This is a genomic window from Mariniflexile jejuense (assembly GCF_042675665.1).
GTDB classification, from domain to species: domain Bacteria; phylum Bacteroidota; class Bacteroidia; order Flavobacteriales; family Flavobacteriaceae; genus Mariniflexile; species Mariniflexile jejuense.
This window is the reverse complement of sequence record NZ_JBHTJI010000001.1, coordinates 472,728-530,398: the sequence shown is the minus strand read 5'-3', so window position 1 is coordinate 530,398 and position 57,671 is coordinate 472,728. Positions and strand designations below refer to the sequence as shown.

General features: G+C 31.7%; 54 protein-coding genes (2 of these 54 cut by a window edge). 26 read left to right on the top strand and 28 right to left on the bottom strand.

The features are described 5' to 3' along the window. From ACFQ1R_RS02330 to ACFQ1R_RS02305, 6 genes are all read left to right on the top strand, one after another. Positions 1-693, top strand: the 3' portion of a protein-coding gene (locus ACFQ1R_RS02330) for a glycosyltransferase (RefSeq protein WP_379924500.1). Its footprint begins 507 nt before the window's first position; 693 of the gene's 1,200 nt are visible here — the last part of the coding sequence; its start codon lies beyond the left edge, outside the window; it ends in the stop codon at positions 691-693. A gap of 42 nt (positions 694-735) precedes the next feature. Further along, positions 736-1,827: an acyltransferase family protein gene (locus tag ACFQ1R_RS02325; RefSeq protein ID WP_379924499.1), complete on the top strand. Its 1,092-nt coding sequence runs from the start codon at positions 736-738 to the stop codon at positions 1,825-1,827. Further along, positions 1,824-2,984 (top strand): glycosyltransferase family 4 protein, encoded by a 1,161-nt coding sequence (locus ACFQ1R_RS02320; protein ID WP_379924498.1) that lies wholly within the window; start codon positions 1,824-1,826, stop codon positions 2,982-2,984. The genes ACFQ1R_RS02325 and ACFQ1R_RS02320 overlap by 4 nt, the downstream gene beginning before the upstream one ends. 2 nt (positions 2,985-2,986) lie before the next feature. Next, positions 2,987-4,183 (top strand): glycosyltransferase, encoded by a 1,197-nt coding sequence (locus tag ACFQ1R_RS02315; RefSeq protein WP_379924497.1) that lies wholly within the window; start codon positions 2,987-2,989, stop codon positions 4,181-4,183. A 31-nt stretch (positions 4,184-4,214) separates the two neighbouring features. Next, the gene (locus ACFQ1R_RS02310; RefSeq protein ID WP_379924496.1) at positions 4,215-5,405 is read left to right on the top strand and encodes a glycosyltransferase family 2 protein; all 1,191 of its coding nucleotides are present in this window, start codon (positions 4,215-4,217) and stop codon (positions 5,403-5,405) included. An 83-nt stretch (positions 5,406-5,488) separates the two neighbouring features. Beyond that, complete coding sequence (locus ACFQ1R_RS02305) at positions 5,489-6,538, top strand: YncE family protein (RefSeq protein ID WP_379924495.1); 1,050 nt, start codon at positions 5,489-5,491, stop codon at positions 6,536-6,538. Positions 6,539-6,555: 17 nt separating this feature from the next. Here the strand turns inward: ACFQ1R_RS02305 and moaA are convergent, their stop codons facing one another. Genes moaA through ACFQ1R_RS02255 form a run of 10 tightly spaced genes read right to left on the bottom strand, consistent with a single transcriptional unit; the run spans position 6,556 to position 13,503 of the window. Then, a complete protein-coding gene (gene moaA, locus ACFQ1R_RS02300) occupies positions 6,556-7,563 on the bottom strand; it encodes a GTP 3',8-cyclase MoaA (protein WP_379924494.1) in 1,008 nt (335 codons plus the stop codon). 23 nt (positions 7,564-7,586) lie between these two features. Continuing rightward, positions 7,587-8,519, bottom strand: a complete 933-nt coding sequence (gene moaCB, locus ACFQ1R_RS02295; RefSeq protein ID WP_379926295.1) for a bifunctional molybdenum cofactor biosynthesis protein MoaC/MoaB — start codon at positions 8,517-8,519, stop codon at positions 7,587-7,589. Positions 8,520-8,522: 3 nt separating this feature from the next. Continuing rightward, entirely contained in the window at positions 8,523-8,876 is a 354-nt protein-coding gene (locus tag ACFQ1R_RS02290) for a four helix bundle protein (protein WP_379924493.1), read from the bottom strand. A gap of 26 nt (positions 8,877-8,902) precedes the next feature. Next, positions 8,903-9,346, bottom strand: coding sequence for a molybdenum cofactor biosynthesis protein MoaE (locus ACFQ1R_RS02285; protein WP_379924492.1), 444 nt, complete (start codon positions 9,344-9,346; stop codon positions 8,903-8,905). Then, a complete protein-coding gene (moeB, locus tag ACFQ1R_RS02280; protein ID WP_379924491.1) occupies positions 9,336-10,427 on the bottom strand; it encodes a molybdopterin-synthase adenylyltransferase MoeB in 1,092 nt (363 codons plus the stop codon). Before moeB ends, ACFQ1R_RS02285 begins: the two co-directional genes overlap by 11 nt. Before the next feature lie 2 nt (positions 10,428-10,429). Continuing rightward, positions 10,430-10,663 (bottom strand): MoaD/ThiS family protein, encoded by a 234-nt coding sequence (locus ACFQ1R_RS02275; protein ID WP_379924490.1) that lies wholly within the window; start codon positions 10,661-10,663, stop codon positions 10,430-10,432. Next, positions 10,660-11,232: a molybdenum cofactor guanylyltransferase gene (gene mobA / locus ACFQ1R_RS02270; RefSeq protein WP_379924489.1), complete on the bottom strand. Its 573-nt coding sequence runs from the start codon at positions 11,230-11,232 to the stop codon at positions 10,660-10,662. Before mobA ends, ACFQ1R_RS02275 begins: the two co-directional genes overlap by 4 nt. 1 nt (position 11,233) lies before the next feature. Beyond that, the gene (locus ACFQ1R_RS02265; RefSeq protein ID WP_379924488.1) at positions 11,234-11,974 is read right to left on the bottom strand and encodes a sulfite exporter TauE/SafE family protein; all 741 of its coding nucleotides are present in this window, start codon (positions 11,972-11,974) and stop codon (positions 11,234-11,236) included. 1 nt (position 11,975) lies between these two features. Continuing rightward, entirely contained in the window at positions 11,976-12,314 is a 339-nt protein-coding gene (locus ACFQ1R_RS02260) for a winged helix-turn-helix domain-containing protein (RefSeq protein ID WP_379924487.1), read from the bottom strand. Positions 12,315-12,324: 10 nt separating this feature from the next. Beyond that, a complete protein-coding gene (locus ACFQ1R_RS02255; RefSeq protein ID WP_379924486.1) occupies positions 12,325-13,503 on the bottom strand; it encodes a molybdopterin molybdotransferase MoeA in 1,179 nt (392 codons plus the stop codon). Between the two features lie 132 nt (positions 13,504-13,635). On the opposite strand from ACFQ1R_RS02255, the gene ACFQ1R_RS02250 reads away from it, so the two are divergent. The 13 genes from ACFQ1R_RS02250 to ACFQ1R_RS02190 all read left to right on the top strand — a co-directional run bounded on the left by ACFQ1R_RS02250 (position 13,636) and on the right by ACFQ1R_RS02190 (position 27,237). Further along, positions 13,636-14,394: a Crp/Fnr family transcriptional regulator gene (locus tag ACFQ1R_RS02250; protein WP_379924485.1), complete on the top strand. Its 759-nt coding sequence runs from the start codon at positions 13,636-13,638 to the stop codon at positions 14,392-14,394. Positions 14,395-14,653: 259 nt separating this feature from the next. Continuing rightward, complete coding sequence (locus ACFQ1R_RS02245) at positions 14,654-16,033, top strand: CmpA/NrtA family ABC transporter substrate-binding protein (protein WP_379924484.1); 1,380 nt, start codon at positions 14,654-14,656, stop codon at positions 16,031-16,033. A 24-nt stretch (positions 16,034-16,057) separates the two neighbouring features. Then, positions 16,058-17,164, top strand: a complete 1,107-nt coding sequence (locus ACFQ1R_RS02240) for an ABC transporter permease (protein ID WP_379924483.1) — start codon at positions 16,058-16,060, stop codon at positions 17,162-17,164. Between the two features lie 87 nt (positions 17,165-17,251). Further along, positions 17,252-18,097, top strand: coding sequence for an ABC transporter ATP-binding protein (locus tag ACFQ1R_RS02235; protein ID WP_379924482.1), 846 nt, complete (start codon positions 17,252-17,254; stop codon positions 18,095-18,097). Positions 18,098-18,108: 11 nt separating this feature from the next. Continuing rightward, complete coding sequence (locus tag ACFQ1R_RS02230; protein ID WP_379924481.1) at positions 18,109-18,939, top strand: ABC transporter ATP-binding protein; 831 nt, start codon at positions 18,109-18,111, stop codon at positions 18,937-18,939. A 42-nt stretch (positions 18,940-18,981) separates the two neighbouring features. Beyond that, complete coding sequence (locus ACFQ1R_RS02225; RefSeq protein ID WP_379924480.1) at positions 18,982-20,223, top strand: alginate export family protein; 1,242 nt, start codon at positions 18,982-18,984, stop codon at positions 20,221-20,223. 266 nt (positions 20,224-20,489) lie between these two features. Next, the gene (locus ACFQ1R_RS02220; protein WP_379924479.1) at positions 20,490-22,025 is read left to right on the top strand and encodes a YifB family Mg chelatase-like AAA ATPase; all 1,536 of its coding nucleotides are present in this window, start codon (positions 20,490-20,492) and stop codon (positions 22,023-22,025) included. A 66-nt stretch (positions 22,026-22,091) separates the two neighbouring features. Beyond that, the gene (locus ACFQ1R_RS02215) at positions 22,092-22,478 is read left to right on the top strand and encodes a biotin/lipoyl-containing protein (protein WP_379924478.1); all 387 of its coding nucleotides are present in this window, start codon (positions 22,092-22,094) and stop codon (positions 22,476-22,478) included. A gap of 113 nt (positions 22,479-22,591) precedes the next feature. Further along, the gene (locus ACFQ1R_RS02210) at positions 22,592-23,191 is read left to right on the top strand and encodes an REP-associated tyrosine transposase (RefSeq protein WP_379924477.1); all 600 of its coding nucleotides are present in this window, start codon (positions 22,592-22,594) and stop codon (positions 23,189-23,191) included. Between the two features lie 593 nt (positions 23,192-23,784). After that, the gene (locus ACFQ1R_RS02205) at positions 23,785-24,891 is read left to right on the top strand and encodes a DUF2891 domain-containing protein (protein WP_379924476.1); all 1,107 of its coding nucleotides are present in this window, start codon (positions 23,785-23,787) and stop codon (positions 24,889-24,891) included. 18 nt (positions 24,892-24,909) lie between these two features. Then, positions 24,910-25,650, top strand: a complete 741-nt coding sequence (gene pxpA / locus ACFQ1R_RS02200; protein ID WP_379924475.1) for a 5-oxoprolinase subunit PxpA — start codon at positions 24,910-24,912, stop codon at positions 25,648-25,650. 5 nt (positions 25,651-25,655) lie between these two features. Beyond that, the gene (gene pxpB / locus ACFQ1R_RS02195) at positions 25,656-26,387 is read left to right on the top strand and encodes a 5-oxoprolinase subunit PxpB (protein ID WP_379924474.1); all 732 of its coding nucleotides are present in this window, start codon (positions 25,656-25,658) and stop codon (positions 26,385-26,387) included. Then, positions 26,380-27,237: a 5-oxoprolinase subunit C family protein gene (locus ACFQ1R_RS02190; protein WP_379924473.1), complete on the top strand. Its 858-nt coding sequence runs from the start codon at positions 26,380-26,382 to the stop codon at positions 27,235-27,237. Before pxpB ends, ACFQ1R_RS02190 begins: the two co-directional genes overlap by 8 nt. Here the strand turns inward: ACFQ1R_RS02190 and deoD are convergent. The 4 genes from deoD to clpB form a co-directional block, all read right to left on the bottom strand. Continuing rightward, positions 27,223-27,921, bottom strand: a complete 699-nt coding sequence (gene deoD / locus ACFQ1R_RS02185) for a purine-nucleoside phosphorylase (RefSeq protein WP_379924472.1) — start codon at positions 27,919-27,921, stop codon at positions 27,223-27,225. The genes ACFQ1R_RS02190 and deoD overlap by 15 nt on opposite strands. Before the next feature lie 29 nt (positions 27,922-27,950). Further along, positions 27,951-28,619 (bottom strand): deoxyribose-phosphate aldolase, encoded by a 669-nt coding sequence (deoC, locus tag ACFQ1R_RS02180; protein ID WP_379924471.1) that lies wholly within the window; start codon positions 28,617-28,619, stop codon positions 27,951-27,953. Positions 28,620-28,741: 122 nt separating this feature from the next. Further along, positions 28,742-29,398, bottom strand: a complete 657-nt coding sequence (deoC, locus tag ACFQ1R_RS02175; protein ID WP_379924470.1) for a deoxyribose-phosphate aldolase — start codon at positions 29,396-29,398, stop codon at positions 28,742-28,744. A 334-nt stretch (positions 29,399-29,732) separates the two neighbouring features. Further along, complete coding sequence (clpB, locus tag ACFQ1R_RS02170; RefSeq protein WP_379924469.1) at positions 29,733-32,339, bottom strand: ATP-dependent chaperone ClpB; 2,607 nt, start codon at positions 32,337-32,339, stop codon at positions 29,733-29,735. A gap of 192 nt (positions 32,340-32,531) precedes the next feature. Here clpB and ytxJ point away from each other — a divergent pair, with 192 nt between their 5' ends. Next, positions 32,532-32,921 (top strand): bacillithiol system redox-active protein YtxJ, encoded by a 390-nt coding sequence (ytxJ, locus tag ACFQ1R_RS02165; protein WP_379924468.1) that lies wholly within the window; start codon positions 32,532-32,534, stop codon positions 32,919-32,921. Here the strand turns inward: ytxJ and ACFQ1R_RS02160 are convergent. Together ACFQ1R_RS02160 and ACFQ1R_RS02155 are read right to left on the bottom strand one after the other, a co-directional pair. Continuing rightward, positions 32,918-33,649, bottom strand: coding sequence for an LVIVD repeat-containing protein (locus tag ACFQ1R_RS02160; RefSeq protein ID WP_379924467.1), 732 nt, complete (start codon positions 33,647-33,649; stop codon positions 32,918-32,920). The genes ytxJ and ACFQ1R_RS02160 overlap by 4 nt on opposite strands. 3 nt (positions 33,650-33,652) lie before the next feature. Next, positions 33,653-34,147 (bottom strand): hypothetical protein, encoded by a 495-nt coding sequence (locus tag ACFQ1R_RS02155; RefSeq protein ID WP_379924466.1) that lies wholly within the window; start codon positions 34,145-34,147, stop codon positions 33,653-33,655. Positions 34,148-34,209: 62 nt separating this feature from the next. Between ACFQ1R_RS02155 and ACFQ1R_RS02150 the strand changes: the two genes are divergently transcribed. From ACFQ1R_RS02150 to ACFQ1R_RS02140, 3 genes are all read left to right on the top strand, one after another. After that, entirely contained in the window at positions 34,210-34,611 is a 402-nt protein-coding gene (locus tag ACFQ1R_RS02150; protein WP_379926294.1) for a gamma-glutamylcyclotransferase family protein, read from the top strand. A gap of 16 nt (positions 34,612-34,627) precedes the next feature. Then, positions 34,628-36,331 carry an RluA family pseudouridine synthase gene (locus tag ACFQ1R_RS02145; RefSeq protein ID WP_379924465.1) on the top strand — a complete coding sequence of 568 codons (1,704 nt, stop codon included), beginning with the start codon at positions 34,628-34,630 and terminating at the stop codon, positions 36,329-36,331. 100 nt (positions 36,332-36,431) lie between these two features. Beyond that, on the top strand, positions 36,432-37,145 hold the full coding sequence (locus ACFQ1R_RS02140) for a PmeII family type II restriction endonuclease (RefSeq protein ID WP_379924464.1): 714 nt from the start codon (positions 36,432-36,434) through the stop codon (positions 37,143-37,145). Here ACFQ1R_RS02140 and dcm read toward each other — a convergent pair. The 4 genes from dcm to fahA all read right to left on the bottom strand — a co-directional run bounded on the left by dcm (position 37,117) and on the right by fahA (position 42,154). Next, a complete protein-coding gene (gene dcm / locus ACFQ1R_RS02135; protein ID WP_379924463.1) occupies positions 37,117-38,367 on the bottom strand; it encodes a DNA (cytosine-5-)-methyltransferase in 1,251 nt (416 codons plus the stop codon). The two genes, ACFQ1R_RS02140 and dcm, sit on opposite strands and share 29 nt — an antisense overlap. A gap of 230 nt (positions 38,368-38,597) precedes the next feature. Next, positions 38,598-39,776, bottom strand: coding sequence for a hypothetical protein (locus ACFQ1R_RS02130; protein WP_379924462.1), 1,179 nt, complete (start codon positions 39,774-39,776; stop codon positions 38,598-38,600). A gap of 702 nt (positions 39,777-40,478) precedes the next feature. Continuing rightward, positions 40,479-40,793 carry a hypothetical protein gene (locus ACFQ1R_RS02125; protein ID WP_379924461.1) on the bottom strand — a complete coding sequence of 105 codons (315 nt, stop codon included), beginning with the start codon at positions 40,791-40,793 and terminating at the stop codon, positions 40,479-40,481. Positions 40,794-40,870: 77 nt separating this feature from the next. After that, entirely contained in the window at positions 40,871-42,154 is a 1,284-nt protein-coding gene (fahA, locus tag ACFQ1R_RS02120) for a fumarylacetoacetase (protein WP_379924460.1), read from the bottom strand. A 200-nt stretch (positions 42,155-42,354) separates the two neighbouring features. Here fahA and glyA point away from each other — a divergent pair, with 200 nt between their 5' ends. After that, positions 42,355-43,629, top strand: a complete 1,275-nt coding sequence (glyA, locus tag ACFQ1R_RS02115; RefSeq protein ID WP_379924459.1) for a serine hydroxymethyltransferase — start codon at positions 42,355-42,357, stop codon at positions 43,627-43,629. Positions 43,630-43,839: 210 nt separating this feature from the next. On the opposite strand, the gene ACFQ1R_RS02110 is transcribed toward glyA, so the two are convergent. From ACFQ1R_RS02110 to ACFQ1R_RS02075, 8 genes are all read right to left on the bottom strand, one after another. After that, entirely contained in the window at positions 43,840-45,666 is a 1,827-nt protein-coding gene (locus ACFQ1R_RS02110) for an AAA family ATPase (RefSeq protein WP_379924458.1), read from the bottom strand. A gap of 172 nt (positions 45,667-45,838) precedes the next feature. Further along, positions 45,839-47,401 carry a hypothetical protein gene (locus ACFQ1R_RS02105; RefSeq protein WP_379924457.1) on the bottom strand — a complete coding sequence of 521 codons (1,563 nt, stop codon included), beginning with the start codon at positions 47,399-47,401 and terminating at the stop codon, positions 45,839-45,841. An 85-nt stretch (positions 47,402-47,486) separates the two neighbouring features. Further along, positions 47,487-48,368, bottom strand: a complete 882-nt coding sequence (locus ACFQ1R_RS02100) for an aldose 1-epimerase (protein WP_379924456.1) — start codon at positions 48,366-48,368, stop codon at positions 47,487-47,489. Positions 48,369-48,496: 128 nt separating this feature from the next. Beyond that, positions 48,497-49,909, bottom strand: coding sequence for a purine-cytosine permease family protein (locus ACFQ1R_RS02095; protein ID WP_379924455.1), 1,413 nt, complete (start codon positions 49,907-49,909; stop codon positions 48,497-48,499). 31 nt (positions 49,910-49,940) lie between these two features. Further along, positions 49,941-51,230, bottom strand: coding sequence for a class II aldolase/adducin family protein (locus ACFQ1R_RS02090; protein ID WP_379924454.1), 1,290 nt, complete (start codon positions 51,228-51,230; stop codon positions 49,941-49,943). Between the two features lie 85 nt (positions 51,231-51,315). After that, a complete protein-coding gene (locus tag ACFQ1R_RS02085; RefSeq protein ID WP_379924453.1) occupies positions 51,316-52,686 on the bottom strand; it encodes an FGGY-family carbohydrate kinase in 1,371 nt (456 codons plus the stop codon). A gap of 9 nt (positions 52,687-52,695) precedes the next feature. After that, positions 52,696-53,976, bottom strand: a complete 1,281-nt coding sequence (locus ACFQ1R_RS02080; RefSeq protein WP_379924452.1) for a sugar isomerase — start codon at positions 53,974-53,976, stop codon at positions 52,696-52,698. Between the two features lie 165 nt (positions 53,977-54,141). Next, a complete protein-coding gene (locus ACFQ1R_RS02075) occupies positions 54,142-56,247 on the bottom strand; it encodes a bifunctional aldolase/short-chain dehydrogenase (protein ID WP_379924451.1) in 2,106 nt (701 codons plus the stop codon). Between the two features lie 241 nt (positions 56,248-56,488). Between ACFQ1R_RS02075 and ACFQ1R_RS02070 the strand changes: the two genes are divergently transcribed. Then, positions 56,489-57,301, top strand: coding sequence for an SDR family oxidoreductase (locus ACFQ1R_RS02070; protein WP_379924450.1), 813 nt, complete (start codon positions 56,489-56,491; stop codon positions 57,299-57,301). Positions 57,302-57,318: 17 nt separating this feature from the next. Continuing rightward, positions 57,319-57,671 carry the start of a mannonate dehydratase gene (uxuA, locus tag ACFQ1R_RS02065; RefSeq protein ID WP_379924449.1) on the top strand. 811 nt of this gene lie beyond the right edge of the window, so 353 of the gene's 1,164 nt are visible here — the first part of the coding sequence; it begins with the start codon at positions 57,319-57,321; its stop codon lies off the right edge, out of view.

The window sequence follows — 57,671 nt, the reverse complement described above, 5'->3', positions numbered from 1 at the left end:
GCTATTCTTGATGCCATTAGTGAAGAAATAAACAATAATATTTTTAGAAAAGGCCATAGGGTATTAGGACTTTCATCGGCAATTATTGGTTCAGGAATGGCTTTTAGATATACTTATTTTAAAAACTTAATGGCTACAGTTACAGCTGTTGGAGGTTTTGATAAAGAAATTGAACTGAAAATGCTTAAGGAAGGTCGGAAAATAGTTTATCTGGATGATGCTGTTGTTTTTGATGAGAAAATACAAAAAGCAGAAGTATTTGGTAATCAACGTCGTAGATGGTTGTCTGCTCAATTTCATTATTTTAGAAAAGATATTTTAAATGCATTAAAAGATCTCATACTTAAAGGTAATGTAGATTATTTTGATAAAGCCATTCAATTTATTCAACCACCAAGAATATTGTTATTAGGCGCTGTAATGTTTTTAAGTATAGTTTTTTTAGTAATAAATTACATGTTTGAAAATCAAATTCCGTATTCAAATTATTGGTTGGTGTTGGCGGTGGCATGTGTTTTATCATTCATTTTTTCCGTTCCATTAACATTTTATAATTTAAAAACACTTAAAGCCTTAGTTAGTTTACCAAAAGGTATGTTTATGATGCTGCTTTCACTTTTAAAAATAAAAGGAGCTAATAAAACATTCATACATACACAACACACATCAAGTTCAAAAAATAATGAGAATTAAATAGAGAAAATCAGTTAATTATCAGTAGAGAAACTAGCCCCAATGTCGAACCAAAAACTAGAAAAATTAGAAGCAATACGCGGATTTAGCGCAATTTATGTGCTACTTTTTCATATGCTTCCACAAAAAATATATCTTTTTGGTATTAATGTAGGGGTGTTTTTTCGGTTTGGGTCAGAGGCCGTTATCCTATTCTTTATCCTAAGTGGTTTTGTTATAAAATATTCATGGGAAAAATCATCCGATAAAACGTTTCGCACTTACTTTTTACACCGATTCGTCAGAATTTATATACCACTTGTATTTATTTTCATATTAGGATATTTAATAAAGTGTTATTCTGAAGAAACGATGGCAAATCCTGAATGGAAAACATTATTAGGCAATATTTTTATGCTTCAAGATGTTATTTCTCAAAAACCAAATGTTGTTTGTGTTACTTATATGGGTAATGGCTTACTTTGGTCTTTATCATATGAATGGTGGTTTTACATGTTGTTTTTCTTTTTGTCAACAAAAATTAACCAATCTAAAATTGATACTTCAGTAAATATTATTATTTGTGTTGCCGCTATATCGTACCTTATTTATCCTTTTATTGTTAACCGATTAGTGATGTATTTTGCTATTTGGTGGATTGGGGTAAAATTTGCCGATATTTATTTAAAAGGCGAAAGCTATTCTTTTAAAGCAATTATGCCTTACGCTTTTGTTTTAGCTTTTATTATTTCAATTCTAGGATTAAATTTTTACCTAAATTTTGCTTTTACAAAAGTTTATACCTATCCGTTGGTGGCTTACCCGTTTATAGAATTAAGGCATTTTATGTTTGCTTTTATGGTGCTTTTTGGTGCGGTTATTTGGTGTAAATGGAAATGGATTGGTTTTAATCTGTTTTTTGGATGGTTTAAATATGTAGCACCCATATCGTATGTAATTTACATTTCACATCAATATTTAGTAGTTGAAGCAACCTATTTAAGCTTTATAAATCATAAAGTAATTGAATACGTACTCTATATTATTTTTATGTTGTTGTTTTCATACCTAATAGAAGTAATAGCTTACAAAGAAATTAAAAAATACATCATGGGTTATTTTTACAATCCAGCTTTAAAAAATCAATTAATATGAAAATCGGGATAGAAGGACAAAGACTTTTTCGCAAAAAGAAGCATGGAATGGATATGGTTGCTTTGGAGTTAATAAGAAACTTGCAAAAAATTGACCATGAAAATGAATATTACATTTTTGTAAAACCAGATGAAGATGATTCGGTTTTAAAAGAAACTCCAAACTTTAAAATTATTAAGTTAGATGGAGGTTCTTATCCTTTATGGGAACAAATAGCACTTCCTAAAGCGGCAAAAAAATACGGTTGCGATATATTGCACTGTACAAGTAATACCGCACCATTTATGTGTGAGATGCCATTAGTTACCATTCTGCACGATATTATTTATATGGAAAGTAGCTATTTAAAAATTTTAAAAAGTAGCGCTTCGCCTTATCAAAAATTCGGAAATGTTTACCGTAAATTAGTAGTTCCTAGAATTGTAAAAAAAAGTGAAAAAGTAATAACGGTTTCACACTTTGAGAAAAACAGAATTGCCGATTTTTTTGGTATGAAAGGGAATAGTAAACTTGATGCTATTTATAATGGTGTGAGTGAACATTTCAAAATTGTAAATGATACGCAAGAACTAAAACGCGTTAAAGAAAAATACAATTTGCCTGATAAATATTTCTTTTTCTTAGGAAACACCGACCCTAAGAAAAACACAAAAGGGACACTAAAAGCATTTTCTGATTTTTTAAAACAATCAAACGCCGATTTCAAGTTAGTGATGCTTGATTATGATGAATCGGAATTAAAAAAACTTTTATCTGAAATAGATGATCCTGAACTTATTAATTCCATTGTTTTAACAGGATATGTAGTAAATACCGATTTGCCTTCAATATATGCACAATGTAGCATTTTTTTATATCCATCTTTACGCGAAAGTTTTGGTATTCCTATGTTAGAAGCTATGGGGTGCGGTGTTCCCGTAATTACATCAAACACCTCGTCTATGCCAGAAATAGCTGAAGATGCAGCTCATATTATAGACCCATTCAAACCTGAAGAAATTACCCAAGGTATTATTAAAATTCTAGAAGATGAAGCGTATAGAACTAGGCTTTGCGAAAAAGGAATAGAACGAAACAAGCGTTTTTCTTGGGGTAATATGGCGAAAGACTATCTTAAGTTGTATAACGTCATACATCAGAAACAAACAACTAAATGATTATGAAAGGAAAAAATATTATTTGTATTTCGCAAACCACATGGGAAGGGGAGTTCACCAAATCTACGGTACAACTGTTGTCTATTTTGGCAGAGAATAATAACGTTTTTTTTGTTGAATATCCATTTACGCTTAAAGATGTAGTAATGTCTGTTTTAGGCAAACAACGTGCACAGGTATCGAGAATGTTGGGGTTTAAAAGTCGAATTAAAAAAATTGAAACACCAAATGGAGCTACAGTAAATCACGTAGTGATGCCACCTGTATTACCTGTTGATTTTTTAAAAAACGAGACGCTTTTCAAATCCTTTTTCAGTGTTAATAGCTTCATTTATAAAAATCAATTAAGAAAAATTATTAAAAAGTTCAATCTTGAAAATCCAATTGTTATTACAGCCTACAACCCAATGTATGGTTTGCCAATGATAGGTCAATTAAAGGAATTGCTTAATGTTTATTACTGCTATGATGGCATGGATACGCAAAGGCATAGATCGAGGATTTTTAATATTGAAAAACAATTTTGCGAAAAAGTTGATGGTATAATAACTACATCCGATTATTTAAATTCTGAAAAAAAGAAATTAAACAAACAAACTTATGTAGTTAAAAATGGCGTAGATTTTAACTTGTTTGTCCCTCATGCAAAGAAAACGATTACTAGTGGAAGCAGTCAAAAAAAGGTGGGATATATAGGTACTTTAGATTTTAGGTTTGATATCGATATTATGGAGTACGCAGTTAAAGAGCTACCTCATATCATTTTTGAATTTACGGGCTATTTATTAAACCAAAATATAAAGGAACGCTTGTCTAAATATGAGAATGTATCCTTTTTTGGTTCTGTTAAACCTAATGAAGTTCCAGAATTATTATCTAATTACGATTTGGGAATTATTCCCTACAAAATGGATGAAGTAAACAAAAATATATATCCATTAAAAATAAACGAATATTTAGCTGTTGGTGTTCCGGTGGTAATGACAGCTTTCGCAGATTTAACAGATTTTAAAGCAATGGCAAAATCAGCTCACACCAAAACACTTTTTAAGGAATTTATTGAAAGTGAATTGAAAAATGATACCGATAGTTTAATTCAAGAACGCATAGCCTTTGCAAAGCAAAATTCATGGGAAGGTAGAGCCAAGGAGTTTGAAAGTATTTTAGAAAATTTTGTTTCCAAAAAACAAAAATTATAACCTCAATAAGAAAATTCAAAAATTAAGAAGCATGATTACATTAAAAATTTTATTCTGGGTTTTATTATTTATTATCGTTTACACTTACGTAGGTTACGGTATTTTACTATTTCTTATTATAAAAATTAGAAGGTTTTTTAAAATTGGAAACAAGGTAAAAACGAATGCATTGTATGAGCCAGAAGTTACTTTGTTTATTGCGGCCTATAATGAAAAGGATTATGTTGAAGCCAAAATGAAAAACACCTTAGAACTTGAATATCCTAAAGAAAAACTAAATATTGTTTGGGTTACAGATGGCTCTGATGATGGTACGCCTCATTTATTAAAAGGATACCCTAATACTACAGTCTATCATTTAGATGAGCGCAACGGAAAAATTGGTGCTATGAATAGAGGTATGGCGTTTGTTAAAACCCCAATTGTAATTTTTAGCGATGCGAATACCAATTTAGGAAAGGAATCTATAAGACGTATTGTAAATTTATTTGGAAACCCAAAAGTTGGCTGTGTTTCAGGTGAAAAACGAATTGTAAATAAGGAAAGTGACGTCGCTTCTGGGGCTGGTGAAGGCTTATATTGGAAATATGAATCGGCTTTAAAAAAATGGGATGCCGAATTGTATTCCGTTGTAGGAGCTGCTGGCGAACTGTTTGCTATTAGAACAGAACTGTATCGACATGTTGAAAAAGATACTTTACTTGACGATTTTATCATTTCCTTGCGCGTTGCTCAAGATGGTTATACCATTCAATACGATCCAGAAGCATATGCTATTGAAACGGCCTCTGCAAATGTAAAAGAGGAGCTAAAACGTAAAATTAGAATTTCGGCGGGTGGTATTCAATCTATAGTAAGATTACGTTCATTACTAAACGTTTTTAAATACGGCACTTTATCATTTCAATACATTTCACACCGTGTTTTACGTTGGAGTTTAACACCTTTGTGTCTTGTTTTATTAATTCCTATATTATTCACTCTTGCTATTCATGATCGCTTATTTACTTTTACCTTATATCCCATCCTATTTTGGTTACAACTTCTTTTTTATGCCTCGGCACTATTAGGTTGGTTTTTAGAGAATAAAGAAACACGCATTAAAATATTGTTTATCCCATATTACTTTTTTATTATGAATTTGTCGGTTGTTTTAGGCTTTTTCCGTTACTTGAAAAAATCTCAATCTGTTAATTGGGAACGCGCCAAAAGAGCACAATAATTACTATTAAATTTGAAGATTTCAATCAATAAACCGTCTATGTAACTAGGTTTTTTTTGTTTTTATTAACTAAATGTTGACTTGTGATAAAAAAAATAAAATATTTACTATTACTCTTAGTTGTATTACTTTTAGCAGTGTCACTTACAATTTATTTAGTTAGAGAACCTTCTTATAACATTCAAACTAATGGAAAATTATATATTGTAAATAAGCGAAGTAGAGATGTAACAGTGTTTGATTTGATGAAAGGCGAAAAATTAACTAACGTCCCAATTGATATTGAATCGCATGCAGCAACACCAGTTAGAAACCAAGGCTGCGTAGTTATTCCAAATTATAACACTAATGAAAATAAGGTGCAAAGCTTGGTAATAATAAATGCAAAAACTGATAAACTTGATAAAACAATTGTGTTTGAAGAAGGTTTGGCTTTGGACGGAATTATTGCGCATAATGAATCCAATAAAGTGCTTGTGGTTAGCCGTATAAATAATAAGTTATTTGTTGTGGATATTGAAAATAATGCAGTTGAAAAATCAATTTCTACAGAACAAGAAATAGGACATATTCCTGTACTTCATCCTCATAAACCTATCGCATACGTTACAAATACCAAATCGGGTTCGGTGAGTGTTATAGATTTAAAACTAAACAAAGTTATTAAAATTATTCCTTGCGGATTTGGAACGCAAGGTATCGACATTACTCCAGATGGTTCGGAATTATGGGTAACTAATACCATGCAAAATTCGATGGTTATTATTAATACAATAAGCAATCAAATTATAAAAACCATAAAAACAGGAAGAGAGTCTATAAAGCTTAAATTTTCTAAAGATGGTAAGTATTGTTTTGTAGTTAATTCTCGAGACGGAACTATCTCAATTTATAATCAAAAATCCAGAAAAAAAATCAAAACAATTCAACTTCATGGTAAAACAACAATACTTCAAAGATTACTATATCATACACCACGTCCTGTTAATATTTTAATGCACCCAAACGGCTTATATGCATTTGTTTCTAACTCTAATGCCTGTAAAGTTGAAATAATAGATATGAAAACCTTAACTATTGTTAGCACTATTAAAACTGGAAATGTACCTGAAGGATTGGCGTTGGTAGAATAATAATTACAGCGTTACGATTATCCGCCGATGGTAATCATACTCCTATTGTTATTATGTAATTTAGGTTCTTGAAGTTTTTCAAGCGTATCCATACCACCACGTATTTTAAATTTTGCTTGAACAGCTTTTTGAATAATGGTTTCAATTGGTTTTCCAGCTCGAAGTGTGGTTAATAAATCGGATTCTGTTGAAGAAAATAAACAGTTTTTTATTTGCCCGTTTGCAGTTAAGCGTAGCCTATTACAAGAATCGCAAAAAGGATTAGTAACAGAACTGATGATAGCAAAACTGCCTTTGTAGCCTTTAATTTTGTAATTTTTAGACGTGTCGTTTGGTGCATCTTGCAAACGTTCAATTTGTGCTTCAGTAAAGTTGGTGTTTACTTGTTGCATTACTTCAGCATAAGAAACCATTTTACTTTTGTCCCATTTGTTGCCATCAAAAGGCATAAATTCTATAAATCGAACCGAGATAGGTAGGTTTTTAGTTAAATTGATAAAATCGTTAATTTCATTATCATTAAAGCCATTCATTAAAACCACATTTAGTTTTACTTTAAAACCTTCATTTACTAATAATAAGATGTTGTTATAAACTTTCTGAAATTCATCTCTGCGTGTAATATGCTTAAATTTTTCTCTATCTAAAGAATCTAAACTAACGTTTATTTTTTTTATACCATTTACCTTTAAAACAGCAATAAATTTATCAATTATCACGGCGTTAGAAGTAATTGAAAGTTCCACAGGAAGTGTTGCTAATTTTTCTAAAATAATTGGAATATCTTTTCTAACTAATGGTTCACCACCAGTTAGTCTTATTTTAGTAACACCATGTTTTACAAAGGTTTTTGCAATTTCAAAAATTTCTTCGTAAGTCATTAAATGACTTTTAGGTGATAGTTGTACGCCTTCTTCTGGCATACAATATGAACATCGTAAATTACAACGTTCAATTAACGAAATACGCAAATAGGCATGATTTCTACCGTGTAAATCTTGTAGTATATTTTGATTATTAATCATTTTATAATTTAATTATCAATAACTTAGTCATGTCTAGCACCTTTCAATATCCCGAAAACATGTAAAACTGATGGAAAAATAGCGTCCATAGATTCTTTTGCACCATTTGTTGAACCAGGTAATGCTAAAACTAAACTGTTTTTTATGGTTCCAGCAACACTTCTAGATAGCATAGCATAAGGAGTTCTATCTTGCCCATAGCGTCTAATAGCTTCTTCTATACCAGCAATACGTCTGTCTAACAAAGGTATAAGTGCTTCTGGTGTTACATCGCGTGCTGAAAGTCCTGTGCCACCTGTATAAATAATTAAATCGATGCCTTGAGATTGGTAATTTTTAGCTTTTTCTTGAATAACAGCTTTTTCATCAGGAATTACTATGTATTCTGAAATTTTTACACCATTAGTTTCTAGTTTCTCAATAATGGCTTTACCAGCTTTATCTTCTTTATGTCCTGCTGAAATAGTATCGCTACAAACTATAACGGCAGCAGTTAAATCGCTTCTAAAACGGTCTTTAAAATCAGATTTTCCACCTTTTTTATTTAGAAGTTTTATATGATGAATCTCAATGCCTTTGTCAATAGGTTTAAGCATATCGTACATGTTTAAAGCAACTACACTTGCACCATGCATTGCTTCAACTTCAACTCCAGTTTTGTAAATGGTTTTTACCGTGAAAAGAATGGTTATTTCCAATCCGTTTATGTCATATTCAACACTTGTAAATTCTATAGGTAATGGATGGCAGTCGGGTAAAATATCAGGTGTACGCTTCACACCTAATAAACCTGCGGCTTTACTCATAGCCAAAACATTTCCTTTTGGAACGGTATCGTTTTTTATAGCTTCAATAGTTTCCGGTTTACTCACTTTTATAATGGCTTGAGCAACAGCGGTTCTTAAGGTTGTACTTTTATGTGTGATATCTACCATTTTGGATTTATTATTTTCTATTAATTATTGATTATTTGTGCTTGCTGTTTTTCGTGAAGCCATAAAGATTGCTGTTAATTCGGCAGATTCTTTCATTAAAAATTCAATTTTTTCTTTTTCTATAAGATTTTCATCAGATATGAATTCTAACCAAAAATTAGATTCATCTACTTCTTCAATTACGATGCTTATTTTTGCAATGAAACTAGCTTTTGATTGTACAATACATGTAGCTCGATAATTAGCCGCTACTGAAGTAGAACATCTAATTAATTGCCCCTTTATGTGATTAGCTAAATAGCTGTTTGGCAATAAGCTTGTAATCTTAATGCAATTGTGAGCAAATAGTTTAGTTCGTTTCTTTAATGCTTCCTTCATAATAATCAATAATAATTAATCAATAGTCAATTATTTACTTTCCATTGATGTGAATCGTCTTCAAAAATCTCTTTTCCAAAAACAGGTACATGTGCTTTTATTTCTTCAACTATAAATTCTAATGCTTCAAAAACTATTTTTCGTCTTGGAGAAGAAACAAAAACAAAAAGACAAATTTCACCAGTTTTTACCATGCCTAGACTATGATAAATATGCATACAAGTAAGTTCAAATTTTTCAAAAGCAGATTCTCTAATTTCATTAAATTTTACATTAGCCATTTCCTCATAAGCTGTGTATTCAATAGCAGAAATTTTTTTTCCATTAATTTCATCAGCTCTAACTTGCCCTAAAAAAATATTATGAGCACCAATACTGGTTTTAGTTTGGTGTTTTGCTATCGATTCTCCTATAAATTCTGAAGAAATGGCACCTTGTATAAATACGTTCTTTGGTTTTTTATCTTGCATGATTTGAAACGTTTTGTTGTTTGTTTATATATTTTAAGATTTCTGAAGCACCTTCTTTTATGCTGAAACAGTTTTGCATGTTCGCGTTTTTTAATATTGTAACAGCCTGTTTACTTCGTATTCCAGATTGGCAAAAAATCATTTTATCTTTATTAGAATCAATTTTTAACAAGCTATCTTTCAATGCATTTAGCGGAATAGAAGTAGCATTTAAACAAGTTACTTTTGGTTGTTCATGTACTTCTCGAACGTCTATAAATTGAACATTTTCTTTATTGAAAACTTCTTCTATTGAAACCTCTTCAATTCTAATTTCGCATAAGATGGAAATTTTATTATTGTGAAAGCTTTCTTTTGAAAGAGTGCTGAAATTTTTATCAAATTTATTAATCTTTAAGGTTGAAGTTTGAGTTGTTAACGCATTATAACAAAGTAATTTTCCTGAAAGCACATTGCCAATTCCTAAAATAATTTTTAAAACCTCGTTGGCTTGCATATTACCAATAATACCAGGTAAAACTCCTAAAACACCTATTTCTGAACAGTTTTGTACGCTATGTTTTTCTGGTGAATTAGGAAATAAGCAGCGATAACTTGGTCCGTTTTGGTAATTGAAAACAGAAACTTGTCCTTCAAATTTATAAATAGCCCCAAAAACCAATGGTTTGTTGGTAATTATACACGCATCGTTTACTAGATAACGGGTTTCAAAATTATCAGAGCCATCAACAATAATATCGTATTTATTGAATAACGCTATGGCGTTTTGATGGGTTAATTTTTCAGGATATGCAATTAGTACGATGTCTTCATTTAAATCTTGTAAACGCTCTTTTGCAGCAATAGCCTTATTTTTTCCTAAAGATGAAGAACCAAACAGAACTTGACGCTGCAAATTAGATTTTTCAACCACATCAAAATCGATAATACCAAGCGTACCAACACCAGCAGCTGTAAGGTATTGCAAAACTGGACAACCCAAACCGCCAGCACCAATAACCAAAACTTTGGCTTTGGAAATCTTATCTTGACCGATTTGACCAATTTCCGATAAAATAATATGTCTGTTATATCTTTCCATAATTATCCGCCAGCAAAAGGAGGCAATAAAGCTATTTCTTGTCCTGTTATTTCATCTTCAAACGATACCAATACTTGATTTTGAGCTACTTGAAAATTTTTAGTTTTTAAGATTGGGTATTTTGAATTTAAAAACTCTAAAAGTTGAGCAATTGAGTTTTTAGAAAATTCAACTACTTCTTCTTGGCAATTTGTAACTTCAGCTATAAGTCCAAAATATTTTATTGTAATTGTCATTTTATAATAGCTTTTAAATCGTTTTTTGTGTTAATATTTTTTATAAAGCAAGCATCGGCTTCATGTAACGTCACGTTTTTTACTTGGCATGTATTTACTACAACTTGTAATTTGCGTTCACCTTTTTTTAATAATTTCAAAAAAGTTTCTTCACAAGATTTCTTATATAATGCGATTAATGGCATTGTTTTACCGTCACTTTCAATTTGAATAACTTCAGAAACATCATCAATAGCATTTATTAATTTTTTTAAAATTTCAGAAGAAATTAAAGGAATATCACAACTTAAAATGATGTTGTATTCTGTTTTTGATTCATTTAAACCGGAATAAATACCAGCAACTGGACCAGCATTTTCAATACTATCTTCAACCCGTTTTAGTTTAAAAACATCATAATTGGCGTTGTTTGAAACAATAATAATTTCAGAAACTAACGGCTTTAAAGCATTAATACTATGTTGAATAAATGGTTTGTTTTCAAATAATAAAAAGCCTTTATCTGTTCCCATGCGGCTACTTTTTCCGCCAGAAAGAATAATACCTGTTATGTTTTTTTTGTTCATCATATTAAGTGAAAAATAATTTGAAACATGCAATTGCCAATACAAAGGCTAAAATGTATTGTAAATTGGTATTATTAATTTTTTTACTTCCGAAGTAACCACCTAAAATACCGCCAATTAGCGCAACGGCTACTAAAATAAATGTATCAATTTCTAGAGTGATGCCGTTACTAAATTGACCAACAAGTCCTGCAGCAGAATTTACCCAAATAAATAATGCTGAAACCGCTGCAGCTTCCTTCATGTTTCCCCAATGCAACATTAAAATAATGGGTGTTAAAATAATACCGCCACCAATACCAATAAGTCCTGAAAAGAACCCAATAATACCACCAATTGCAAGACCTTGCCAAAGTGTAACCTTTTTTATGTTTTTAGGTTCTTTTCCAAAAACATTTAGCATTTTTAAAATGGCAAACATTAATAGAATGGCTAGTATTTTTTTGTAGATAGAAGCATCAACTTCAATGGTTCCACCAAAAAAAGCGAGTGGAATGGATGCGATTGCAAATGATAGAAATAGCTTTTTATTAAAATAACCTTCTTTATAATAATAGTAAAATGAAATGCCCGCAACAAACAAATTAAGCAATAAGGCAGTGGGTTTCATTTTTTCTGGTGCAAATGAAAATAATGCCATTAATGCTAAATAACCACTTGCGCCACCATGACCAACACTTGCATATAGAAAGGCAACTACGGGTAAAATTAGTAAAAAGAGATATATATTTTCGGTTTGAAGCATATTATAAATCGGCTAATTTGTTTAATTGTTCATCTAAAAAATCCCAGCAATTTTGGTTTATTTCATCAAAGGATTTAATTAGTAATTTACCATAATCGGTCAATTCTGCACCTCCGCCACCTTTACCACCAATACTATTAATTGTAACAGGGTTTTTGGCAGATTTGTTAACCGAATCAATCAAATCCCACGCTTTTTTATATGAAATATTTAATGATTTTGCTGCTTTTGATAGCGAACCCATTTCATCAATCGCTTTCAGTAAATGCACTCTGCCTTCACCAAGAAGTACATGGTTATTGTATTCAATCCAAATTCGGCTTTTAATTTTATAGTTCATAGTTACAGAATTAAACGGGCAATAATATAGTATCTACCAAATCGCCAATTTCAATATTTGATTGTGTTTCGTCCATAAAAATAAAGGCGTTGGCTACAGCAAAGGTTTGTTGCATTGCAGAACTTTGTCCTTCTAATATTTGCACATTACCATTATCATATATGGCTTTTAAAAATTGTGGTCTGTCGCCAGATTTAATGAATTTTGATGAGGAAGTTGCTTTTGTTTTTGGTAATTCAAAAACAGTATTATCCATTAGTTTTTGTAAAGCAATGTAAACATACATGTAAAAGCAGGTTAGGGCAGCTGCAGGATTTCCTGGTAAAGCAAAAACATGGGTATTGTTTTTTGTGCCAAAAAATAAGGGTTTTCCTGGTTTTTGTTTCACTTTATAAAAATGCTCTTTAACCTTCAGTTCAGTTAGTGCTTTTCCAACAAAATCGTAATCGCCAACAGAAATTCCTCCAGAAATAAGCACCAAATCGGTAGAATTGATGACGTTGTTTAGTTTTGAAACGGTTTCAATATAATCATCTTCAATTTTATGAATAGAAACATCGTAAAACTTCAAACTGTAAAGCGCACTTAAAAGCATTTTTGAGTTGCTCTCATATATTTGACCGTATTCTAATTCAGTTTCTGCTTTAACCAATTCATTTCCTGTTGTTACAATAGCTATAGAAGGTTTTTTAAAAACCGAAACGTTTTTAATACCCAATGAACTTAAATACCCAATGGCTGCGGGCGTTAATTTTGTTCCTTTTGCTAAAGCCAATTCACCTTTTTTAACTTGTTCGCCTTCAGGACGAATGTTGGTGTTTTTATTTATTTTATTTTGAAGCGTTATTATATTTCCGTTTACTTCAACTTTTTCTTGCATTATAACAGCATCGGCAGTATTTGGAACTGCTGCGCCAGTAAAAATTCTGACAGCATCACCTTTTTTTAGAGTAAGTTGCTTATTATCACCTGCTTTAATTTCGTCAATCAAATTATAAACTAAAGAGTCATGTAAATGAAGTGCATAGCCATCCATAGCCGATTGTCTAAAAGGTGGCATGTTAATAGGTGATAATACAGCTTTAAAAAGTTTGTAACCGCCTGCTTTTTCAACAGGCTTAGTTGTTTCTGTTAAAAGCGGTTTTGTTTCTTTTTTTACTAGTATAATGGCTTCTTCTATGGAAATCATTTAAAAATATCGTTATGTTTTAGCAAATATAACGAATTGTTAGATATGTATATATAAAAATACGTATTTTTTAGTCTTAATTAAGTATTAATACTTATATTTGTAAAACTAAAGCATATTTTAATACCTTTAATGGAAACACAAGTACTTAATACTAACAAAACAAAACTTAGTGCAAGAACACGATCTGGTATTACTTGTGACGCATGCCTTAACCAGAATTGTATTATAAAAAAAGGATTGTTAGGTTTATCTGATTCAGATTTAGTTAAGGAAAAAAATGATATCCGTTGCAAAAAAGGGCAACAATTCATTATAGAAGGTGCGCCAGTTAATGGCTTGTTCTTTATTCTTAAAGGAAAAGTAAAAGTTTTTAGAACAGGAATAAATGGACGTGAGCAAATTGTCCGTTTTGCCAAGGATGGTGAAATAATTGGACATCGTGGGTTTGGTACTGAGGAGTATTATTCAATTGGTGCTGTAGCATTAGAAGATACCGTACTATGCTATTTTTCTAAAGATATTTTACAAGACACACTGCGTAAAAATCCTGAGTTTACTTATAATATGATGCTTTTTTATGCCAATGAATTAAACCGTAGCGAATCGAAAGTGAAATCAATTTCTCAAATGACCGTTAGAGAACGTGTTGTAGATACTTTATTATATATAAACAGAAAATTTGGCGAATTAAAAGGATTTCTGGATATAACACTTAGCCGAAAAGAGTATGCTGATTACGCAGGTACTACCGAAGAACAGGTAATACGTATTTTTTCAGCTTTAAAGAAAGAAAAATTGATTTCTGCAAAAGGCAAAAAAATTGGTATTACCAATATTGATTTACTTAAAAAAGAAATTAGCGAACACAACTTCTACTTAGATAGCTAGTTTTTTTATTTAATTACTTAATTTTTATTCATATTTCTTCATTTTTTTTATTTCAATACGTAAGCTTACGTATCTATTTTATGGTTTTTAAATATCACTAATTCAGCTTTTTATGTAGTTTTCATGTTTTTTAACAGGTTTTTTAATGTTGAAAAAAGAGGTTTTTACATGTGTAATATCATTGATTAAAATCTAATGTACTTATATATTTGTTGAAAAAATAAGTATTAATACTTAAATTAATTATAAACTAATCCATATGAAAGCACTAATTACAAAAACAACATGCATCTTATCGGTTTCTTTACTACTTCTTGCTAGTTGCGGAAAAGAAAAGAAAAAAGATGGAACTACTGAAGTTGAAGCAACAGCTTCTAAAACATTAGAGATTGAAAAACCACAATTAACTTTTGGTTTTATCAAATTAACAGACATGGCACCTTTAGCTATTGCAAAAGAAAAAGGTTTTTTTGAAGATGAAGGTTTGTTTGTAACTGTAGAAGCACAATCAAACTGGAAAAACGTTTTAGATCGTGTTATTGATGGTCAGTTAGATGGTTCACACATGCTAGCAGGACAACCAATTGCAGCAGGTGCTGGTTTTGGTAGACAAGCAGAACTAGTAACTGCTTACTCAATGGATTTAAATGGAAATGGTATTACAGTATCAAATGATGTTTGGGCAAAAATGAAACCTAATGTGCCTAAAGGTGCTGATGGAAAACCTGTTCATCCAATAAAAGCAGATGCTTTAAAGCCTGTAATTACAGAATACAAAAATAAAGGTAATGCCTTTAAAATGGGTATGGTGTTTCCAGTATCAACACATAACTATGAAATTAGATATTGGTTAGCAGCTGCGGGAATTAACCCAGGTATGTACACTGCAGATAATGTACAAGGGCAAATAGGTGCCGATGTATTACTTTCTGTTACGCCACCACCACAAATGCCAGCAACACTTGAGGCAGGTACAATTTATGGTTATTGCGTAGGCGAACCATGGAACCAACAAGCAGTATTTAAAGGTATAGGTGTACCAGTTGTAACAAACTACGATATCTGGAAAAACAACCCAGAAAAAGTATTTGTAATGACTAAAAAGTTTGTTGAAGAAAACCCTAACACAGCTATTGCAGTAACAAAAGCATTAATTCGTGCTGGTAAATGGTTAGATGAACCAAGTAATAGAGCTGAAGCTGTAAAAATACTATCAATGCCTCAATATGTTGGTGCAGATGAAGTTGTTTTAGCAAATTCTATGACAGGAACCTTTGAATTTGAAAAAGGTGATAAACGTGACATGCCAGACTTTAACGTATTCTACAAATACAATGCTACTTATCCTTTCTATTCTGATGGTATTTGGTTCTTAACGCAAATGCGTAGATGGGGACAAATTCCTGATGCTAAAGCTAAAGGTTGGTATGAAGAAACCATTAAGAAAATTTACAGACCAGATATTTGGAATAAAGCAGCAGCATTATTGGTTGAAGAAGGAAAAATTCCAGCAAGCGATATTCCTAAAACAGATGGTTATAAGCCAGCAACAACCGATTTTATTGACGGCACTAAATACGATGCCAAAGATCCAATAGGTTACATTAATAGTTTCGCTATAGGAAATAAAGACAAGTAATAATTTACAAAACATTTAGTAAACATGAAGCAGAGCATAGCAATAGAAAAACTAACCAAGTTTATGGAGTTTGGGTTTTTAGGAACATTAAAATCGATATTTACAGGGAAGATAGAAAAAGAAGATTTTAGAAACTTCTTAAGAAAAACTATAGTGCCACTTGCTTCCATACTCTTATTTATAGGATTATGGCACATGGGAGCTAAATCGTTATACAATATTGAAGCCGATTATAAAATTGAAAAGGCGTTAACCGAACAAGGGCAGGAGGCAGCCGATGCTATGCGAGCATGTATTGCATCTGGCGCAATTAAATGCCAACCTAATACATTACCATCTCCTGCTCAGGTTTGGGAATCTTATAAAACCTTGCTAAACGACCACTATACAATTAGAGCTGATAAACAAGCTTTTATTGAAAAAACAGCAGTTTTGAATGCAAAGCGCGAAGCACAAGGTAAAGAACCAATTGTTTATACAGGTCGTCCATCGTTTGTAGATCAAATATTTACAAGTATAAAAACTGTTTTTGCAGGCTTCTTTTTGGCGCTTTTAATAGCGGTGCCTATTGGAATTGTTATAGGGTTAAGTAAAACCTTAAGAAGTTCGGTAAACTGGTTAATTCAAATTTTCAAACCTGTGTCGCCAGTAGTTTGGTTGTTATTGGTTTTTATGATTGTAAAAACCTTAACTAAAAACTCCGAGTCAGATAGTGCATTTATCATTTCATTTATAAGTGTTGGTTTGTGCTCTATGTGGGCAACATTGGTAAATACTGCCATGGGTGTTTCATCGGTAGATAAAGATTATATAAACGTTGCTAAAGTATTGAAGCTAGGTACGTTTCAAAAAATATTTAAAGTGATTTTACCATCGGCATTACCATTAATTTTTACAGGGTTGCGTATTACACTTTCAGTGTCGTGGATGGTACTTATAGCTATTGAATTATTAGCACAAAGCCCAGGTTTAGGCTCGTTTGTTTGGGAAGAATTCCAGAATGGTGCGATAGATTCTAACTCGAAAATAATTGTTGCCATGTTTGTAATAGGTGGTATTGGATTTTTGTTAGACAGAATAATGCTAACTATTCAAAACATGATTTCTTTTAATAAGAATGATGGAATATAAATAAATGTTTAACTATTGAATTGTTTAATCATTTAGGTGTAAATAACAATTCAACAAATAACCGAATCAACAAATAAACATAGAAAAATGGCATACTTAGAATTAAATAATGTATACAAAACGTATGGACAAGGCGAGCATGCTACCGAAGTGCTTTCTAACATCAATTTATCGATTGAAGAAGGTGAGTTTGTTGCTATTGTTGGTTTTACTGGAAGTGGGAAAACTACTTTGGTAAACTTAATTAACGGCTTATTGCAACCAACTAGTGGTGAGGTTTTGTTTAAAGGCGAACCTGTGGTTGATACGAGTCATGAACGTGGTGTAATTTTTCAAAACTATTCCTTGTTGCCTTGGCTAACCGTTGAGCAAAATATATTTATGGCTGTTAAAGAGGCATTTCCAAAAGAAAAGAAAGCTGTTTTACACCAAATGGTTGCTGAATATGTGGAAATGGTAAGCTTAACTCATGCCATAAACAAACGTCCAAAAGAATTATCGGGTGGTATGCGCCAACGTGTTGCGGTTGCTAGAGCTTTAGCAATGAAACCTGAAATGATTATTATGGATGAACCGCTAGGTGCTTTAGATGCTTTAACAAGAGGTAATTTACAAGATGAAATTTTAAACATTTGGGGAAAAGATAAACGAACAGCATTGTTAATTACAAATGATGTTGATGAGGGTATTTATATGGCAGACCGTATTATTCCACTACGTCCTGGGCCAAATGCAACTTTAGGTCCGGAGTTTAAAATTGATATTGACCGTCCACGAGATAAAACGGAACTTAACGATAACCCAAATTTCAAGAAAACAAGAAATGCCATAATTGAGTATTTAATGGATATTGGAAATGAGCGTAAATCGGTTTTGCAAACAGAATATGTATTGCCAGAATTGAGTCCAAAAGAATTTATAGGATACTTTTAAAAGCATAAACCATGAATAATATAATACAAAATAAAGAAGCACAAATTTTAGAAGAAAATGGACTTTTTCCACCTTCCAGAGTTATGTTGGATTTAAAAGGCCTTAAGAAAGTATATCCAACGCCCAAAGGTGATTATGTTGTGTTAGAGGATTTGAATCTTCAAATTATGAAAGAGGAATTCGTTACCATCATTGGGCATTCTGGTTGTGGAAAAACTACCATGTTATCTATGATTGCTGGACTTAACGCTATTTCCGGAGGTAATATTTCGGTTTTAGGTAAACATATAAAAGGACCAGGACCAGATAGAGGTGTTATTTTTCAATCGCCTAGTTTAATGCCTTGGATGACCTCGCTTCAAAACGTATTATTAGGGGTAAATCAAGTATTTCCACATGCAACCAAAGCACAACGAAATGATATTGCTAAATACTATCTTCAAAAAGTAGGCTTAGAAAATGCATTTAATAAAAAAGCTTCCGAATTATCTCAAGGCATGCAACAACGTGTTGGAATTGCCAGAGCATTCGCCATAAAGCCAAAAGTATTATTACTTGACGAGCCTTTCGGAATGTTAGATTCATTAACTAGAGGTGAACTGCAAGATATTTTAATTGAAATTTGGAACAAAGAAAAAATAACCGCAGTTATGATTACGCACGATGTAGATGAAGCTATCTTTTTAGCAGACCGCGTAGTAATGATGACAAGCGGACCAAAAGCGAAAATTGGAGATGTTTTAAATATAGATTTTGAACGCCCAAGAACTCGTAAAGCAGTGTTAGAACATGATGATTATTATAAATACAGAAAACATTTAATAGACTTTTTAGAACATTAAAAAATAAAAATAAACGAACAACAACTTAAAAACCAAGAAAAAATGAAAAAACAATACGTAATACTAGGACTACTATTAGGGTGTTTGCAATTTGCACAAGCACAATTTACTTTAGATGGCGAATTTAGACCACGAACTGAATATCTTCATGGTTTTGGTAGCTTAATACCAGAAGCTAGTGAACCAGACTTTTTTACAGTAACAAGAGCCAGATTAAATGCAGGTTATTCAACAGAATCTTATAAAATGTATTTAAGTATTCAAGATGTTTTACTTTGGGGTGAAAATCCGCAAATAGTTCATTCAGATGCAAATAACCACTTCGATATTTTTGAAGCTTGGGCAGAATTACAACTAGGTAAAGGATGGTCAACTAAATTAGGTCGTCAAGTATTATCGTATGATGATCAACGTATTTTAGGAGGTTTAGATTGGGCACAACAAGGGCGCAACCACGATGCAGCATTGCTTAAATATTCAAAAGATGGTTTTGCTTTAGATTTAGCTTTAGCCTTCAACCAAGATAATTTAGCATCAGCAGGAAACTTATATGCTACAACAGCACTTTTTTCATATAAAACAATGCAAATGTTGCACTTAAATAAAAAGTTTGGTAACCTATCTGCAAGTCTTTTATTGATGAATAATGGTTTCCAAAATGGTACACCAGGCGTTTCTAATTTACAAACTATGGGTACGCACTTAAACTATAAAAAAGGTAGTTTTGGTGTAGCTGCAAATGCATATATTCAAACAGGTCAACGAGTAGGCGATGTTGATGTAAAAGGTGCTTACGACTTAAGTTTAGATTTAACTTATAAAGCTTCAGAAAAAGTAGGCTTAAGCGCTGGTGTTGAGGTTATTAGTGGTAATGATGCAGGTGCTGGTGAAACAGGTGCCTTCTTTCCATTATATGGTACAAATCACAAATTCAATGGTTTAATGGATTATTTCTATGTTGGTAATCATGCAAATTCAATTGGTTTAGTTGATATTCATGTTGGAGCAGATTTTAAATTAAGCGAAACATCAAACTTATCACTAAATATTTTAAACTTCACTGGCGAACAAGATTTAGCTGCAACGGGTAGTAGTAAGCTAGGAACAGAGGTAGATTTAGTAATCTCAAAGAAATTTAAAGGGTATACATTAGTTGGTGGTTATTCGCAATTATTTGCAGGTGATGATATGTATGCATTAAAAGGCGTAACAGAAGCAAATGCAGCTAATACACAAAACTGGATTTGGACTATGCTAGTTATCAAACCTAAATTTTTAAATTAAGAATAGTAAACATCTGTTTTAAAGATGAGTTAGTTAATTTTTTAAATTCTGAAAAGAATCCCATAATTCCTATGGGATTCTTTTTTTATGTTATTATGAATAGTAACGACTAAGCAATCTCATCAATTAAAAATTTACTTTTTATTAGAATGTATGGTTAGGTCGAGCATTGTTAAGATGTAAATTTTTAAACTCAGAATATAATTTTTCAATCAACCTATATAATAATCGATACATTTCTTACATTTAAGCAGTAAATATCTTATATGCTTAAAAAAGTTTTTGGAAGTGCCGTTTTTGGCGTTGAAGCCACCACAGTTACCGTTGAAGTAAATACAGATGCCGGTATTGGGTATCATTTAGTTGGTTTGCCTGATAATGCTATTAAAGAAAGTAATTTTAGAATTGCCGCAGCACTTCAAAATAATGGCTATCGAATTCCTGGTAAAAAAATTATCATCAACATGTCGCCCGCCGATTTACGAAAAGAAGGTTCAGCCTACGATTTAACCTTGGCTATTGGAATTCTGGCATCTTCAAACCAAATACAAGCAGATAATTTAGAACGCTATTTGATAATGGGTGAATTGTCTTTGGATGGTACATTACAACCAATAAAAGGCGCATTACCAATTGCTGTTAAGGCTAGGGAAGAAGGTTTTAAAGGTTTTATTTTACCAAAAGAAAACGCAAAAGAAGCCGCTATTGTTGATAATTTAGAAATATATGGTATTGAAAACATCACCCAAGTCATTAATTTTTTTGATAAAGGTGAAACTTTAGAGCAAACCATCATAAATACTCGTGAAGAATTTGAAAAAAACTTAAACTATCCTGAATTCGATTTTTCAGATGTACGTGGGCAAGAAGGTATTAAACGCTGTATGGAAATAGCTGCAGCTGGCGGGCATAATATTATTTTAATTGGTCCACCAGGCGCAGGAAAAACCATGTTAGCCAAACGTTTACCAAGTATTTTACCACCAATGACGCTTCATGAAGCACTTGAAACTACAAAAATTCATTCGGTAGTTGGTAGAACAAAAGATGTAGGTTTAATGGCGCAACGCCCGTTTAGAAGTCCTCATCACACAATATCAAACGTAGCTTTAGTTGGTGGTGGTAGTTATCCACAACCTGGAGAAATTTCGCTATCGCATAATGGCGTTTTGTTTTTAGATGAATTACCAGAATTTAAACGCGAAGTTTTAGAAGTTATGCGTCAACCTTTAGAAGATAGAGAAGTTACTATTTCTCGAGCAAAGTTTACAGTAACTTATCCGTCGTCGTTTATGTTGGTGGCAAGTATGAATCCAAGTCCCAGTGGTTATTTTAACGATCCTAATGCACCTGTAACATCAAGTCCTGCCGAAATGCAACGCTATTTAAGTAAAATTTCTGGACCATTATTAGACAGAATTGATATTCATATAGAAGTAACACCTGTGCCTTTTGATAAATTATCTGATGACAGAAAAGGTGAATCGTCCGTAGAAATTAGAAAACGTGTTACCAAAGCCCGCGATGTTCAAACCAAACGTTTTGCCAATTCAGATGCGGTACATTACAACGCACAAATGAATACAAAACAAATAAGAAGTTATTGTGTTTTAGATGAAGCCTCAAAACAGTTGCTTAAAACCGCTATGGAACGTTTAAATCTGTCTGCTAGAGCCTATGACCGCATATTGAAAGTATCAAGAACCATTGCCGATTTAGAAGGTGTTGAAGCTATAAACGGTTCGCATATTAGTGAAGCCATCCAATATAGAAGTATGGATAGAGAAGGTTGGTTGGGATAACAAATTCTTGCAAAAGCAGAAATCTTTTGAAATTACACCCTACTAAAAATCAATAACTAGTAAAAAATGAAAAAAATTCTCCAATATCTGTTTCCTGATTTATTTCCATCAGATATAAAAGGTTTTAGAAAAGAAACCATCATTAATAATGATATTAAATTTGTTTCTAATAAAGCAACTACTACAAATTCTGATATCAATTTTAAACTTGAATCGGGAGAAATACAAACTGTAACCATGCCTGAAATTATGGGACAGAATAATTTTGAAGTTATTGAATGGCTTTGTAAGGAAGGTGATGTTGTAAAAAGAGGTCAAATTATTTGTGTTTTAGAGAATGAAAATATAGCATTGGAATTTGAAAGTTTTACAGAAGGTAAAATACGTTTTACATGTGAAAAGCATATTATTTTACATAAAGGAGAAGTTTTGTTTGAAATTATTGGGATTTGAAAAAGAAAGAGATTTAAATACTAAATAAATATCTTGATTGTCATGAAAATCGCTCCGCAAAGTCTCCCGACTTTGAGGAAAACAAAACACATCAATAAATAAAACATATAAATTTGAAAGAAGGTTACATCATAAGAGATCAAGAAAAAATACATTTCATTACTGCAACTGTAGTAGATTGGATTGATGTTTTTACAAGAAAATCTTATAAAGACGTAATTATTGAGTGTTTATCGTTTTGTATAAAAAATAAAGGCATGCTTTTGTATGGTTATGTAATAATGAGCAATCACATTCATTTAATAATTCAATCAAAAGACGGTAAACTATCAGATTTAATAAGAGATTTTAAAAAATTTACAGCAAAAAGTATTTTAGATAAAATACAAAATGAACCAGAAAGCAGAAGAGAATGGATGTTAGAACGGTTTAAAAAAGCGACTGAAACACATAGTAGAAACACCAATTTTCAGTTTTGGCAATATGGAAATCATGCAGAAGAAATTTATTCTCATAAATTTATGTGGTCTAAGTTAGATTATATTCATTTGAATCCAGTACGTGCGGGTATTGTAGAAAAAGCATCGCATTACACATATTCTAGTGCAAGTAATTATGTGAATAACGAAGGTGTAATTGAAGTTGAAATTGTAGATAATCCAGTTGTAGATGTTTTAAAAAGTTCATCAATAACTAAATTCAATCAATTTTGAAAACGAAAGATTTGGTTGTATGTTTATTAGGAAAGAGCTCAAAGTCGGGAGACTTTGCGGAGCGGGGAAATACTACTTGTTAGTTGAAATAAAATGATATAATTATAGAAATTATTATGGTTATCGCCAGTTTATATGGCTTAATCTTGATACTATGTGTATTACTTTGAATTTTCCAATTAGAGAAGAGTGTTATGTTAATTTTGATATATTTAATCTGTTTTTCTTTCATTTTTTTATTTTTTATCAAATATAGTTTTTGGTTTAAATAATTAAAAATGAGTTTGTTAACATTTGTTTGTTTTGATCTTAATGAAAAAAATATACGGGTATTCGTAACATAGTTAAATCATAATTTTTACAAATTCGATAAAAACAAAATATTATTAGAATAAAAATTTGTTTTATTTCTTCTTATAGATACCGATTGTTGATAACTTTTTAAACGGTTGTAATTTTGAATTGATTTTTATGAATATGCAAAGTCCCGTTCCGCAAAGTCTCCCGACTTTGAGGAACATACATTATTCAAAAACATTTTCCCTAAACCCAAAAAGTTTCATTAAATTTAGTCGGTTAATCTAAATTTAAAAATGAAAAAACTCATTTCATTATCAATAGTAATCTTAACGTTAAGTTGCAACAATTCCAAAGAAGAAAAAAAAGAAGTTACAAAAACTCCTAAAATTGAAATAGCAACAAAACCGGTGCTTAATTTAGAGCAAGCTAATAAATTAGCACAATTACCATTACATTGTTTAAATACCGAATACCCTAATAAGTTGTCGCAAACCCTTGGTAGCGACGCCGATTTGAAAGCGCCTAACGTATTACATCCAGCGTTTTATGGATGTTTCGATTGGCATTCGGCAGTACATGGGCATTGGAGTTTGGTAAGCTTACTAAAACAATTTCCAAACCTAGAAAATGCCACTGAAATTGAACAACGTTTACTAAAAAACATATCAAAAGAAAACATAGCTTCAGAAATCAACTTTTTTTTAGGCGAACACAATAAGTCGTTTGAACGCACCTATGGTTGGGCATGGTTGCTAAAATTAGCCGAAGAACTACACACTTGGGATAAACCTGTTGCTAGAACTTTGGAAACAAACTTGCAACCACTAACCAATTTAATAATTGAAAAATATATTGAATTTCTACCAAAATTAAACTATCCGCAACGCGTAGGAACGCATCCAAATACTGCTTTTGGATTATCATTTGCGGTTGATTATGCTGAAACACTAAATAATGAACTTCTTAAAAAAACCATAACAGAACGTGCTAAATTTTTCTTTTTAAAAGATGAAAATTGCCCAATGAGTTGGGAACCTGATGGTACCGATTTTTTATCACCTTGTTTAGAAGAAGCAGCCTTAATGAAGCGGTTATTACCTGAAGCTGAATTTAAAACGTGGCTTAATAAATTTCTTCCGCAATTAAAAGACAAAAATTATGTGCTTGAAACAGGAATAGTATCCGATAGAACCGATGGGCAGTTAGTGCATTTAGATGGTGTGAATTTTTCGCGTGCATGGAGTTTGTGTAAAATTGCTGAAGGATTGCCAGAATACAAACATTTATACAATATAGCTTATAGCCATATAAACTATTCATTACCTAGTATTTTTGGCGATAGTTATGAAGGCGGACATTGGTTAGGTAGCTTTGCTATTTATGCGTTAAATGCGATTTAAAAAGGTTAAATATAAAAAATGCTAAATCAAACTATAGACATAAACGTAGATGTTGGTGAAGGTATTGGTAATGAATCGCAACTAATACCCTATGTGTCGTCATGCAATATTGCTTGTGGCGGACATGCAGGTAATAGTAAAACCATGCGTAAAGTAGTTAGACTAGCAAAAAATCACAACGTTAAAATAGGTGCACATCCGTCATTTCCAGATATGGAAAATTTTGGTAGAAAACCAATGGATATGCCTTGTGTAGCGTTGTTTACCTCTATAAAAAACCAAATTGATAGTTTAGTAACTATTTTAGAAGATGAAAACGTGTTACTGCACCATGTAAAACCGCATGGAGCATTGTATAATATGGCAGCTACAAATATTAAAACTGCTACTGCAATTGTTGAGGTAATGAAAAGTATAGCACAACCAATTAAGCTTTACGTACCTTTTAATTCGGTTATTGAAAAGTTGGCTGTTCAAAATAACATTCCAATTACTTATGAAGCTTTTGCTGATAGAAATTATAATAACGATTTAACTTTGGTTTCCAGACATGAAAATAATGCTTTAATACATGATGCGGGCGTTATGTTTGAACATGTTTTTAGAATGATTTCTACTCAAAAAGTAAAAACAATTCAAGATGATGACGTGGTAATTAAAGCGGAAACATTTTGCATACATGGTGATAATTTACAAGCAGCAAATTTATTGAAAAACTTACGCTTGAATTTAGAATCTAAAGGCATTAAAATCTTATAAAATTAATGACTTTCAATCTTACATTTAAACCCTACGGAGAACGCGCTATTTTGGTTGAATGGCCTGCAATTATTGATGAAGAAATTTTAAAGGACATTATTAGATTTAAAAACATTATTCAAAATAAAAAAATTGAATCTATTGTTGAAATAAAATACGCATACAACTCGTTATTAATTATTTATGATTCATTTTGTAGGAATTTAAAAAACGAGCTACAAATATTGAAAACTTGCTATTTGCATGAAGATTTTAAGCATGACAACCTGTCAAATCTATGGAAAATACCTGTGTGTTATGATGTTTCTTTTGGTGTCGATTTGGAAGCAATTTCTTTAGAAAAAAAGTTATCGAAAGAGGCGATAATTAAACGGCATTCAGAAGCTATTTATACTGTTTATTTTATTGGGTTTTTACCCGGATTTTTATATTTAGGAGGTTTAGATGATTCACTTTTTACACTAAGAAAAGCAACACCACGTTTACAAATTGAAAAAGGTTCGGTGGCAATTGGTGGTAATCAAACAGGTGTTTATCCATCTGCAAGTCCAGGTGGTTGGAATATTATTGGAAATACGCCGATTGATTTTTTTAACCCGAAATTAAAAACACCTTGTTTTGCAAAACCATTAGACAGTATTCTGTTCAAACCTGTGTCACTTTCAGAATACCAAAACATTAAAATATTGGTTGAAGCTGGTGTATATCAGTTAGAAAGCGAGGTGTTGCATGATTAAGGTTTTGAGTGCAGGATTATACTCGTCAATTCAAGATTTTGGAAGGTATGGTAGTCAGCAATACGGCGTACCTTATTCAGGTGTTATGGATCGTTATTCGGCGGGTTTAGTAAACCTAATCTTAGGAAATCCAGAAACGGTTGCTGTTATAGAAATGACTATAACGGGAGTGAAACTTCAATTTCAAAACGACACATATATTTGTGTTTCTGGAGCAGATATGTCGCCAGATGTAAACGGAAACGCAATACAACTTAATAAAATTATAAAAATTAATAACGGCGATATTGTTTCTTTCGGGAAATTAAAAACAGGGGTTTATTGTTATTTAGCTGTTTTGGGAGGTTTTAAAACCGAAAGTGTATTGGGTAGTCAAAGTATGTATAAAGGTATTACAAATCAATTTAAATTGTTAAAGAATGACGTTGTTAATTTTGATTTAAACAATTCATTTTTAATAAATAAGAATGCTTCAATTAAAGTGAATATTAATCATTTTAAAACGGATGAAATAGAAGTTTTTAAAGGTCCAGAATTTGATTTGCTTATAGAAAAACAGCAGTCTAAATTGATTCAACAGGTTTTTACAATTTCAAAAGACATTAACCGAATGGCGTATCAACTTGAAGAATCTTTAGAAAATAATTTAGAACCTATTATTACTTCAGTGGTGCTTTCTGGTACTGTACAATTAACACCATCGGGTAAATTAATTGTTTTAATGCGCGATTGTCAAACTACAGGCGGTTACCCAAGAGTATTTCAACTTAAAGAATCTGCAATAAATATTTTGGCTCAAAAATTTACAGGAAATACAATACGGTTTAAACTTGATTTAAGCGAGTTCTAAAGCAATTTCAATCATGTCTTTAAAAGTGGTTTCGCGCTCTTTACTTGTTGTGCGTTCACCGGTAACTAAAGAGTCGGAAATAGTTAAAATTGAAAGTGCATTTACATTATGTTTTGCTGCCACTGTGTATAAGCCTGCGGTTTCCATTTCAACACAAAGCACACCGAATTTCGACCATTTTTTATACGATTCAAAATCATCTGCATAAAACTCATCAGATGTAAATACGTTGCCAGCTTTAACGGGTATGTTTTTTAATTTGGCAGCTTCAACTGCTTTTTGAAACAATTCAAAATTGGCAGTAGGTGCATAATCTGCACCGCCAAAGCGAATTTCATTAACGCCAGAGTTTGATGATGCTGCCATGGCAAGTACAATATCTCTAATTTTTACATGCATTTGATACGAGCCTGCACTTCCAACACGAATCAGGTTTTTTACATCATATTCTGTTATTAGTTCATGAGCATAAATGGATATAGATGGCACACCCATACCTGTTCCCATAACGGAAACTTGTTTGCCATTATATGAACCAGTATAACCATACATGCCTCTTATTTTATTGAAGCATACTGGATTTTCAAAAAAAGTTTCTGCAATCCATTTAGCGCGAAGTGGATCGCCAGGTAATAAAATTGTTTCTGCAATGTCGCCTTTTTTTGCTTCAATATGTACGCTCATGGTATGGTGTTGAAAAGTTAAAATGTTATTTAGTAATTTTTATCTTCAGAAATTTGTCCAGTTACAATAGCAATTCCTGATGAGGTGCCTAAACGTTCTGCGCCTAAATTAATATAATCTAAAGCTGTTTTGTAATCTTTAATACCACCAGAAGCTTTAATTTTAGCATTGCCATTGGCTATGTGTTTCATTAATTTTACATCGTTTAATGTAGCACCACCTGTACCAAAACCTGTTGAGGTTTTTATAAAATTGGCACCACTTTGTATGGCTAATTCGCTAGCTTTAATTATTTCAAGTTCTTCTAAATAGCAAGTTTCTAAAATAACCTTTAAAGTTTTGGTAGGCATGCTGTTTTTTACAGCTTTAATATCGTTGCTAACAGCATCAAAATTGTTGCTTTTTAAAAAGCCTAGGTTTAAAACCATATCAATTTCATCAGCACCATCATTTAAAGCTTGTTTTGTTTCGGCTACTTTAGCTTCTGTGCTCATAGCGCCTAACGGAAACCCAATTACACTACATACGTTTACGTTGCTATTTTTTAGTTGTTCTTTAGCTAAAGACACATAGCAACTATTAACACAAACTGAGAAAAACTGGTATTGTTTTGCTTCTTCGCAAAGTTGAATAATATCGTTTTTAGTGGCGGTTGCTTTTAAAAGTGTGTGGTCTATATAATTATTTAAAGGTTTCATATAGGTTGAAATGAACTATTTTTAATAAAAAAAACATCCTTATTTTATTTAATGAGGATGTTTTTCAAAGATATTAAACAATTATGTAAATACCGCCTTTTTTGTATGTAACTATTCGTGTTTTAGCTTACTAAACGAATGGATCTTGTGGTTTTAAATAACGCAGACACGCCAATTCTGTGTACGCCAGCTTCAATATATTTTAAGCTGGTTTCTAAGTCTTTAATATCGCCAAAAGCTTCAATTTTAGCAGCATTTCTAATTGTTTTTTTAATGATTTTTGTGGCAGTTAATGTGGCGCCACTTTTAGAAAAACCACTAGATGTTTTAATAATATCAGCTTTAGCATCTAAGCAAATATTGCATGCCTTTATAACTTCATTTTTATTTAATTCTGAAATTTCTAATATTACTTTAAGTGGAATTTTTTTTATCGCCATTTTTACATCGATGATATCTTTTAAAACGGAAACATAGTTTTTGCTTTTTAGAAAACCTAGGTTCATTACCATTTCAATCTCATCTGCGCCATCTTCAATTGCATTTTGGGCTTCGTAAACTTTTGTAGCCGTAGATGAAGCACCTAGCGGAAAGCCAACAACAGTGCAAATTTTCACATTTGTGTTTTCTAAAAGTTGTTTTGCTAAAGCTACATAAGTGGGGTTTATACAAACCGAATAAAAATTTTGTTCTTTGGCGTGGTAGCAAAGGTCTATAATTTCGCGTTCTGTTGAAGTGGCTTTTAGTAGGGTATAGTCAATATATTTGGATATATCCATTGTATTAAGTAGGTTTTAGGAGCTTGCTGTTTTGCAGCAAGTTGGTTTATTATTGCTATTAAATTGTAAATTTTGGGGACTTACAGTATGCTAATTTAGGTATTTTAAACGATATAAACAGACCGTTTGTCGATTTGTGAGTGAATTTTATGAACTATCTTATTAACTGTTTAATTGTCATATTATTAGAAAATCGATGAAATAACGTATTATTTAACATTTTTAATAAACAAAAGCAACAATCATCCAAAATTTAAGAATCATGTTGCTTTTTCTAACCAACCATCTATAAGACTATTTATATGTTGTTTTGTTACACTTTTTTTAGTGTAAATTAAATTGCTTCGGTAATTAAAGTGTTTTGATTTCTAAATACTAACTTATCATCAAAAGCATCAAGTAAAATAACACTATCGGTTGTTACTTTGCCTGCTAATATTTCCTTGCTTAATGCGTTTAAAACCTCTTTTTGAATAACTCGTTTTACAGGTCTTGCGCCATATTCAGGATTGTATCCTTTTTCAGCTAGATAAGCAATAGCTTCTTGTGTAGCATCAAATGTAATGCCTTGTTTAGCTATCATTTTAGTAATGCTTTTTAATTGTAAACCAACAATTGCAATTATGTTTTCTTTACTTAAAGGTGTAAACATAATGGTGTCGTCTATGCGGTTTAAAAATTCTGGACGAACGCTTTGTTTTAAAAGACCAAGAACTTCTATTTTTGAAGCTTCAATAGTAGAATCAATGTCTTTTGTAGCTTCAAAACGATCTTGTATAATTTGGCTTCCTAAGTTTGAAGTCATTATTATGATTGTGTTTTTAAAATCGGCTACACGACCTTTATTGTCTGTTAAATGGCCTTCATCTAGTACTTGTAATAAAATATTAAAGGTGTCTGGATGTGCTTTTTCAATTTCATCTAAAAGCACCACAGAGTACGGTTTTCTGCGAACAGCTTCTGTTAATTGACCACCTTCATCATAACCAATATACCCAGGAGGCGCACCAACCAACCTGCTTACTGCATGTCGTTCTTGGTATTCGCTCATGTCTATACGAGTCATGGCGTTTTCATCATCAAATAAATATTCAGCTAAAGCTTTTGCTAATTCGGTTTTACCAACGCCTGTGGTTCCTAAAAATAAAAAGGTTCCAATAGGTTTTTGTGGGTTTTGTAAACCTGCACGACTTCTACGAACTGCATCGCTTACAGCAGCAATTGCTTCTTCTTGGCCTACAATGCGTTTGTGTAACTCATCTTCAAGTTTTAATAGTTTTTCGCGCTCGCTTTGAATCATTTTGGTAACAGGAATACCAGTCCATTTAGCAACTACTTCAGCAATGTCATCATAAGTTACTTCTTCTTTTATTAATGAATGTTCCGATTGTGCTTCTAGTTGTTTTTGAAATACTTCCAGTTGTTCTTGAGCTTCTTTTATTTTGCCATAACGCAATTCGGCAACTTTTCCATAATCACCATCACGTTCGGCACGTTCGGCTTCTAGTTTGAAATTTTCAATAGACTGTTTTGTGTTTTGAATGTTTTCAACAATTTCTTTTTCACTTTTCCATTTTGCGTTTAAATCGTTACGTTGTTCTTTTAAATTTGCTAAGTCTGAACGTAGAATTTTTAATTTATTTTCATCTTTTTCGCGTTTAATAGCTTCAATTTCAATTTCTAGTTGCATCACTTTTCTGTCTAAAACATCAAGTTCTTCGGGTTTAGAATTGATTTCCATACGTAATTTAGAAGCAGCTTCATCCATTAAGTCAATGGCTTTATCTGGTAAAAAACGGTTGGTTATGTAGCGTTGTGATAACTCAACCGCACCAATAATAGCCTCATCTTTAATACGAACTTTATGATGGGTTTCATACTTTTCTTTAATACCACGAAGAATTGATATGGCACTTTCTGTATCAGGTTCATCAACCATAACTTTTTGAAAACGACGTTCTAAAGCTTTGTCTTTTTCAAAGTATTTTTGATACTCATCTAAAGTAGTTGCGCCAATAGCACGTAGTTCGCCTCTTGCTAAAGCGGGTTTTAAAATGTTGGCTGCATCCATAGCGCCTTGTCCGCCACCAGCACCAACTAGTGTGTGAATTTCATCAATAAATAGTACAATATCACCTTCGCTAGATGTTACTTCTTTAACTACAGCTTTTAAGCGTTCTTCGAATTCACCTTTGTATTTTGCACCTGCTATTAGTGCGCCCATATCTAAAGCGAAAATTTGTTTGTCTTTTAAGTTTTCTGGTATGTCGCCATCTATAATTCTGTGCGCTAATCCTTCTGCAATAGCGGTTTTACCAGTACCTGGTTCGCCTACTAAAATTGGGTTGTTTTTGGTTCTTCGTGATAAAATTTGAAGAATTCTTCTTATTTCTTCATCACGACCAATTACTGGGTCCAACTTCCCATCTTTTGCTAATTGATTTAAATTTTTAGCGTATTTGTTTAGTGAATTATAGGTTTCTTCTTGACTTTGAGAGGTTACATTTTCGCCTTTGCGCAGTTCATTAATACTGGCTATTAATGTTTTTTCTGTAACACCTTGGTCTTTTAGCATTTGTGCTATTTTGCTGTTCGATTTAAAAATAGCAATGATTAAATGTTCAATAGAAACATAATCATCATTCATTTTTTTAGCAATAATTGCAGCTTCATTAAGTGTTTTTCCAGCTTCACGTGATAGCATTAATTCGCTACCAGTTACCTTAGGAAAACTTTCTATTTGTTTATCTAAAGCTTGTTCTAGTATGTTAATGTTTACATTCAATTTTTTTAAAATGAATGGTAATACATTTTCGTCTACTTCAAAAACGCCTTTAAAAAGGTGTTCATTTTCAATTTGTTGGTGCCCAAAACCTTGCGCAATTTGTTGCGCTTGTTGTATGGCTTCCTGCGATTTTATTGTATAATTATTGGGGTTCATATTTTATGTTTTTTCATTCCGTTTAAAGAGGAAATTTATTTTTTATTGTTTTACTTTTACAAACTGTATAAAACAATAATCTTACCAGTACTATTTGAAAGACAAAATGTCGGTTAAAACCTTGTTTTTAATGACTTTTAGTCAGTTGTAAGATTTTAAAATGATAACGACTTATACTTTTTAAAACATATAATGGGAATATTTAATAAATTATTTAGTAATACTTCTGAAGAAAAGGAAACTAAAACGTTACCATGGATACAATTAACCAATTTGGATCAATTGAAGACTGTTGATGCTCAATCGAACACAAAAACCCAGGTTATTTTCAAACATTCAACCCGTTGTGGTATTAGTAGAATGGTTTTAAAACAGTTTGAAGCAGATTTTTATCTTACAGAAAATCATCTTGATTTGTATTATTTAGATTTGTTGAATTACAGGGAAATTTCAAATGAAATTGCTGTTAAATTTCAAGTAATGCACGAATCACCACAACTATTGGTTATAAAAAATGGTGAAGCTGTTGCTTATGAAAACCACGGAGGTATTAATAGTTTAGAATTGAGTAATTATATTTAAATATTTAAAGTACTCAATTTTGTAATGTTATTAATATTAGTTTCATCTAATTGATACTGTGTTAAATTAGTTTCGCTAATAACTATAAGTTGGTTGTTTCTTATTATAACGTCAAAAGCAGAAATATCTATAGAATTAACTAGTACAGATTCTTTTGGGTTTGAAATATCAAAAATCTTTATTACGTCATCACAAACAAATAGATAGTTGTTATACAACCCAAGACCTTTTGGAGCTATCAAATTTCTTCTAGAAATTAAAACTGGCGATGTAATGGTTGTTGTATCGTAAATTTCTAAAGCACTAAGGTTTCCACCACATCCCGCACTTCCATTTAAGGTTACAAAGGCATTTGTTTGGTTTGCTATAACGGGATCGCAAGCTCTAAAATGTGATACAGCAGCTAATTGTTTTGGTTCTTCAGGATTTGATAAATCGTAAATAAACATACCTGTTTGAGAACCTATATATAAATTGCCACCAAAATCAGATAAGGTTTCTATATCAAAACCTACGTATGATGTGTTTACTTGTACAGGAGATTCTGGATTCGAAATATTAAAAACATTAAGGGAAAATTGATCGACAGTGTAAAGATAATTGCCAACTATTGTGAATTGTGCTAACGAGCCACCTTGTCCTGTTTCTCCACTTAATGAATCGGAAGAATTATTTGAATCACAACCAAAAAAAATAATAATGCCTAGGTAAAATATAATTTTTCTCATTTTTTAGTTTTTTAAAACCCAATTAATTAAAACTTCATCAGTTGGTGTATCATTATAATATCCATCTGGTGATGCTTTTTCAGGAAAAATATTCTTAACACGTTTTGTAATTTCAATACTATTTAGCTCTAAATCAATTTTTAAGGCAATCAAATCAACAGCATTGTTGGCATATATTATATCGCCCTTAATTGTTAAATCGGTAGAACCTAATATTTTTAAAAAACCTATTTTGATTGGCGTTTTTTGGTTTGAATTATTGTAAATATGAAATCCTTCATTTGGTTCATTAATAATTAGGTAATTGTCTTTAACGTATATTTTGCCGGATTCTATGTTTGGTTTGGCTTCCATTAATTCTGTTGAATTTTCAAAATCACTTCTATTTATAGTTACAGCTTTAAATGAAGATTTTTGTGGTTCGGTATCATCATTATTTCGAATATATAAACAAGATGTGCAAGTTAAAATCAAGCAGATTATATATAGTTTATTCATACAGCATTTTTATTTTAAAGATAGTGTTTGTTTTTAAATAATTATCTTTGAATAATTTATTTATGTTAATGTTAGATTATCTTTTTGTTTACGGAACGTTACTAAAAAACTTTGATAGTTACATGTCAAAATTTTTAGAAAAAAATGCGGAGTTTGTAAGTGAAGGCTATTTTTATGGTAAACTATATGAAGTTTCATGGTATCCTGGAGCAGTTTTAAGTACAAATGAAACTGAAAAAGTTTATGGACATATTTTTAAAATAAAAAATGAAGCAAAAACCTTTAAAATTTTAGACGATTATGAAGGTATTGTTGAAACTGCTGAACACCCAAATGAATATACTCGTGTTTTAATTGATGCGTTTTTAAGCAATAATACTACTATAAAATCATGGGTGTATGTTTATAATTTTAAAACAACCAATTTAAAACGAATACTGTCTGGAAATTATTTAAAGCAATAAAAATTTGTTTCTTTGCATGGTTTTTTACCAGGCAATGAGTCAATTTAGTAATTCGTTTTTTCATCCATTAAAATTAGATTCGGGAGTAAGTTTACCCGAAAAATTCACCTTTCCGTTTTATTACGAACCGCATCCATTAACTATTATAGCAGCAAAAGAGTTGCAACAATACCTTGAAAATCAAACAGATTTCACTCATAATTTCGGATTGAACTCCAATCAAAAAGGCTTAGTAATAGGTAAAATGTTTGGCGTTATGGTAGTTAAAAACGCAGAAAATGAATTAGGATATTTAGCTGCTTTTTCAGGAAAACTAGCCAATAGTAACTATATAAAAGGCTTCACGCCAACTGTTTACAACACTTTAAAAGAAGCGGGTTTTTATAAACAAGGTGAAGCAAAATTAAACACGCTAAATGCTAAAATAGTAAGTCTAGAAAAAGCATTACCATTTTTAGAAGCCATTCAAAATGTGGTAAATGTTAAAGTGCAATTTGAAACAGCATTAAATGCACTTAAAACTGAAATTAAAACAGCTAAAAAACTACGGAACTTAAAACGTGAAACTGAAAAGCATCAACTAACACCAGAATCCTATGCTGTTTTTTTAGAAACATTAAACCAGCAAAGTATTGGTTATCAACTTCGGTTAAAACATTTAAAGCTTCATTGGGAACAACACATAAAAGATGCTGAAAAGCACTTGAGTGTTTTTGAAAAACCTATTCAGCAGCTAAAAGAACAACGCGCTACATTGTCTGCTTCTTTACAAAAACGGATTCATGAGCAGTATGAATTTTTAAACGCTGAAGGAGAAACAAAAAATTTACTTACTATTTTTAAAAACACCGCATCGCCCATACCACCAGCAGGTTCAGGAGAATGTGCTGCGCCAAAATTGTTTCAATATGCTTATGAAAATAACTTGAAACCTATTTGTATGGCGGAATTTTGGTGGGGAACTTCGCCAAAATCTGAAGTACGTAAACACCAACAGTTTTATCCATCGTGCCGTAGTAAATGCGAACCCATTTTAGGGCATATGATGCAAGGTTTGGAGGTTGAACAAAACCCTATAGAACAATCCATAAGCTATAAAAACGATTTAGAAATTGTTTTTGAAGACGACAATTTGCTTTTAGTAAACAAGCCGCATGAATTTTTGTCTGTACCAGGGAAAACCACAAACGAATCGGTATTTACTAAAATGCAACAGTATTTGCCTAATGCAACTGGTCCGTTGTTGGTGCATCGATTAGACATGTCTACCTCTGGTTTATTGTTAGTTGCAAAAAGTGAACGTATACACAAGCAATTACAAAAACAATTTATAGAGCGAAGTATAAAAAAACGCTATGTTGCCTTGTTGGATGGTATTTTGCATACTAAAGAAGGAAATATTAATTTACCGTTACGAGTCGATTTAGATAACCGACCACAACAATTGGTATGCTACGAACATGGAAAACCAGCCATAACAAATTACAAAGTTGTAGCTATAGAACATGGAAAAACCCGAATTCATTTTTACCCCATTACAGGTAGAACGCACCAACTTCGTGTGCATGCAGCACATAGCCTAGGACTAAAAATACCTATTGTTGGCGACGATTTATATGGCATAAAAGCCAATAGATTACATTTACACGCAGAAAGCTTAACATTTACGCATCCTATTGGTAAAGAGGTGTTTACGATTACTTGTGAAGCGCCTTTTTAAGTTTTTTTTTAAAATTTTTTAAGGTTTTGTATGAATTTTATCTAATTGAATTATAAAAGAATTAAATTTGAAAAGATTAATATTTTGAATTTAAGATTATATGAGTGAACAAGAATTAACCATTGATATAGTTAACTATTTTGAAACGTTTATTTTCAAAAATCATATAGAAGCTTCTTTAAAAACACATTCTAAATTGAAATCTTATAATGTTAATCCAATTGTAGTTAAATATCTTTCTAAAGTTTTGGATAATAATTATACTCCAGAAGGTGTTGCTAAAGCTTTATTTTATCCAAGAGTTTTGGGTACATCAATAAATACGTCATTTGGTACAAGAATACAAAATATGTTTGTTGAAATAGGGATTGCATATGGCTCTTTAATAAAAGGAATGGATATTGAGTTTGTTGATAAAATTGACAATAGAAAAAAATGGTGTCAATTAAAATCAGGACCAAATACTATAAATTCTGAATATGTAAAGCCTTTGATTAGAAAGTTTACAAATACAATTAATTTAGCTCGAACTAATAAAGCTTTTGAAGGAATTAACAATACAGACTTTATAGTTGGTGTGCTTTATGGTGAAACTGATGAATTAAGTATGCATTATAGAGCTATTGATAAGATACATCCAGTAATAATTGGTACTGAATTTTGGTATAGAGTTACTGGATATCCTAATTTTTATAATGGCTTAGTTAAAAAACTTCATGAAAGCATTAATACCATCGACACAAAAGACTTAATGAATATAGGATGCAAAGCTTTGGCTGAGGATATTAGAAATTCGCCACTTTTTGACTTTTAGCTTGAACCAACTGATTCATAAATTTTATTATTGAATAGCCTATTTCTTGCCCCAAATTCACAGGAACTGCGTTTCCGATTTGTTTGTATTGTTGAGCTATAGAACCAGAAAACTCCCAATCATCAGGAAATGTTTGAATTCTTGCATATTCTCTTACCGTAAACGGACGAGTTTCGTCTGGGTGGCATCTTTCGGTCTGTTTTTGGGCAGGACTACATGTAAGTGTCAAACAAGGTTCATCCCAACCAATTCTCCGAGCCATTCCAGTTTTTCCACCACCTAAATAAAAACTCCCACCCATATATTCTTTTTGAATATCCAAAGGTAAATCTCTCCAATATCCCTTTTGAGGTACTAAATCAAGTATTTCTTTTTTGTACTTTGGATATTTTGCACCTTCAGATTTAGGCACATTGTTTTCAAATAATGAACCTTTTTTTAAAGCGTCTTTAAGAGTGTAGATTTTTTGATGCGCTGTAGGATATTCATAAAGAATGTCAATATCTTTTCTAATGCCGACCAAAATAAGGCGTTCTCTTTTTTGAGGCACTTTGTAGTGTATGGCCTTTAAAACTTTTACAGGAACTACATTGTATCCAATTTCATCTAATATGGATATCATGCCTTCCAATGTTTTTCCTTTTTCATGGCTCAATAAACCTCGAACATTTTCACCTATACAAATAGGAGGGTTTACTTCTTGAACAACTCTTGCAAATTCATAAAATAACGTGCCTCGGGCGTCATTCAATCCTAATTTTTTTCCTGCATAACTAAATGCTTGACATGGAAAACCACCAGTAACAACGTCTATATTATCTCTGTATTCTGAAAAATCAAAATTTTTAATGTCACCTTCTAAAACATTCCAATTTGGTCTGTTTTTTATAAGTGTTTGGCAAGCCCATTTGTCAATTTCATTCAAAGCGGCACATTTAAGTCCTGCTTTTTCCATTCCAATTGCTAAACCACCTGCGCCTGCAAAAAGTTCTAGTACCGAATAATCTTGTAAAGGTTCTTCGTAATTTGAAATTGTTTCTTCAGACTTTTCATCAAAAAGATTTCCCAATAAAGTTTGGACATCATCTTTTCTGTAAACACGATAATTAGAAACTGGTTCTCTTACAGCTTTAAGAATGCCTTCATTATCCCAACGCCTAAGCGTTTCTTTACTTTTTCCAACAATTTCAGCAGCTTCTGCAAGTGAAAGATATTCATTCATAACCAAGTTGTTAAACCTTATACAATGGTTACAAATATAATAGTTGTTTTTGAACTAAAAAATTTAAAATGTAAAAAGAAATTATAATTTTTTTTATCAAATCCCTATCAACTAAATCCTTATGCCTTTGCTCAATAAAAACTAAATTCGATACCTAAACTACGTTAATAGCTCAAAGTTCTCGACTGCACTCGAACGGACAAAATAATAGTGTTTTTTGGTATTTCTATCTATCTCGGGTTATAAGAATTTATAATCTTTTTAAGTTGGGCTTTTAAATCTTCACCAGTGTCGTAAATCATTTGTTCTTCACTAGGAAAAGGTACTTGCCTGTTATTTAAAAATGGTAACAAGGTGGTTTCTAAAGCACGTCTATCACCACGTGAAGTTGCAAAAACATGTTGAAAAACAAATTCGCTACTTATGGGAAATGCATCAACTAATTGTTTGTTTTTAATGTCAACATACTCCACATTTCCAGCTACTTGAGCCGATTTAAATTGGGTGCTTTCGTAGTATTCACAACGTACGGTAATTAGTTTATCAACTTGTATAACTTTGCCTAAACTGTCCTTTACTTTATTACCTTTTTCATCTAACAAATCTTTTTTACCGTCAACTACTTGTTTTTCTTTTATAATTTGACGTTCCTTAATTTGCTCTGGTGATAAGTTAATATCTCTAAGGTTTACACGCATGTTATAATCATAAGTTACTTTATCAACGGGGTTGTTGTGGTAAACTGTCCATAAATTATTAAGGCCGTAAGTACTAAAGTTTAGCAAATCATCTTCCAATCGGGTAGGAATTGTTTTGCGTGTATCATTAATCATATCAACCAAAACAAAATCGGTACCTTTATTGTGTGCTACTTCCAAAAGGTTGCGCACATCTCTATAATTAGGGTTTATGTCTTCAATATCTTGAAACATATTGAATGCTTGTCTAGCATCTAGTTTGTTATTCGATTTTAAAAGTCCCAGCGCATTGTTATAAATTTGTAAAGACGCATCGTTTTTAAATTTGATGATGTCGTTGGAATAATCTTTAATATCAAATTTTACGGTTCTACCATTAATAGCAAGTGGTAAAATAGGTTTTATTAGTGCTTGTCGCTTTTCTAAACCTACATACATATCATAAATGCGTAGGTAGTTTTCTGGATTATTATCTTTTTTAAGAAAGTTAATTGTGTTTAAATCACGTTCATTAGCTTTATTGTAAGCTTCTTGTAGCATCACAATAAAATCGGATTTTCCTTTTTTATCCTTATTAGTTCTTAACTTACCAATAGCATCGTAAATAGCTTGGTCGTAATTGCCTGTACTAACAGCTTTTTCAATTTGTTTACTTGTGCTGCAAGATAGTATACAAGCAATTGATAATGTGTAAAGTAATGTTTTTATCATGGGTTTTGCGTTTGGTTTATTGACTTCAATATCCAATAAGGGTGCCAAATTACTAAAACGACAGATAAAATGCTAATAAATCGGTTAAAATGATGTGTTTTTATTATTTTCGAAAGAATAATATTTCTTTTTTTGTTGTTTTAAATCAAGGAACTAAACAAGTTGTTAGAGTTCGTTTGTATTCCGATTTATTTTTATTTTATAATATAGTAATAGGCTAATAGTGATAATTGGAATTATTACGCAAATGACAACTGAAGCTTGAATATAATTCAATCCGATAACCTCAAACCAATTCAAAAAATCAACAGATTTGTCAAAAAAATTATCAGAAAATCTTTCGAAGTTAGGAATTATCATAATCGTAATTATGGTCAAAACAATAAATACAATTATTGGGTAATTTTTTTTTAAAATTCTACTTATTAAATAAAAAAAGAATGAAGGGATAATGATGAAATAAACAACAATATTAACTTCTCTGTAAGTAAAGCCAGTTACAAATGAAATCCATTTTAAAAATTTATAAACTAAATCAAATATTTCGTTCATTTTTCAAATGCATCTTAATGTTTATGTGTATCGAAATTTTGGGTTTGAGTACGAGGATTTTCCGAATTAAAATCAACTGTAAGCAAACGAGCAACTCAAATAGGTTTAACTAAAATTAGCAATTTTTTATTCACTGTGTTGTAAAATGTTTTATATAAAAGCACAAGCAACATCTATAATATTTGAAATAATAATGGTCATGAAAAATGCTAGTATTAATCCATTTATTATCAGAGCAGCAAATAATTTTAAAGATTTTTTCTCTTTTCTACCTTTGATTATTTGGATTATACCAATAAATCCCAAAATCCATGCAATTAAAATAGGAAGCCCAACAAATAGTCCAGAGCTAGCATATTCAGAGCCTCTAGTTAATAAAATTGCTACTAAGCAGATTACAATTAAACAGCTTACTATCAAACTGTTTTTAAATGATTTATTGGTGTAATAGTTTCTATTATCCATTTAAATTAAATGTAATCAAATGTTTTACAACAATGAAATAAAAACATCATACTTCATTACAGCCATAAAACTCATTTTTATTTACGCTTAAAAACAGGCAATAACTTGGTTGAAACTTCGCCAAAACCTATACGTGTACCATCTTTTTCACAGTAACCACGCATAATAACGGTGTCGTTATCATTTATAAATGTACGCTCGCTACCATCTTTCATTTTTAAAGGTTTTTCACCATTCCATGTTAGTTCTAACATCGAGCCGTATGAATCGGGTGTTGGGCCAGAAATAGTTCCACTACCCATCATATCACCAGAATTTATTGGGCAACCATTTACAGTATGATGCGCCAATTGTTGTGCCATGTTCCAGTACATATACTTAAAATTAGATTTACTTACAATAGTTTCTTTTGCACCACTTGGGCGAATGGCTACTTCTAAATTAATATCGTAACTCTTTTTACCTTTATATTGAAGATATTCTAATTGTGGTTTAATTGGTTTAGGACTTTCAACACGATAAGGTTCTAAAGCATCCAGGGTTACAATCCAAGGAGAAATAGATGATGCAAAGTTTTTCGCTAAAAATGGACCTAAAGGTACATATTCCCATTTTTGAATATCGCGCGCACTCCAATCGTTTAATAAAACCAAACCAAAAATGTATTCTTCAGTTTCATCAACAGGAATAGGTTCACCTAAATCGTTAGCAACAGTAGTAATAAACGCCATTTCAAGTTCAAAATCGACTAATTTACTTGGCCCGAAAACAGGTGTGTCAGCACCAGGAGGCAGCATTTGCCCTTGAGGTCTATGTACCGGAATTCCAGATGGAATGATTGATGAACTTCTGCCATGATAAGCAATAGGAATGTGTAACCAATTTGGTAACAAAGCATTTTCAGGATCTCTAAACATCGAACCTACATTGGTTGCGTGTTCAATGCTTGAGTAAAAATCGGTATAATCGCCAATTTGTACAGGTAGTTGCATTTCAATTTCATCTAAACGAAATAAAACAATCTCCTTGTGGCGTTTATTATCTTTTAAAATAGGATTATTACTATCAAAAATTTGAGCAATACGGTTTCTTACAGCACGCCATGTTTTTCTACCATCGGCAATAAAATCATTTAAGGTATCTTGAAGAAAAATATCATCGGTTAAAGGAATATCATCAAAATAGCCTAATTGGTGTAATGCTCCCAAATCAATAGCCGTATCGCCAATTCGGGTGCCAATGGTAATAACATCATCACGCGTTAAAAATACTCCAAATGGGATGTTTTGTATGGGAAAATCGGAGTTTTTATCTACGTGTAACCACGATTTTCTATCTGGATTGTTAGCTGATAATGGCATAACTTGTATATTTTATGTTTATGGAATTATATTCAAACCTACACATTTTTTTCATTTTATTAGAATAAAATGCCGAAAAATTAGGTTTCTTTTAACCGTTGATAAATTGGTTAAAAACTTAATAGTAAATATATGTTTTTTAGTGAATTTAACTAATCTATTTGTTATTTTTGCCGAATATTTAAAAAGAAACTCATTTTATGCAACGCGACGAACAAATTTTTGAACTTATTGAAGCTGAAAAAGAACGCCAACTTCATGGTATAGAACTTATTGCATCAGAGAATTTTGTAAGCCCACAAGTAATGGAAGCTGCTGGCTCTGTATTAACCAATAAATATGCCGAAGGTTACCCAGGTAAACGTTACTATGGTGGTTGTGAAGTAGTTGATGAAGTAGAACAAATTGCTATTGATAGAGCAAAAGCTTTGTTTGGAGCAGATTATGTAAACGTACAACCACACTCTGGTAGTCAAGCAAACACAGCCGTTTACCATGCATGTTTAACACCAGGTGACAAAATTTTAGGATTCGATTTATCGCATGGTGGGCATTTAACACATGGGTCGCCAGTAAACTTTTCTGGTAAATTATACAATCCAGTATTTTATGGTGTAGAGCAGGAGACAGGTGTTTTAAACTATGATAAAATTCAAGAAATAGCTACTAAAGAACAACCAAAATTAATTATTGCTGGAGCATCGGCATATTCTCGCGATATTGATTTTAAACGTTTTAGAGTGATTGCTGATAGTGTTGGAGCTATTTTAATGGCAGATATTTCTCATCCAGCAGGGTTAATTGCAAAAGGTATTTTAAACGACCCCATTCCACATTGCCATATTGTAACAACAACTACACACAAAACCTTAAGAGGTCCAAGAGGTGGTATGATTATGATGGGTCAAGATTTTGATAACCCATTCGGTATTACTTTAAAAGATGGTAGTTTACGTAAAATGTCATCATTATTAGATTCGGCAGTTTTTCCAGGAAACCAAGGTGGACCATTAGAGCATATTATTGCTGCAAAAGCTATTGCATTTGGTGAAGCATTAACCGATGAATTTTTACACTACCAATTACAAGTAAAAGCAAATGCTGCAATTATGGCAAAAGCTTTAGTTGAAAAAGGCTATAATATTATTTCTAGTGGTACCGATAACCACTGTATGTTAATAGATTTACGTAACAAAAACGTATCGGGTAAAGATGCAGAACAAGCGTTGGTAAAAGCCGATATTACCGTAAATAAAAACATGGTACCTTTTGATACACGTTCGCCGTTTGTAACATCGGGTATTCGTGTTGGAACTGCTGCAGTAACAACCAGAGGTTTAAAAGAAGCAGATATGATTGCAATTGTTGATTTAATTGATGAAGTAATAAACAATTACGAAAACGAAGCAGTTTTAGAAGCTGTTAAAGATAAAGTAAACGATATGATGGCAAACAGACCGTTGTTTGTGGCTTAATATTGTTATAACCTACCATTGAGAAATCCCGCCTGAAAAAGTGGGATTTTTTGTTTTATTTACTTGGGGATTGGTGTTGGTTCGTTTGACGGTTAGTATATGAAAATTAGGCGATATCGAAGTACGAAATTTTCAGACAAGTACAAACTTTGATACAAACATAAAGCCTTGAATTTATTACTATTTCGCCTATTTTTATATGCATTTTTATTATGCCTTGTTATTTAATTTTTCTTTTATTAATTCAAATAAGGATTCAAATCTATAAAAATCATCATCTATAAGTCTTTCTTCAAGAATATACTTCTCAAAGTTATCTTTTCTAAGTTTTCGATTTCTACTTTGAATAACACCATTTCTATCAATAGTAGTAACATCAAATAAATAGGACTCGTCTTTAATTTCAATTATTTCAGAGTCAAATAGATTTTCAATGCCTGACTGTAATTCTTCAATTTGATTATTCGGATTTTTATCGAAAATATATGGAACTAAATTTTTTGTTTTAAGGCTTTTACAGTCCGAATATGAACCTCTAGCATCACAGTCGAAAATGAAAAATATTTTAAATCTGTCAAAATCTGTTTTCACAAATAATTTAAATAATTTTTGTAATTCATTTTTTCCTCCACAATCTTTTATGTCTACATCTATTTCCGGTAAATAAATATCCTTGGCTTTTTGTAGATACTTGTAATTATAACCTTCTGAATAAATAATTGGCTTATCTATTTGCTCTGCTTTGTTTTTAATTATGTCTAGTTGTTTTTGTTTCTCCTCATATATTTGATTTAGCTCTACATTTAAATAGAAAAAGCCTAATTCTTCTTGCAATAAATCCCAATCAGAATTTAAAGCAAATGAGTCGAATTTTATTTTTCCTTTACTATCAAATTTTAACTTAGTTATTTTAGACCTTTTAATTTCGTTATCTTTCCAGACTCTATATATGCCAATGTTTTCACCTCTTAGTGATAGAAAATTAAAAGAGTGGGTTGTAATAAATATTTGAGCATTTTTAGAAAATATCTCCTTAAATTTTTCTGCTAATATTTGAGCATTTCTGTATTCATAAGAATTCTCAGGTTCTTCAAACCCCCATATAAAATATTTTTTTGCCTTATAGTCTGACTTGATACTTTTGGCAGTAAACGAAAGTTCTTTAATTGCAATGAAATTGAGTATTTCAGGAATAAGTTTTGCTTGAAATCCATCTCCTCTTAAGGTCAAATCTACACTTCCTGTCTGGACTACTAATGCTCTAAACAAATTAATCAAATCCGAAGGTAGTTGAAAGACAGGTTTTATATCACTGTTAATAGAAATTGAATTTCTAAACTCAGACATCAAAATATCTGTCTCAACTTGTATTGCTTTTTCAAATTCATTTTTCTTATCTTCTACTGTAGATATTTTAGTTTTCCATAAAGTTTGTTGCAATTCACCGTACAGGTGGGAGAAATAACTACTGTCTTTTATTGCAGGAACGTAGTGGAATTGAATAGAATTGATAAAGTCAGTTAATTGCTTTTGAAGACTTGCTCGAGCATTTGATTTTAGAGATTTGGAGCCATCAATATTGTCTTCTAGAAAATAATCAAAGTCAGAACCTTTTTCAATTTCAAAATCTTTTTCAATGCTTGATAATTGGTCAAATTGACTAAATTCAGATGTTTTCTTCCATTTTCTACTTACCCAGAACTTTTCTGGCAAATAAATATTTGTAGTTTTTTCTTTGTTTTTCCCAAAGTTTTTTGGGTTGTAGAACCAGATTTTAATTGTAACTAATTCCTCTTTTATTTCATTTTCATCTAGGTCTTCTTTTTTGAAGAAATCTTTATTGAAATCAAAAAAATTATTTAAATCAGTTTTTTTATTGAAGTATAAGTTTAAAGCTCTTAAAATATTTGATTTTCCAGAGTCGTTAGCTCCTGAAATAATATTTAATGATTGGCATTTTAATACTTTGTAAGATTCTTTTTTCCTGTTACCAAAAGAACGGAAATTTTTAATTTCTATTTGTTCAATTATATCCATTCTTTATTCATTTTGTCAATAAGGCATAACTGTATTGATATGAAATCGTTTTAATGTTTTATATCACAAGTTAAACGAAGTTAGTCTTTTAACTCCATAACACCAAGACGTTTCTTACTTGGTTATTAAGAAGTTTTAAACAATTTATTAAAGTCTGTTAAACAATGCTGTTTTAATCTATTTCAGGAAAAATGATGTGTTGGTAAGCACCAATATCGGGCGTAGATGTTCTATTTACATTTAAAATATCAAATGGTACTTGATTAGCAAAGGTGCTATTTGCTTTGTTAATGGCTGCCGAAGTTTCACCAATAATTAATTGATTTAAAGTAGTATTTTTAAAATTTGGGTCTTTATTAAAAATGTTGTTTACAAAATGTGTGGTATCATCCAAATCGTAATTTCCACCAACTAAATTGGTATTTCTACTATCAAAACGAATTAAGCAGTTCGTGAATTTAAAGTTAAAAACTACCGCAGCATCTTCAATTTCATCTAATAAAATTTCTGGATTATCGTTTCCGTAGATGATGCAGTTATTAAAATTTGCTTCAGTTAAATTAGTTACAATTGCAGTGTCATTTTCATCAAAAATAAAATTATTTAATAACACTGAAGGATACTGCCTTGAACCATTCCAATAGTTGGCAATTGTAGAGTGTGTAACGTTATATTTACCACCAAAAGTACCTGCAAACGATGATAAACCAGAGTTGTTTATTACCATATTTTCGGCGGTAATAGAGGTGTTTCTTCCTAAAACACCAAAACTACTGTTATTATAAATTTGTGTGTTGGTTATTTTTAATTTTTCGGTTGCTTCATTTGGGTTGCCATCGCACAAAATACCTATGGTAGCATTTTTTATGGTGGCGTAATTTACGGTGTTGTTTAAACTACCATCAAAAAACCATATTGTTCCCCATTGTCCTGCAATTTCAGAGAAATCTGGTTCTAATCTGTCGCTTTCAAAAATTACTTCATTTTCTAAAAGTTTTTGGTCTGTACTTAAACTTCCATTTACTTTTAAAGTTGCGCCTTCAGAAATTAATAAACCAGAATTTTCATGAAAATGTACGCGCGCGCCTGCATTAATAGTTAGTGTTTCACCGTTTGGAACTGCTGCAAAACCGTAAATTACATAAGGCTTTTGGTTGGTAAAGGTAAGTTCACTTGGTAGTAATTCACGACCTTGAATATCGGTTTCTACTTGGTCGCCATTAATATCGAGTTTTAGAGTTTCTATAACTTTTGTGGTGTTATCTCTATCAGGGTAAATAAAAATAGCATCTTGCACTAATGTAACTAATTCTACTTTTTGAAGGTTACTGCCAGAATCAAATTCTATTTGGTCTGTATATAAAAATTTACCTTCTGGATTTGAAAAATTAGTTATATCAATAGTGGTTTCAACAAAAATATATAAACTATCTTTTGCTAGAATTTGAATGTTTTCGAAGGCTTTTCCTGAAAGTCCATCAACATTTAACCTGTAATTTGAAGCATTTCCTAAAGCTAATCTTATGGAAGGAATTACAATATCTTTATTACTTCTATTATAAACTTTCAGGTTGTATGTGCTTGAGCCAATGTTTGTAAAAACGGTATCTAAATACACGGTGTCTTTTGAAAATTGAAGGTTTCCTGTGCTTGGTGAAAAATCAAAATCATTTCGACAAGAACTCCAAAGCATTAAAAAACCGATTGCTAAAACTACATATAAGGAACGCTTCATTAAAAACTAGTATGTTTATTCAATTAATATTCAAAAATATAACTTTTGAAATTAGGATATAGTATATAAATGTGAAAAACTGTGTTTAAATTAATTTCAATGTCCAATTAACTAGGTAGCTATTGTCTGGTTCTAAAATTTGTAACCCCATGTTGTTATTAAAACTATCTGAAACGCCCGTAGTAGGTTCTATAGCTATAACATTGGCTTTTGGTGGTGTATAAATTTGTAAAAAATTTTCATTTGAAGATGAAGCTATTTGAAGTTTATAGTTTGGCGTGTTGAATTGTATTTGATTGTTGTTTAATATGAAACAATCGTCTAGTTTTTTGTCTTTAATTTCAAAAATTGGCTCATTTTCAATGGTTTTAGTGCCTGTTGTAATACATTTATCATCAAATACTAATTGCGTGTCACTATCAAAATTTAGTGTACTATTAAACAAATCGGAACTACTAAAGTAAGGATGCCAACCTAAGGTAAACGGAAACGGTTTTGTATCAGTATTAGTTACTAAAACTTTTAAGTCTAAACCAGTTTCAGTTAAAGTGTATTTTAAATGAATGGTGTATGTGTACGGAAACCCTTTTGATTCATTTTTTTCAACATAAATTAGGGTAACAGAAGCAAACGTATCTGTAGCATTTTGTTCTTTAATTTTAAAGGTTTTATTAAAAACTAAACCGTGTAATGCATTGTTGTTTCCAATTTCATTCACATCAAATTGATATTGATTTCCTTCAAACGAATAAATACCATCTTTAATTCGGTTAGCAAAAGGAAATAGGATGGAAGATGCATAGGTATTACTATATGAAAGCGGTGATAAATCTTCTATTATTGTATGCTTATTAAGTGTAAGTTCTTGTAAACTAGCACCTAAATTTAGGTGTATTTTAGCATATGAAGATTTATTTGCGTTTTCTAGTTCAATAATGTCCGAAAAATTGGTGTTTATAGTGTACAAATTGTTTGTTTTATTGTTTTTACAAATATATTAATATATGCAAATTATGTAATTGGTATTTGTATAAAAAAGAAAGTCCGTAATTAATTTTTACGGACTTTCTTTTAAAGAGTTTATGAAGTATAAAGCTATATTTTTTTCTGAAACATTTTACTAAATACAAGAAACAAAACACCACAAAGCAACCATGTAGGTAATGTAACGAAAGATAAGAAAATGTCGAATTGAATAGAAATAGAATAAAACAAACCAAAGCTGATAGCCCAAGCTAATAACACCGATTTATTAAATTTTATATTCGCTTCTTCAGCATAATTTTTAACAATACCAAATTGTTTATGGAAGAAATGTTCAAAAACAATTACAGCACCAACAGGAGCTAAAATAAAGCCATATAATGCAACAAAATCTAATAATTTCATGGCAAAAGCAGGGAATAGACCAGCAATTGTAGCTACAGTTCCTGCAATAATTGTTACCCAAAAGGTTGAAAGTTTAGGCATAATAGCTTGAAATGCTAAACCTGCTCTGTATATGGTTGGGTTTGCGGTAGTCCAACCAGCTAATACCACTGCAATAATTCCGAAAATACCAATAGCGTTGTAAGCCAAAGGACCTGGAGCAACAGGAGGTGCTTCACCATTTGATAAAAAGGCTTGTGCTTCAGGCGATTTTAAATATACGGCATACAGTAAACATGCAGCTATCCAAGCCATGTAATGACCTACATACATACCTGCAGCGGTTGTCCATCCAGAACGTGCTTTTTTAGCAAAGCGAAACACTGATAAATCGGACATACCAATATGCATAGCAGCATTAGCAAACCACGACCAAATAAGTACATGCCAAAAGGTGTATTTTATTTGTCCAGGAAATGGTTCTTTACCTTCGCCCCAAATATCCCAGAATTGTGATAAACTAGTAACGTCTAATTGTTTTAAAGCTACAAAGCCACAAGCTAAAAATGCTAATACTATAATTGGCGACATCCAGTTAGCAGCTTTTGAAACGGTATCATAACCACGAGCAGCAATTATTGATATAACAGCACCTAAAGCCAATACTATTACAACCCATGTAATACCATTAGGTAATGTATCGGTTAGTTTAGGCATTGGCATATTAAAAGGTATACCTACTGCTGTAGCCGAAACTGTAATCATAGATCCAGCTAAAAAGCAAAATAAAATACCGTTAGCTAAATTGTAACCTGTAACGAGGTTTTTTCCACATATTTTTTCTAATTGAAAATAAAGAGTTAGCCTGTTTTTTACAGCAATTTCAGCAGTTAGAAAACGCCATGATAATACAGCTAACAGATTTCCTAAAAGTAGTCCAATAATTAAATCGAAGGCACTAACGCCTGCAGTTAAAAACAAAGGACCAATCATAAATTCGGTACCAGCAGCGTGTTCGCCAGCATACATACCTAAAAAGCTTTTCCAACTTTTTAATTTAGATTGTGGTACGGGCGTTCTTTCAAATTCGCCGCCAGCAATTTGTTCAATTGCATCTTCTTCTTGGTGGTATTGTGTCATAGTGTTATTTTATTTAGTTGGTTAGTTTTATTTAAGCTAAAAATTTCTGTCGCAATTCTTCAACTTGGTTATCATTAATTGGTACCATATCACCAAGTGATGCGCCTAATACTATTGATTTCGCGCTAAATTCGGCAACTTCAAGGTAATCAAATGTTTGTAACAATTTATCACCAGTAATTAATACAGAATCGTTTTCAATAATTAAAGCTGTAGTACAATTTTTGGTAATTTTTGAGTGAGAATTATTTTTAAAATGGTCGCCATATTTTACAGAAGGAATATCTTGTAGAAATATCCAACTTTCAGGAATGGTACGTACATTTAAATAAGACTTTGTAACTCCAAACGCCATTAAATAGGGCGATTGCGTCATGATTATAGAATTTACTTTAGGATTGTTTTTGTAAATTTCTTGATGTATCCAAGTAGCTCTACTTGGTCTTTTTCCAGTTTCTCTTTGTCCGTTTTTAATTTGAACAATATCTTCTGGACTCATATCCCATCGGCACACATCGGTTGGTGTTATTAAAAAGTCATTGTCTTTCCAACGCATTGAAACTGTTCCGTATGAACTAATCATAAGTCCTTGTTGGCAAGAGCGCTGTACAATTTTACATATTGACAACCGTTTTTCTACTTCGTCAGATGGATGCAAGGTTGTTTCCATTTCTGGTAACATATCGTTGCTTTGTGCTTCAAAAGCATCAATTTGAGTATCGGTTAAATAGTTTGGTGTTCCTATTTGAGAACCATATAGAATAGTTCGGGCACAAAATTCTAGCGTTTCAAAACGTTCAAAAGCATCCGTTAAATCGCTACCACCTAAAACGGTTCCGTGGTTTTCCATGATAACTGCTTTAAAACCTTTTTTAAATTCTTCAGCAATAATATCACCTAATTTATTACTTCCAGGTAATTCGTATGCTGCATAACCAATAGGTCCGCAAATGTGTTTTGCTTGCGAAATAATGTTTGTATTTGGTATTTGCCTAACAATACTAAAAGAAACTAGCGCTGGTGGATGTGCATGAATAACTGATTTTATATCTGGACGAACTTCGTATATGGCTTTGTGAAATGGAAATTCTGATGAAGGTTTATGTTTTCCAATAATAGTACCATCTTTTTTTACACAAATAATATCGGAAGCTCTTAGCGAACCTTTATCTATAGCCGATGGTGTTACCCAAATATCACCATTATCATCAATTACAGAAATATTTCCACCAGATGTAGTGGTCATGCCTCGTTGATAAATTCTACTAATTATTCTTGTAATTTGATCTCTTGGGTGCTCTAATTTTATATTTTTTGACATCTTTTCAGTTTTTAAAATAAAACGTTTTGAAAAAATCAGTTGTATTGATTATAACTATTAACCTAACGGAATAATAGAATTTTTTTTAAGTAATAATAAAAGGAACATGCTTTTTAAGGGCATAATTCTTTTTAAGGAATTTTGAGTTTAATTTTGAATCTGAAATACAAATTGCAGCACCTAAAGCCGATCCTAATGATGCATCGGTAGTTCGTAATTTTTTATCTCTAAAATAATGTGATAGTAATTTTACAAACAAGTCGTTACCACTAAAACCTCCATCAACATACAGTCTTTTAATCTCGTCTTCACCTATTGCACTTTTTATGCTTTTAATTTGAAGCAACACAAGCTCGGTCATTAATTGATGGTATGCATGTTCAAATTTAATGTAAGGGAATTTTGTTTGCTGTGGCATATTGCTATCAGAAATACTTTCCCACTTAAACATGTATTCAAAATCTTTTGTTATTTCTAGATACGTATCGTAATCAAATTTTACATGACGGTGATAATCTTCAGGCACACCAAAATGTTTATCTAGTTTACTAACTTGAACTTTATATTCATTTCCTAAAAATAGGCGTGTTGCTTTAACAGGTTTTCCGTTAATACGCATGTAATTTATAGAATCTACATTTTTAGAATTTTCAGAAATTGGATGCTCGGTAAACGGGTTTAAAGTGATGCTCCAAGTACCTGTTGATACTAAAACAAATTTCTTTTTAATACTTCGAACATAAGGTAATAATGCCGCAGAACTATCATGAATACCCACGCCAATTTTGATGCGTTTACCATTATAATTCATGTTTATACTCGTTTCAGTTGAAACAATTGTTGGTAGTATGTTATTAATACCTTCTTTGTAAACCCACTCATGATAATCTTTCTTTTCATAATCCCAAAGCGCTGTATGGCAACCAATACTGGTAAATTCGCTTAAAGGAATACCAGTAAAAATATAACTAAGGTATTGGGGTAGGTGTAACGAGTATTTTATTTTACTAAAAATTTCTGGTTTGGTATGTTTTAACCAATATAGTTGCATCCCAGAGTTTAGCATACTTAAATCATAACAACCAATTTTATTTAGAAATGTTTCTTTCGGACCATATTTTTCAAGAAACGAAGCTACTAAGTTTTCATCTAATGGTTTGGTGTAATTATAAAGTGGTGTAAGTGCTTCGCCATTTTCATCTAAATGAACAAAACTAGCACCATAGGTTGAAAAATTGATAGCTTTTACATTGAATTCTGATGCTTCAAGAATATTTTCAAAAACACGTTTTAACCATTCTTGAAGTGCTTTTAAATTCTCGGTAGGATGGCCATCTTCATCTTCAATTTCATCAAAATGGATATATTCTTTGTAAACTTCTTTATAATCCTTATCAAAAAGAAAAAACTTCTTATTGGTTTTTCCAATATCAAAAACCGCTGTTACATCTATCATACAAATTTATTATAATCCTGTTGCCACAGTATGTTTACCGCGTTCTTTAATTAATTGGTTTCTTACATCTAAATCGCGATACGCTTGAATTGGGTTTAATGCACCACCAATATCTAATCTTGCTTTTGCTAATAGCGGACGTACATCGGTTCTATAAGCATCTTGTAAAATTTCTTGGCATTTTACTACATCGTTATTTAATTGCGCGTCTTTTAATAATTTTTGGTCAACTAAAAGTGCTTTAGCATAGGCTTCTTGTATGGCTTCAAGTGACTGAATTAAATCTTCTAACGGATCTTTTACGTTGTGACTTGCATCAATCATCCACGCTAAATCTGGGTTTTGTGGGTTGTTTTCCATGCCGTAAACCAATTCATTAAAAATTAAGAACAGGGCGTAAGGTTTGATGCTTCCAACGGTTAAATCGTCATCACCATATTTACTATCATTAAAGTGGAAACCACCTAATTTACCTTTTAGTTGTAAAATAGAAACAATTTGCTCTATGTTGCTATTTGGAAGGTGATGACCTAAATCTACCAATGTATAAGCTTTATCACCACATGCATTTGCTAGCATTAAAGATGCACCCCAATCTTGAATAACCGTACTGTAAAAATTAGGCTCGTAAGGTTTATATTCAATTAGCATACTCCAATCACTTGGTAAACCTTTATAAATTTCTTTTAAACTGTTTTCAGTATTTTGAAATGCCGTTTGGAAGTTATTTTGCCCAGGAAAACAAGAACCATCAGCCAACCAAACGGTTAATGCTTTTGAACCTAATTTATCCCCAATATTTATAACGTCTAAATTATGCTGAATAGCTTGTTGTCTTACCGCTTCGCTTGTATTGCTTAAAGAACCGTATTTATAACTTTCCTTTGCGTTTTTTTGGTCTTGAAAGGTGTTTGAATTAACAGCATCAAATTTAATATTTAAACTATTAGCTACGTCTTTAATAGCATTATAATCACTAGGAATATCCCAAGGAATGTGAAGCGAAACAGCACCAGCAGTTTGCGTTAAGGAATGAATTAAACCAACGTCTTCAATTTTTTGTTCTAAACTTGAAGGTTCTCCAAAAAATGAAAAACGTCCAAAACGTGTACCACCAGCACCTAAAGCCCAACTTGGTATGGCTACTTGAAATTCTTGTAGTTTTTTAATTAAGCTAGTTACATTAACACCTTTATTGGTTAAACTATTTGATAAAAAATCAAAATGCTCGTTATGCGATTTAAGCGCTTTATTGTTTACGTCTTGTATGTTGCTTTGTTCTATTTTCATTGGTTTAGTTTATTGCTTATTATGGTTGGAAATAAATTCCCTTGATGTTTTAATTATATTTTAGTTTAGAATAAATGGTTTGTTTTCATTTTAAAAAAAAACTTCCATATATATTTTAATATGCTATGGAAGCTTTTTAACAAACTAAAACTAACTCAAAATTTTTTATCTAACAAAGGCATTTGCCATACCTCCATCTACATTTATAATGTTTCCTGTTGATTTATCTAGAATTCCCACAAAAGTGAAAACGCCATTAGCAATATCAGCAGGAGTTATAATTTCATTTAATAAATTACGTTTTGCGTAAAATGCTGGTAATTCAGCTACAGTAATGCCATTTGCTTTAGCACGACCTTCAGCCCAAGCACCTTCCCAAATTTTACTACCTACAATAACACCGTCTGGGTTAATAGTATTAACACGAACTTTATCTTTTGCTAATTCAGCAGCCAATAAACGAACCATGTGTTGTTGTGCCGCTTTTGCAGTTCCGTAAGCCACATTGTTAGGACCAGCAACTAAACCATTTTTACTAGCAATAGAGATATAATCGCCACCTAAACCTTGCTTACGTGTAATTGCAGAGAATTGTTTTGCTAAATCAAACTGACCTTTTACTAAAATACTTTGTAAAATGTTCCAGTCTTTATCAGTAGTATCTTCTAAAGCTTTAGAAATCGCTAAACCAGCACTATGTACAACAATGTCAACACCACCAAACTCTAAACAAGCTTTTTTGTAAGCAGATGCGATAGATTCAGTATCTGTAACATCGCATATCGCATAGGTAGAAACATCGCGTTTGTATGTTGCATTGGCTTCAATTAAACTTTGTTCGTTAATATCGGTTAGTACAACAACAGCACCTTCGGCAGCTAATTTATCAGCAATGGCTTTACCAATTCCGCCGCCAGCACCTGTTACTAAAGCAACTTTGCGAGATAATGGTTGTTCTTTTGGCATTCTTGAAAGTTTTGCTTCTTCTAATAACCAATATTCAATATCAAAAGCTTCTTGTCTTGGTAACGATGTATATTCAGTAATGGCTTCTGCACCACGCATTACGTTAATAGCGTTAATGTAAAACTCACTTGCTACACGTGTTGTTTGTTTATCTTTTGAAAAACTAAACATACCAACACCTGGATAAATAATAATTACAGGATTTGGATCACGCATTGCAGGACTATTTGACTTTTTACAAGTGTTATAGTAATCTGCATATTCTTTTCTATATTGTTCAAAAGCAGGTTCTAATTTTGCTAAAACAGCTTTTGAATCTTCTAAATCTTCATTTTTATCTAACGTAAGTACTAAAGGTTGAATTTTTGTACGTAAGAAATGGTCTGGACAAGACGTTCCAAGAGGTGCTAATCTAGCCAAATCATTACTATTGATAAATTCTAAAACAACATCGCTATCAGAAAAATGACCAATCATTCTTTTTTCCGAAGAGCATAAACCTCTTAATAAAGGCATTAGTTGTGCTGCTTTTTCTAAACGCTCTTCTTTAGGAAGACTGTCAATTTTTTTACCTCCAAAAACAGAGCCTTTTTCTTTTATTTTATTTTCAATATAGTCTGAAGCCATCTCAATAACTTCTAAACTATTCATGTAGCATTCGTAAGATGTATCTCCCCAAGTGAATAACCCGTGACTACCTAACACGATTCCGCGAATTCCTGGGTTATCAGCTAAACATTTTTCTAATTGTAAACCTAAATCGAAACCAGGACGTTGCCAAGGCACCCAACCCATAGTATCACCCCAAATTTCTTTGGTTACTTTTTCACTGTCTTTTGCTGCAGCAACAGCAATTAAAGCATCTGGATGTAAATGGTCAATATGCGCAAATGGTAATAAACCATGAAGCGGTGTATCAATAGATGGAGCTTTACTATCTAAATCATAAATACAGTGGTTAAAAAGACCTACCATACGATCTTCATCACTTAAACCGCCATACACATTTTTTAAATCGCGTAATCTACCTGTATATAAACCAGCAATACCAGAACGTGTTAACGTACCAATATCACCACCAGAACCTTTTACCCACATTACTTCAACTTCTTCATTAGTTAAAGGATCTTTTTCAATGGTTTTACAGCTGGTATTTCCACCACCGTAATTCGTTATTCTTAAATCTGCTCCTAATATGTTTGAACGGTATAAAAATAAAGCAACTTGATCATCGCCTAAAGCATTCGCTTTATTATCATCCCAAAGGTAATCTACGTATTTAAATGTTTTTGATGTTGTATTCATGTGATATATTATGATTATAAATTCAAAATTAAAAGAACCTAAAAAGTTTTCTATCCTGTACTGTACTGTAATTTGAAATTAATTTATTTTAAGTTTATAAATTTAGTTTAAAACTATAAATTTACAAACGGTAAATTATAAAACAATTGTTGTAAAAGGCAGTACAGTACAGGGCAGTATTTCTGTATTGGTTAATTAAATTTGCCAATGTAAGCTAACTTAATAACTAAATAATAGCTAAATGAATTCATTTAATTTAGAAAATAAAGTAGTACTTGTAACAGGTGGAGGCGGTGTACTTGGTGGTAGTATGGCAGAATACCTTTTAAAGCAAGGTGCTATTGTAATAATTTTGCATTATAAAAAAGATACGGTAGATGAAACCGTAAAAAAAATGTCATTAATAAGTGCCAAAGTTGATGGTTTTGTGTGTAACGTAGTTGATGAAACTAGTTTACAAACCGTTGCAGATGTTATTATTGATAAATATGGAAAAATTGATATTCTTATTAATGCAGCAGGAGGCAATATGCCAGGTGCAACTATTGGACCAACTCAATCTTTTTTCGATATTAATATGAACGACTTTAAAAAAGTAGTCGATTTAAATTTATTTGGAAGTATAATTCCTTCAATCATTTTTGGTAAAGAGATGGTAAAAAATAAAAAAGGAGTTATTATAAACATTTCCTCAATGGCTTCAGAAAGAGCTATTACTAGAGTAGCAGGCTATTCAGCATCAAAAGCAGCTATAGATAACTTTACAAAATGGTTATCAGTAGAGTTAGCTTTAAAATATGGCGATGGGTTGCGTGTTAATGCTATTGCACCAGGTTTTTTTATAGGAAATCAAAACAGAGCTTTATTATTAAACGAAGACGGAAGTTATACTGATAGAGGTAATACCATTATAGCAAACACACCAATGAAACGTTTTGGTGATGCTGATGAGTTACACGGCGCATTGCATTATTTATGTAGTGATGCCTCTAAATTTGTTACAGGAATCACTATTCCTGTTGATGGTGGTTTTAGCGCATTTAGTGGCGTTTAATAGTAAAAAAAAAGAAAATGCAAGAAACATTTAGATGGTTTGGAGTAAACGACTCTGTAAAATTATCATACATAAAGCAAGCAGGCGCAACGGGTGTTGTAACAGCTTTACATCATGTTCCAAACGGTTCTGTTTGGGAAGTTGAAGAGATTTTAAAAGTTAAACAATTGATTGAATCGCATGATTTAGAATGGTCTTTTATTGAAAGCATTCCAATTCATGAAACTATAAAACTTCGTACAGGCGATTATTTACAACGCATTGAAAATTACAAGCAAAGTTTAAGAAACGTAGCTGCTTGTGGCATAAAAAACGTTTGTTATAATTTTATGCCAGTACTCGATTGGACACGTACCGAATTATTTTGGAA

Bases quoted from the DNA above. Each gene is read 5' to 3' on its own strand.
- ACFQ1R_RS02325 (WP_379924499.1), top strand. From the start codon at position 736: ATGTCGAACCAAAAACTAGAAAAATTAGAAGCAATACGCGGATTTAGC.
- ACFQ1R_RS02320 (WP_379924498.1), top strand. From the start codon at position 1,824: ATGAAAATCGGGATAGAAGGACAAAGACTTTTTCGCAAAAAGAAGCAT.
- ACFQ1R_RS02315 (WP_379924497.1), top strand. From the start codon at position 2,987: ATGAAAGGAAAAAATATTATTTGTATTTCGCAAACCACATGGGAAGGG.
- ACFQ1R_RS02310 (WP_379924496.1), top strand. From the start codon at position 4,215: ATGATTACATTAAAAATTTTATTCTGGGTTTTATTATTTATTATCGTT.
- moaA (WP_379924494.1), bottom strand. From the start codon at position 7,563: ATGATTAATAATCAAAATATACTACAAGATTTACACGGTAGAAATCAT.
- ACFQ1R_RS02290 (WP_379924493.1), bottom strand. From the start codon at position 8,876: ATGAAGGAAGCATTAAAGAAACGAACTAAACTATTTGCTCACAATTGC.
- ACFQ1R_RS02285 (WP_379924492.1), bottom strand. From the start codon at position 9,346: ATGCAAGATAAAAAACCAAAGAACGTATTTATACAAGGTGCCATTTCT.
- moeB (WP_379924491.1), bottom strand. From the start codon at position 10,427: ATGGAAAGATATAACAGACATATTATTTTATCGGAAATTGGTCAAATC.
- ACFQ1R_RS02275 (WP_379924490.1), bottom strand. From the start codon at position 10,663: ATGACAATTACAATAAAATATTTTGGACTTATAGCTGAAGTTACAAAT.
- mobA (WP_379924489.1), bottom strand. From the start codon at position 11,232: ATGATGAACAAAAAAAACATAACAGGTATTATTCTTTCTGGCGGAAAA.
- ACFQ1R_RS02265 (WP_379924488.1), bottom strand. From the start codon at position 11,974: ATGCTTCAAACCGAAAATATATATCTCTTTTTACTAATTTTACCCGTA.
- ACFQ1R_RS02260 (WP_379924487.1), bottom strand. From the start codon at position 12,314: ATGAACTATAAAATTAAAAGCCGAATTTGGATTGAATACAATAACCAT.
- ACFQ1R_RS02255 (WP_379924486.1), bottom strand. From the start codon at position 13,503: ATGATTTCCATAGAAGAAGCCATTATACTAGTAAAAAAAGAAACAAAA.
- ACFQ1R_RS02250 (WP_379924485.1), top strand. From the start codon at position 13,636: ATGGAAACACAAGTACTTAATACTAACAAAACAAAACTTAGTGCAAGA.
- ACFQ1R_RS02245 (WP_379924484.1), top strand. From the start codon at position 14,654: ATGAAAGCACTAATTACAAAAACAACATGCATCTTATCGGTTTCTTTA.
- ACFQ1R_RS02240 (WP_379924483.1), top strand. From the start codon at position 16,058: ATGAAGCAGAGCATAGCAATAGAAAAACTAACCAAGTTTATGGAGTTT.
- ACFQ1R_RS02235 (WP_379924482.1), top strand. From the start codon at position 17,252: ATGGCATACTTAGAATTAAATAATGTATACAAAACGTATGGACAAGGC.
- ACFQ1R_RS02230 (WP_379924481.1), top strand. From the start codon at position 18,109: ATGAATAATATAATACAAAATAAAGAAGCACAAATTTTAGAAGAAAAT.
- ACFQ1R_RS02225 (WP_379924480.1), top strand. From the start codon at position 18,982: ATGAAAAAACAATACGTAATACTAGGACTACTATTAGGGTGTTTGCAA.
- ACFQ1R_RS02220 (WP_379924479.1), top strand. From the start codon at position 20,490: ATGCTTAAAAAAGTTTTTGGAAGTGCCGTTTTTGGCGTTGAAGCCACC.
- ACFQ1R_RS02215 (WP_379924478.1), top strand. From the start codon at position 22,092: ATGAAAAAAATTCTCCAATATCTGTTTCCTGATTTATTTCCATCAGAT.
- ACFQ1R_RS02205 (WP_379924476.1), top strand. From the start codon at position 23,785: ATGAAAAAACTCATTTCATTATCAATAGTAATCTTAACGTTAAGTTGC.
- pxpA (WP_379924475.1), top strand. From the start codon at position 24,910: ATGCTAAATCAAACTATAGACATAAACGTAGATGTTGGTGAAGGTATT.
- pxpB (WP_379924474.1), top strand. From the start codon at position 25,656: ATGACTTTCAATCTTACATTTAAACCCTACGGAGAACGCGCTATTTTG.
- ACFQ1R_RS02190 (WP_379924473.1), top strand. From the start codon at position 26,380: ATGATTAAGGTTTTGAGTGCAGGATTATACTCGTCAATTCAAGATTTT.
- deoD (WP_379924472.1), bottom strand. From the start codon at position 27,921: ATGAGCGTACATATTGAAGCAAAAAAAGGCGACATTGCAGAAACAATT.
- deoC (WP_379924471.1), bottom strand. From the start codon at position 28,619: ATGAAACCTTTAAATAATTATATAGACCACACACTTTTAAAAGCAACC.
- deoC (WP_379924470.1), bottom strand. From the start codon at position 29,398: ATGGATATATCCAAATATATTGACTATACCCTACTAAAAGCCACTTCA.
- clpB (WP_379924469.1), bottom strand. From the start codon at position 32,339: ATGAACCCCAATAATTATACAATAAAATCGCAGGAAGCCATACAACAA.
- ytxJ (WP_379924468.1), top strand. From the start codon at position 32,532: ATGGGAATATTTAATAAATTATTTAGTAATACTTCTGAAGAAAAGGAA.
- ACFQ1R_RS02160 (WP_379924467.1), bottom strand. From the start codon at position 33,649: ATGAGAAAAATTATATTTTACCTAGGCATTATTATTTTTTTTGGTTGT.
- ACFQ1R_RS02155 (WP_379924466.1), bottom strand. From the start codon at position 34,147: ATGAATAAACTATATATAATCTGCTTGATTTTAACTTGCACATCTTGT.
- ACFQ1R_RS02150 (WP_379926294.1), top strand. From the start codon at position 34,210: ATGTTAATGTTAGATTATCTTTTTGTTTACGGAACGTTACTAAAAAAC.
- ACFQ1R_RS02145 (WP_379924465.1), top strand. From the start codon at position 34,628: ATGGTTTTTTACCAGGCAATGAGTCAATTTAGTAATTCGTTTTTTCAT.
- ACFQ1R_RS02140 (WP_379924464.1), top strand. From the start codon at position 36,432: ATGAGTGAACAAGAATTAACCATTGATATAGTTAACTATTTTGAAACG.
- dcm (WP_379924463.1), bottom strand. From the start codon at position 38,367: ATGAATGAATATCTTTCACTTGCAGAAGCTGCTGAAATTGTTGGAAAA.
- ACFQ1R_RS02130 (WP_379924462.1), bottom strand. From the start codon at position 39,776: ATGATAAAAACATTACTTTACACATTATCAATTGCTTGTATACTATCT.
- ACFQ1R_RS02125 (WP_379924461.1), bottom strand. From the start codon at position 40,793: ATGGATAATAGAAACTATTACACCAATAAATCATTTAAAAACAGTTTG.
- fahA (WP_379924460.1), bottom strand. From the start codon at position 42,154: ATGCCATTATCAGCTAACAATCCAGATAGAAAATCGTGGTTACACGTA.
- glyA (WP_379924459.1), top strand. From the start codon at position 42,355: ATGCAACGCGACGAACAAATTTTTGAACTTATTGAAGCTGAAAAAGAA.
- ACFQ1R_RS02110 (WP_379924458.1), bottom strand. From the start codon at position 45,666: ATGGATATAATTGAACAAATAGAAATTAAAAATTTCCGTTCTTTTGGT.
- ACFQ1R_RS02105 (WP_379924457.1), bottom strand. From the start codon at position 47,401: ATGAAGCGTTCCTTATATGTAGTTTTAGCAATCGGTTTTTTAATGCTT.
- ACFQ1R_RS02095 (WP_379924455.1), bottom strand. From the start codon at position 49,909: ATGACACAATACCACCAAGAAGAAGATGCAATTGAACAAATTGCTGGC.
- ACFQ1R_RS02090 (WP_379924454.1), bottom strand. From the start codon at position 51,230: ATGTCAAAAAATATAAAATTAGAGCACCCAAGAGATCAAATTACAAGA.
- ACFQ1R_RS02085 (WP_379924453.1), bottom strand. From the start codon at position 52,686: ATGATAGATGTAACAGCGGTTTTTGATATTGGAAAAACCAATAAGAAG.
- ACFQ1R_RS02080 (WP_379924452.1), bottom strand. From the start codon at position 53,976: ATGAAAATAGAACAAAGCAACATACAAGACGTAAACAATAAAGCGCTT.
- ACFQ1R_RS02075 (WP_379924451.1), bottom strand. From the start codon at position 56,247: ATGAATACAACATCAAAAACATTTAAATACGTAGATTACCTTTGGGAT.
- ACFQ1R_RS02070 (WP_379924450.1), top strand. From the start codon at position 56,489: ATGAATTCATTTAATTTAGAAAATAAAGTAGTACTTGTAACAGGTGGA.